Source organism: Nocardia macrotermitis (assembly GCF_009604405.1).
Taxonomy (GTDB): Bacteria; Actinomycetota; Actinomycetes; order Mycobacteriales; family Mycobacteriaceae; genus Nocardia; species Nocardia macrotermitis.
This window is the reverse complement of the sequence record NZ_WEGK01000005.1, coordinates 402,686-460,356: the sequence shown is the minus strand read 5'-3', so window position 1 is coordinate 460,356 and position 57,671 is coordinate 402,686. Positions and strand designations below refer to the sequence as shown.

Genomic DNA, 57,671 nt, shown 5'->3' with positions numbered 1-57,671 from the left:
GGCGGGCCGCGTCGGCGTACTGCCGCAGATGTTCCAGGGCGTCGGTGGCCTTGCCCTCGAAGCCGCGTCGCAGCGAACCGCCGGATTCGAAGCCGCCGAAGCCGGGCAGCGAGGTGGCCGCGTGCAGGACCTGCATCTGCTTCTCCACCTGCTCGGCCAGCGCCTCGTAGCGACTCGCGCACCGTTCGTGGACGCCGTCGGTGACCAGCACACCGTCCATCCACAGATCGCCGTCGTCGACCGCCTGGGTCAGGGCTGCCACATCACTGTGCAGGTCCCCGGTTTCCTGTGATTGCACCCGGTCCCCCTTTCTCGACCTCACTCCACGGGCGTACGCACCGCACCGGTGACCACACCCTGTATCCACTCCGCGATGTCGGCGGTGACTCGCGGGTGAACCGGTTCGTGGAGCAAATCGTGCCCGGCATCGGCGTACTCACGCAACCCTACAGATTGTTGACGCCCGGTCCAGTCGCGAATCGGATCGATGGGTGCGCGCCGATCGTCGACGCCGTGCAGGGCCAGCACCGGTAGTCGTTCGGGCACAAGCGCATCGGCGGTCGCCGCGCGCGACGGGGTGCCGGTGAGGACGAGCCCCGCGCAGTCCGGCAGCGCGGAGAACGCGGCCAGCGCGGTGGCCGCGCCGAGGGAGTGTCCGGCCATGAGCAGCGGCGCCTCGGGCAGTTCGCGACGGATCAGGGCGGCCAGCAGTCGGGCGTCGGTGGCGAGCTCGCCGAGCGAGCCGGGGGCGGTCGGATCGCCCTCGCTCAAACCCTGCCCGGACGTGTCCAGGCCCCACACCTCGATCCGCCGCGCGCCCAGTGCGCGGGCGAATCGGTGGTAGTGCCCGGTGTGCTGCCCCGAACCGGGCAGCCATTCCAGTACGGCCAGCGGTTGCCGCACCGGCCAGCGTCGATAGTGCAGCCGCCCGCGCGCGCCCTCGAAAAACGGCATGCCGCAATCCTTTCACCGCCCCCGCTCGCCCGCGCCGCACCCCCTGCACCTGTGGTAACCCCACCTGACCACCGGCGATCGCCCGCGTCCCATACACTCGGACCCGGGGCTGCCGTCACGCGGGGGTACGGCCGGTCCCCTCGGCTGGCTGCGTTTCACTTCACGTGACGACACGCACCGCGTACGCCACGCCGTGCGACCTCGAATGATTACGCTGTTGCGCGATTCGGCACGCAACGGTGCGTTCGCCCGGGGTTCGGGTGTCCCGAGACGCAGGAGGGCCACGATTGATTCTGTTCGGTGATCGTGTCGTGTGCAGCACCAGTGATCTGGTGGAGGCGGCACGCTGCGAGTTCGCGCTGCTGCGCGCGCTCGATGCCGAACTGGGCCTGGTGCCGCCGGTCGCGGCACCCGATCCGCTCCCCCTCCCCACCACCGAGCTCGACACCCTCCCACCCCACCTCGCCGCCGCCGCGACCCGCATCGAACCTCCCACCGGCGACGACCCCGCCACCATGGTCACCGCCCTCACCGACGCCGATCGCCGAACGATCGCCGCCCTGCACTCGGACGCACCGGTGATCCTCGACGCACGCTTCTTCGACGGCGAATTCACCACCGGCTGCGCCCTCCTGATCCGCACCGCCCCCGACGAGTCGCACGATGCTCCGGAACCGGTCGACGCCGTTGCCGACAAGGACGGCTCGAACGAACACCCGATCGTCACCGGATCAGCCGAACAACTCCCCCCGCCCACCACGTCCCGCACCGCCGACCATCACCAGAACCATTCGGCCGCCCACTTCCCGTACTCCTCGACAACGTCCGGCGCGACCGACCTCATGGCCCCCAACCGGACAACCCGCGAGTCACACAAGTACCAGCGACCGACACCGCACACCGACGCCGATCACCCGGCACCCGCCTCCGCACCCGGCGATCAGCACGAATACCAGCAGCCCACACCGACGCCGATCACCCGGCACCCGGCCCCCTCCCTGGAGACCGGCGAACCGCACGAGTACCAGCGGCCCACACCACGCACCACCGACCACCCCGCCCCCAACCCGGCGACCGTCGCACCACACGAATACCAGCGGCCCACACCGCACACAGCCGACCACCCGGCACCCGGCGAAGCGGACGAGTACTCGAGCGATGGCGCGACAGCTGGGCGGGACCAGCAGCGTTCGATGAGCAGCGCGGCGGCGGGATACGCGGCGGACGGCGTGCAGATCGATCGATCGGCGGGGGACTCGACGCATGGTCCGGTGATCGATCGGAGCGCTCGGTATTCGATACACGGGGTGGCGGGGGCGGGGTCGCCGATGGGGACGTTGATCGAGTTGGCGGGGGTCGCGGAGATGTTGCGGGAGCGGGGTTTTCGGGTCGATCCGTGGTTGCGGGTGCGGTTGGGCGATGGGGCGGAGCTGGTGCGGGATCTGGCGACGGTGGTGGCGGTGTTCCGGGCGCGGCGGGCACGGCTGGCGACGATTCTGGCGGGTAAGCAGGACGAGCTGCTGCCCGTGCAGTGGGGGGACCGCCGCTATCTGGCCTGCGGGCACTGCCCGACCTGCACCGCGGAGCTGGTGGCCGGTCGCGATCTGCTGCTGGTGGCCGGTATGCGGCCGGGGGTGCGGGCACAGTTGCGCGATGCGGGGATCACCACCGTCGATCGGCTCGCGGCCGCGGATTCGTCGGTGAGTGGCGTTGCGGCACATACCTTTTCGGCACTGTCGCGGCAGGCCGAGGTGCAGTTGCAGCACGAGCGCACGGGGGCGGCGGTCTACACGGTGACCGATGCGGGGGCGCTGGGCGCGCTGCCGCTGCCCTCGCCCGGCGACGTCTTCCTGGCCGTGACGGATACGCCCGGTACGGCGGTGGGCGTCGGGGTGAGTCCGGCGCATCACGCCGAGGGCGGCGAGGACCCGGTGGTGCTGTTCCACGCCTTCGCCATCGCCGGAAACGATTCGGCCGACGAGGGTTTCGACGCCGCCGACGAAACGCCCGACCTGCTGGAATATCTCCTGGACCGGCAGGAACACCACCCCGGCATGCGGATCTACCACTATCGCTCCCCGGTCCGGCAACTGCTGGCGCGGCTGTGCGTCCGGTACGGCGCGGACGAACAGATCATCGACGATCTGCTCGGCTCCCTGGTGGATCTGTATCCGATCCTGCGCTCCGCGCTGATCATCGGACAGCGTTCCTACCGCCTCGCCGATCTGGCCGTGCTGTTCGACGCGCGATCCGAAACCCCTTGCGCGGACCTGGAATCGGAGTGCGCGCACACCCTGCGACTGCGCGAGTGGCTGCGCGGGCTGGCCGCCGAACACGGCGTGCATCCCGCCCCCGAACGCCCGCGCCGGGAGACCGAACCACTGCCCGCCGTCGAGGCCGCGCTGCGCGAATTCGCCTTCGACTTCGACGAATCCCGCAGTGCCGCACAGCGAGCCGCCGCCCTCACCGCCGCCACCCTGGCCTATCACCGCCGCGAACGCCAGCCCCTGCACTGGGCGCACGAGGATCGCCTGCGGCAGCCGATCGCCGAATGGGAGGACGCGCCGGGCGTGCTCATCGCGGACTGGGGCACCGTGGACACCAAGTGGCACAGCACCGGCGAGTCGCCCATGCGCCGCTATCTCACCCTGACCGGGCGTCTGGGCACGGGCGGCGCACCACGTCCCGGGACGCCGGTGCTCACCGTCTACGACCGGCCCGTCCCCGGCATGACCAGCAGACCGGGCCGTCGCGCGACCGCGCAGGCCACCATCCTGGGTTGCGCGCTGGACGCCAATTTCGACGACGCCGTGCGCGTCGAGGAGTTGCTCCCGCAGGGCTGCGAACCGTACGACGAACTGCCGGTCGCGATCGTGCCCGGCCCACCCGGCCAGGACGAGAACATCGCGGACGCACTCGAATCCGCCGCACACGACCTGCTGGTGAGCCTGCCGGAGGTGCCCGCGACGGCCGCGTTCGATCTACTGCTGCGGCGGCCACCACGGCTGCGTTCGGGGGCTAGGCTGCCCGAGGTGTTCGGCGATCACGCCGCCGCGGTGACCGCGGCCGTACTCGACCTGGACGATTCCTATGTCGCGGTGCAGGGTCCGTCGGGGACCGGCAAGACCGATACCGCCGCCCGCGTGGTGGAACGCCTGGTCACCCGGTACAAGTGGCGGGTCGGCGTGGTCGCCCGTTCGCACTGGGCGGTCGAGCAGGTCCTGGACGCACTCGTACGGGTCGGCGTACTGCCGGAACTGGTCGCCAAATCCGAAACCCACGCGGTGGCCCCGGAATGGCTGACCATCGAGCCGAGCCGCTATCCGCGCTTCCTCGACAACGCCGTCAACGGCTGCGTAATAGGCGGTCTACCAGGCGATTTCGCCGACGCCGCGCAGGTGCCGCCGGGCGCGCTGGATCTGCTGCTGATCGCCGACGCCGGGCATTTCTCGCTCGCCGACGCCATCGCGGTCTCCGGCAGCGCGCACAATCTGCTGCTGCTCGGCGATCCGGCCCCGCTGCCCGGCCACGGCATCCACCCCGAACCGGTGCACGATTCGACACTCGGCCGCCTGCTCGGCGAATTACCCACGCTACCGATCGAATTCGGCTATTTCCTGGATCGCACCTGGCGGATGCATCCGCAACTGTGCGGACCGGTGTCCCGGCTGCGTTACGCCGGACGGCTGCGTTCGAGCGAAACCGTCACGCTCGCACGCGATCTCGAAGGCGTGCCGCCGGGCGTGCGGATCGAGCCGATCGAACATCACGGCAACAGCACCGAATCCGCCGAGGAGGCCCGTGAGATCGTGCGCCGGGTCCGCGCGCTGCTGGGCCTGCCCTGGCATCAGGGCGCGATGACCCGACGTCTGCATCCGCACGACATCCTGGTCGTCACTCCGTATCACGCCCAGGTCGCGCGCATCCGCACGCTGCTCTCGCGCGCCCGCATCGAGGACGTCCTGGTCGGCACCCCCGAACGTCTCGCGGGCCGCGAGGCCGCGGTGGTCCTGATCTCCATGACCACCTCCTCCCCCGCCGACGCCCCGCACGGCATCCAGACCCTGCTGTCCCGGCACTGGATCACCACGGCGGTCGCACGCGCCATGTGGACCGCCGTCATCGTCCACTCGGCGCTGCTCACCGAGTACCTCCCCGAAACCCCGGAGGAACTGACCGATCTGGCCGTCTTCCTGCGACTCGCGGACTCCGAAGAAGGTGCGCCTTTACGGTCTTCCGACCCTGGCCGGCCATCCGTTGTGTAAATATGCTTGCTGACGGGCTGCCGAAGCCCGTATTCCCACCGCGAGCACGAGGTTGCGTTGTTAACTGACCACCGACACTGATCCCTTGTCGCGCTTGCTGGTTCGTTCTCTGGAGTCACCCTTTTGACATCACCACGTTCCGACCTGTTCGCGGTCCCCGCTGCCCAGGGCCGCCCCGTTCCGCACCCCGACTCCCCGGTCGCCCTCGACGGTCCCCGAATTTCGCTGGGCACACCGGAATTCGTCGCCGACCCGCACGGTGCCTACCGGGAGATGCGCCGCCGCTACGGTTCCATGGTGCCGATCGAACTGGCGCCCGGCGTCCCGGCGACGCTGGTCATCGGCTATCACACCGCGCTGCGAATCCTCAACGATCCGGACCACTTCCCGGCCGACCCGCGGATCTGGGAGCGAACCGTTCCGGAGGACTGCCCGGTGCGCCCGATCATGCAGTGGTATCCGAACGTGCTGCGCAGCGCCGGTGCCGCGCACGAGCGTTACCGGCGCGCGTTCACGGCCGCCTTCGACCGGGTCGACCTGCACGAATTGCACGCCACCGTGGAGAAGATCGCGGTCCCGCTGATCAACGAATTCTGCGAGTCCGGGTCGGCGGATCTGGTGTCCCAGTACGCGTTTCCGCTGGCCTTCGAGGTGCTGAACCGCCTGGTGGGTTGTTCGGCGGAGTTGGGCGGGCGCGTCGCGACCGGGATGGCGGCGCTGTTCGACACCGTGAACGCCGCCTGGGGTATGGATCATCTGAGCCGGGCGCTGATGGAACAGGTCCAGTTGCGGCGCGCCCAACCCGCCGACGACGTCACCTCGCATCTGAGCCATCATCCGGCCGACCTCACCGACGAGGAGATGCTGTTCAATCTGATCGTCTTCTACGGCGGCGGAATCGAACCGCAGCAGAATCTGATCTCCAACACACTGCTGTTGATGATCACCGACGAACGTTTCGGCGGCGACATCCTCGCCGGCAGCCTGTCCACCCGCGATGCGCTGGACGAGGTGCTGTTCACCGACCCACCGATGGCCAACTTCTCCATCACCTATCCGCGCCAGCCCATTCTGATCGAGGACACCTGGCTGCCCGCCCACCAACCGGTGGTCGTCAGCTTCGCGGCATGTAACAACGATCCGGAGATCGCGGGCGGGGATCGCACCGGCAACCGGTCACATCTGGCCTGGGGTGCGGGGCCGCATGCGTGTCCGGCCCGGTCGGTGGCTTATCTGGTCGTGCAGGACGCGATCGATCAACTGCTCGACGCGCTGCCGGAGATCCGCCTCGCGGTCGACCCGAGTGAGATCCGCTGGCGGCCGGGGCCTTTCCATCGCGCGCTGGTGGATCTGCCGGTCACCTTTCCGCCGTCACCTCGGTTGCGGTGAGCCGCGCGTCGTCGGAGCTAGCCGAAGTTCCTGCCCTCGCCGCGATAGGTGGGGACGGTGGTGCGGGTGCCGTCGGGATCGACGAACTGCACGGTGTCGAAACGCTCGCACAGTTCGCCCGCCTTGGCGTGCCGGAACCAGACGCGGTCGCCGATCGCCAGGTCTCCGGCACCGCTGAGCGGGGTCTGCACCTCACCCGCACCCTCGGTCCCGATGAGACGTAACCCGCTGGGCCACACCGGTTTCGGCACACGAGAATTACCGGCCGGTCCGGACGCGATGTATCCGCCGGAGAACACCGTGGCGATATCGCGCGCGGGGCGGCGCAGCACCGGTTCGGCGAAGTACAGCGCCGGGCGCGGGGTGAAACTGCGATAGCCGTCGAACAACGTCGGCACATACAGCCCGGAACCGGAGGTGACCTCGGTGACCCCCGGCGAGGCCACGCTGACCTCGATCGAACCGCTGCCGCCGCTGTTCACGATCCGCAACTCGCCGACCACCGAGCGCACCGCGTCGAGCACCCGCACCCGGCGCTTCGCGATCTCCGCGGCCGAGAGCTGTTTCACCAGGCGCACAGCGGGATTGGTATCGGGCAGCCCCGCGATCTGCGCCTCGTACGTCATCACCCCGACGACCTCGAAACCGCGATCGAGCGCGGCGCGCGCGAGGCGGGCGGCCTGGTCCGGGGTGCGGATCGGCGAGCGGCGCACGCCCAGATGCAGCGGGCCGATCCGCAGCGAGGCGTCCACGTCCAGGCAGACGCGCGGACGCACCCGGTCGGCGCCGACGGCGTTTCTGACGAGATCGAGTTGGGCGACGTCGTCGACCATGAGCGTGATCGAGTCGCGCAGCACCTCGTCCGCGGCGAGTTCGGCCAGCGCGGCGCGATGCACGCTCGGATAACCCAGCAGCACGTCGCGGGCGCCCTGGCGGACCAGCCAGATCGCCTCGGGCAGTGCGTAACCCATGATCCCGGCGAAGCCCCCGGACGCGGTCAGCCCGGCACCGAGCACCTCTTCGAGGACCGCGCGGCAGCGCACCGATTTACTCGCGACGCGGATCGGCAGACCAGCGGCGCGGCGGACCAGATCCGCGGCGTTGGCGCGCAGTGCGGCCAGATCCAGCGCGGCCAGCGGCGGATCCAGGTCGGCGGTGGCCTCGTGCAGGCCGACGAGGGACGACACGTCTGTCACGGTACCCACTGAACCATGAAGTTGGTCATACGTCCAGTTCGACGGCGACGACCGCCTCCGGAACGATCACCTCGGAAATCCCCGCGGGGAAGAACTACTTGTCCACGGCCCGGCTGGACAGGCTCGACACCAGATCGTCGAGTACCACCAGCGTCGTCTCGTCGTCACCGTCGGCCAGCCAGCGCAGCACCGTACCCTGCACAACCGCCACGGCATAGGCCGAGATCGCCTCCACCGGCTCGATCCACTCCGTCTCGGACCGCTCCGCGCACAACCGCAGGAACGCGGTGACCTCCGCCTCCTGCTGCCGGAACAACGCGACCGCCGACTCCTCGACCGCGGATTCGCCCTGCCCGTCCCACCTGCGGCGCAACGCCGAGATGGTGGCCTCGTAGATGCGCACCTGCCGGTCCGGCGTGGCCTTGATCGCGGGCCACAGCGCGCTCACGCCCGCGTGCAGCAGCACCCGTAACGCGCGGGTGCCGGAAAAATCGAGCTCGGCACGCGCCCGCTCCACCGCCTCGGCGAGCGCCGGTCTGGGCCGGAGCTCGGTCATCTCACCACTAACGCTCAACGAAGACTCCCTTTGGGCAAACTGAACACACGCACCTGCGCGGGCCGCTCAACGGGTTGTGGATCCTCGCTGATCGGACCGGACCCGCGCGTCCGGTCGACCCGTTCAACTTCATCAATATAGAAGGTTTCCAGGGCTGGCGACCGAGTTCAGTGCGGTTTTGCGGACTGAAGGAATGTTTTGTTACCCCCTTGGAACCACGCTGCGATCCAACGGACATCCGCCCCATCATCCCGCCGGAATGTGAGACGAGTCTGTGATCGGGCCGAAGTTCCAGTGAACCACGGATTCGGCTCCGAATCTCTGTGGCGGTTCCCACACGCCGCCGGAGATTCGCCGGTTCGATCGATGAACGACACCCTGGAGCAACCACCCCGACCGTAGCCTTGACAGATGAACACCGCGCGTCCAGACCACTTTCTGATCTCCGGTACCTTCAACTACCGCGATATGGGCCGCCTCCGCACCGCGCACGGGCGCAGACTCCGCAGCGGGGTGCTGTTGCGCTCGGCACATCTGTGCCGGATCGACGACCAGGGCCGGAAAACATTGCGTGAACTCGGCGTCCGCACCGTGCACGACCTACGCGGACCGCAGGAGATCGATCATCTGGGCGCGGACGTCCTGCCCTCGGACGTGCGGCTGCGACTCACCCCGTTCGATTCCGCCATCGACGGACAACCGCCGCACGAGGCCGCGGGCGAACGCGACAGCCTTTCCGAGATGCTCGAGATCTACCGCTCGTTCCCCGGTATGCCCGAGGCGCATACCGCGCTGCTGGCCATCGCCGAATCGCTGCTGCGCGACGACGGCGCGGTCCTGGTGCACTGCGCCGCGGGCAAGGACCGCACCGGCTGGGCGATCGCGACCCTGCTGCGCGCGATCGGCGTCTCCGAGGCCGACATCCTGGCCGACTTCCTGCTCAGCAATCACGCCGCCGACGCCCTGGCCGCGGACGTGCACCACAACTCCGGTGGCCGCCTGCGCCTCCCGCCCGAGGTGCTCGGCGTCCGCCCCGAATACCTCGCGGCCGGTACGGATTCGATGCGCGACCTGCACATCGACCTGAACGGCTACTTCGCCGCCCTCGGCCTCACCCGGGACCTGCGTGCCCGCCTCGGTGAACGTATGTTGGCGTGAATTCCCCGCGCCGCCAGTCGATCTGCTCCAGCTGGAATCGGTCGGCAGGGCGGGCGGCGTGCGATGGGGTGTCATCTCCGAAGGGTGCGCGGGGTAGCGGCTCGCGGGCGTGCGGGGTGAGCCGCACGGACAATTCGAGGCCCCTCGCTCTGTTCCGCGCGGCCCCGGCTGGCTAGATTCGGGCCATGACCGAACCCACTCGTCTGGACCGTACCGAAACCGACGCCGGGGCGCAGCTGGCGACCATCACCGTCGACCATCCGCCGCTGAACCTGTTCGACAAGGGACTGCTGGATTCCCTGGCCGCGAACGTCGCCGAGCTGACCGCCGCGCCGCCGCGCGCGGTGCTGCTGCGCGCCGAGGGCAAGGTCGTGTCCGGGGGCGTGGACGTGCACGTCTTCGACGGGTTGTCGATCGAACAGGGCACCGCGCTCTGGGAGGACCTGTTCGGCCGGATCATCCATCCGATCGAGGCACTGCCGTGCCCGGTGGTGTTCGCCGCGCACGGGCTGACCCTGACCGCGGCCTTCGAGATCGCGCTGGCCTGCGACATCATCCTGGCCGCGCCGAAGGCGAAGTTCGGGCTGGTGGAGACCGTCGTCGGGCTGACGCCGTCGATGGGCGGACCGCAGCGACTGGCCGAACGCGCCGGATCCGGCCGAGCCCGCGAATTCGTCATGACCGGCGACCTGTACGACGCCGCCACCATGTCCGACTGGGGTGTGGTCAACGCGGTGCACGAGGACGTCGACACCGCCGCGCGTGCCCTGACCGCCCGGCTGGCCGACGGCCCGACCCGCGCCCACGCCGCCACCAAGCAGATCATCGAGGCGTGGCGGTCCGGCGGTGTGGCACATGCGGATTCGGTGACACCGCAGGTTTCGGGCGAGCTGTTCGCGACCGCGGACCTCCGCGGCGCGGTCCGCAGCTTCCTGGACGTCGGGCCGGGCAAGGCGACCTACACCGGACGATGACGACGAAGACACGTTTGCCGACAATCAACCCGCGATTGTGAGCTGCGTCATATAGTCACAGGTGCCTGCCGCATACGAGGCACTCGGAGGGACGCATGCCACAGCTCGTCGAATATCCACAGACACGAAACCCGTGGTGTACCAACCCTCTTGCCCGTGGAGCCGACGGTGTGCTGCGCTACGGCAACCTCAATCCGGCCCTCACCGAACTGCTCGACGTGCAGGTGCACGCCTTCTCCCAGCGCGAGGCCGTGGTGGAGATCGGCGGGGCGGACGGGCACGAGACGCGGCTGACGTACCGGCAGTTGTGGCACAGCGCGTCCAGGATCGCGGGCGGGTTGCAGGAGCACGGCATCGGTTACGGCGACCGGGTCGCGGTGCGGATGCCCGTCGGCGCCCGCTGGGTGCAGGCTTTCCTGGGGGCGCTGCTGTCCGGCGCGGTGCCGGTGCTGGTGCCCGACCGGCTGCCCGACGCGCTTGCCGCGCAACTGCTTTCGGACAGCGCCGCGGATTTCATCCTGGACGGCGGCGGGGCCGAGGCGCACTACGCGGATCTGCCCGACGGCGCGGCCTTCATCGACGACGGTGCGTCACTGAGCGAACTGGCCCTGCTCTGCTACACCAGCGGCACCGTCTGCCCCGAGGATGCGCCCGCGCACGGCGATCCCAAAGGGGTGGAGCTGACCAACGAGAATCTGCTCTCGGCGGTGCGGTCCATGGTCGGCGCGCTCGATCTGCCCACCGACGGGATGCGCAATCTGGTGCTGCTGCCGCTGGCCCACGCCAGCGGGTGCGTGGATCAGATGCTGCCGACGTTCGCGGTCGGCGGCACCGTCGTACTGTCCCCGGATCCATCCCTCATCGCGGAAACCATTGTGGCCGAACGCATCGACACGGTCTGCGCGACGCCGCGCATCTTCGCCGGACTGCTGCCCGATCTGGCCGGACTGCACGCCGAGGGGGTGCGGCAGGTGTGCAGCGCCGGACATCGCGCTGAACTGGCCGCCACCGATCCCGGCACCTGCGCGGTCGTGGCCGACGCGCTGCGCGAGGTGTTCCCGCTGGCGCGGCAGTGGTCGGTCTGGGGCGCGACCGAGACCAGCGGTATCGGACTGGCCCTGACCGACAGCGGCGAACCGCACTGCCGCGATCTGCTCGGACTTCCTTTCGGCGGAACGGAATTGGCGCTGTGGGGGCCGCGCGCCGAATCCGGCCACGGCGAATTGCTCTGCCGCGGACCGAATATCACCCCGCGCTACTGGAACGACCCGCAGACCACCGAATCCCGTTTCACCGGAAGCTGGTTCCACACCGGCAACCAGGTCGACATCGATGCGGCCGGGCTGGTCCACCGCGCCGAATGAGCCGCGACGGCACGGGTCACTCGCCTTCCGGCGCTCCCGCGTAGGTGCCGAAACTCCAGATGACTCCCTCCGGGTCGCGACAGGTGAAGCCGCGCGAGCCGTAATCCTCGTCGCGCAGGCCGCGCATGATCGTGGCTCCGGCCTGCTCCGCGCGGGCGAACAGCTCGTCCGGATTGTCGATGACGACATACACCGATCCGGTGGCCGTGGGCAGCTGGCCGTGCAGCGAATCCTCGCGGACCGAGCCGAGCATGATGCCGCCACCGCCGGGCCAGCCCAGTTCGGCGTGGTCCACGACGTCCCCTTCGCCGTAGCGGGCGCGTTCGACGAAACCGAATGCGCGGCAGAGGAATTCGATCGCCGCGGGGGCGTCACGGTAGGTCAGGCACGGCCACACCGGAGTCGCCGCGCGGGTGCTGATTTCACTGGTTGTCTCTGTCATGTCCATCAGCCTTCCAACAGTTCGGGTACCGGGTCTTGGACGAATGGGAACACCTCGTATTCGAGCCACCGCGAGGGCGGCAGACCGGCCAGCTCCCGCCATTCGCGGGCCATGTGCGCCTGGTCGTAGTAACCGGACGCGGCGGCCACCTCGGCGAGCGTCCTGACAGCCGCGGCCGCGACATCGCTCACCACACCGTTGGCGACGGCGCGCAACAAACGGTGCGAGTATTCGAAGCGCGCCAATCGCGCGGCATCCTTGGGCGTGATCCCGAACTCGGCGGCGAAACGGGAGCCCAGATACCTTCTGCTCCAACCGATCTCCTCGGCCACCGCACCCACGCGCACCTGCCCGGCGGATCGGGTCAACAGTTGCCAGGCCCGCCGCAACTCCGGTTCGATCGTGGCCTCGCGCGCCTGCTCCAGCAGCACCTGATCCAGAATCGCGAACCGGCGGGACCAGTCGTCGGTGGCGGCCATCCGCTCGCGTAGCCGCGCGGCCGACGAGCCCAGTACATCGGTCAGATCGACCAGCCACGAACCCAGATCCGCGGTCGGCACGCCGAACAGCGCCCGCGCGCCCAGCGGCGTCACCGCGAGTTGCACCCCGTGCTGATATCCGTGATGCCCGATCAGGCACGGCCGCACGGTGAGCCCGCTGGCCAGCGCATCCCAGCGCCCGCCGGATTGGGCGGGATGACAGCTGACGGGCAGCTCGATCGGCTCGTCGATCGTCACGATCACCGTCAACGCCGTCGACGGCATCCCGATGTGCACTCCCGGCGCGAAACCACGCAGCCGATAACCGACGTAATCGCCCAGGTAGGGCCGCAATCGTGGATCGGGTGCGGCCCGCGCCCCCTCGGAAACGCCGAGCCCATCGGCGAACGACTCCCCTTCGGCGCGCTGCCACGCCGACAACTCGCTCACCAACTCCCCAACACTCGCGTTCGGCCGGAACACGATTCGGTCGAACTCCCTCGCAGCGCCGTCGTCCATCGGTTCCACTACGGCTGTCGCGGTCACCCGTTCACCCCCTGAACAGTTTCGGATTCGTACGGCGAGAACTCCGACCGTGTGCGCCCCCACCGCAGCCGAACGGATGCGGAGCCGGGGAACCCACCGGTGAGCTCGCTCACGCCTCCACGGTAGGCCGTACCACCGACAAGTTCGGCAAACCACCGCTCGACCGGCGTAATCCCGGCGAACCGGAATCGCCGTGTCGGCGGCATCGCGGTCGGCCACACTAGACTCGGCGCGGACGAGAGGGGTGACATGCCGATATTCAAGGCCGGGATGGAAAAGGCGATCCGGTCCGTACTCGACAACGGCGCGCAATTGCAGGCGCCCGCGGTTGCCAAGTACGTGGACCGCTTCCGGCGCGCACACCCCGAGGAATCCCCGGCGCAGATCATCGGTCGGATCGAGACCATCTTCCTGACCAGCGTCACCGGCAGCGGCACGGCCGTCGGCGCGACCGCGGCGGTACCCGCGATCGGCACCATCGCCGCACTCGCGGCGGTCAGCGCGGAGACCACGTTCTTCCTGGAGGCCTCGGCGGTCTACACCCTCGCGGTCGCGGCCGTGCACGGCATCGCCCCCGAGGACGTCGAGCGCCGCCGCGCGCTGGTGCTGGCGGTCGTGCTCGGCGAGAGCGGGATGCAGATCGTGGAGAAGAACGTCGGCCGCTCGGCGCAGAACTGGGCCAGCCTGCTGACCGAGCGGATTCCCGGTATCCACAGCCTCAACGACACGCTGATGCGACGTTTCGTGCTGCGCTTCCTGGCCAAGCGCAGCCCGCTGATGTTCGGCAAGGTGCTGCCGGCCGGAATCGGCGCGGCCATCGGCGGTTTCGGCAACCGGACGCTCGGCAAACAGACCATCGCCAACGCGCACCGGGCATTCGGCCCGCCGCCCCCGGCCTGGCCGACTCCGCTGGTGATCGACGCGGATCCGCTGCCCGCCCTGGACCAACTGCGGGAGGAACAGCAGTGAAACCCCCGGAATCCACTGCCCACGGGAGGGAACGATGAGTGCGGCCCGACCGCTCGCCCTCGGCGTGACCGGGCTGACCATGAAGTTCGACGGCGTCACGGTGTTGCGCGAGGTGACCTTCTCGGTACCCGCCGGGACGACCACCGCCCTGGTCGGGCCGCCCGGCGCCGGGAAATCGCTGCTCGTGCAGATCCTGCTGGGCCAGTTGAAACCCTCGTCCGGCACCGCGTCGGTCGGCGGACCCGGCTCGGGTGTGCGCGGAAACCGCCCGGTGGGCGCGGTGTTGCAGCCGTACGGGTTGCAGCCGGGGCGGACCGTGCGCGGGCAGTTGCTGGTCTACGCCGCGGCCGCGGGCGTCTCCGATGCCGAGGTGGACGGCATTCTCGCGCTCACCCGCCTGGACGCGGTCGCGCGGACCAAGGTGCAGACACTGCCGCCGAATATGACCGCGCGGGTCGCGCTGGCCATCGCGCTGCTGGGCGATCCGCCGCTGCTGATCCTGGACGACCCGCTGACCGGACTCGACGGCCCAGAACGCGCCTGGCTGTTCGACCGCCTGCACCGGCACGCCCGGCGCGGCGGCAGTGTGCTGCTGACCTCGCAGAGTCTGTCGACGGTACTGCCGGTATCGGACAATCTGGTCGTGCTCAGCGCCGGTTCGGTGGTGTATCAGGGCAGTCCGCGTTCGCTGCGGCGCAACCATCCCGACCGGCTCGTGGTCGCCGCCTCGAGCCCGATCGCGTTGGCCACCATGCTCGCCGCGCAGGGTTTCACCGACGCGGTCATGCGGTCGGACGGGCGGTTGGCGATCGCCGAGGCCGGACGCGCCGATATCGAGGCCGCCGCCGGTCGCGCCCGGGTGCAACTGACCGAGATGATCCCCGAGCCCGTCCATCCGGATCGGGTATTGACCGCTCTGACCAGGACCGCGCCGACACCGTACGGGATGCCGCAATGAATCCGACCATGCCGAAACTACCGCCCCTGCCGCAGATTCCGGTCCCCGTGCGCCGGGCCGCGTACTCGGAGATCCGCCGGGTGATCACCCAGCGTTCGGGATGGCTGATTCCGGCGGGCTGCGCGGGGAGCGGCCTGATCACCGGTCTGATCAGCGGCGGAACCGGTAGCGGACCGCGGGACGGCGCGCAGATCGCCACCGGCACCGTCACGGTCGGGCTGTATCTGGCCGTTCTGGTGGCGGTGATCGCGGCGGCGGTGAGCGGCGCGGCGGCCACCGGTGCGGAATACCGCTACGAGAGCATCTCGCTGACCGCGCTGTTCATTCCCGATCGGGATCTGCGGTTCGGCGCGAAACTCGGTGTGACAGCACTGTTTTCGCTGGTACTGGGATTGGCGGCCGAGATCGGCGCGGGCGTCGGCCTGGCTCTGCTGGGGCATTCGGAGGTGCAGTTCGGTCTGCGTCTGACCGGGGTGCTGCTGGGCGGTCTGCTCGCGACCGTGTGCTGGGGTGTGATCGGCGCGAGTCTGGGTCTGCTGCTGCGTTCCACGGGTCTGGCCGTGACCGCCATGGTCGGCTGGTGCCTGGTCGCCGAGCCGCTGTTGTGGCTGATCACCCGGGGTATCGGTATTCCGGGGTTCGCGGTGCTGCTCCCCGATTCGGCCACCATCGGGACGGTCGCCGTCGGTTCCTTCTCGCACAGCCCGTTTCTGTCGCCCGGCGCCGTCTCCGCCGTCGTGCTGATCCTTTGGACCGCTGCCACCGGGGCGCTGACCTGGTGGAAGCTGCGGCAGCGGGAGATCTAGGCACGGATCGATACGTCGCGGCGCATCGAATTACGCACCGGCGCAAGTGTTTCGGGCGTCGAGATTGCGGGCGTCGAGTCGGCGGGTGCCGGGGAGGTGGGTCAGGCCCCAGGTGGCCATCGCGTCCAAAAGCGTGTCGAGTTCGCGGCCTCGGGGAGTCAGGCGGTAGGCGTAGCGGGGTGGATTGTCCTGGTACGCAGTGCGTTCGACGATGCCCGCGAGTTCGAGCCGTCGTAGGCGTTCGGCGAGGGTGTTGGTGGGTATCGATTCTCCGGCGAGCATGAAGTCGCCGTAGCGGAGTTCGCCCGCGACCAGCAGATCTCGCACGATCAGCAGTGACCAGCGGTCGCCCAGGATGTCGAGCGTCCCGGCGATCGCGCATTCGGATCGCGGTTTGCGCGTTCGGGCCGTCGGCGGCTGTCCCCCGTCCTCCGATCGAGACGCCTCCGTCTCGACCGATTGCAGCTCTTCGGTTTCGGTCACGACATCCTCCTAGTCACTTGCGTATTTAAAGTTACCATTCTAGTGTTACTTTAAATTTGCAAGTGACTAGGGAGAACCCCATGACCACCTCCGTCACCGCCCCGTCCCTGCGCACCGGATCCGTCGCCGGACGTCGCACACCCCAGTTGCTCGCCGCGCTGGTCGTGGCCTGGCTGGCCGTCGTCGTCGCGCTCAGCGCCGCTGGCGTGTTCACCGGCCCGGCGTCCAGTCCGCCGATCGCGCTGGGCATCTTCAGCGCCGGTCCGCCGCTGGCCGTGCTGGTCGCGCTACTGGTCTCGCCGCGCGTGCGAGCCTGGGCGCGCGCGGCAGATCTGCGCATGCTGACCCAGTTGCAGATGTTGCGGGTCGCCGGATTCACGCTGCTCGCCCTGGGCGTCGTCGGCACCCTGCCGCGGTCGTTCGCGTTGCCCGCCGGAATCGGTGACGTATTCGTCGCACTGACCGCTCCGCTGGTGGCGACATTCGTCCTCGGCACCCGGCGACGCTGGATCTTCGTGGCGTGGACCGTATTCGGCATCCTGGACCTGATCGATGCCGTCACGCTCGGGGTGCTCGACACCAGCTCGACGATCGGACTGCTGCATCACGGATCGATCAGCGCCGATGCGATGGGGACGTTGCCGTTGAGCGTCATCCCGGTGTTCGGCGTGCCGTTCACCATGATCCTGCACCTGCTCTCGCTTCCGCACCTGCGTCGTTGGCACGACTGAGTCCGACCGGTGGCGGTCCGGAGTCGCGCATCTCGATGCGACCCCGGACCGCCTTGTACTACCCCCGGGTGGGCGAATCGTGCCGATCATCCGCCCGGCACGACCGCTCCAGCAGCCGCACAGAGGTTTCACCGGGAAGGATTCGCGCGCGAAAGGGGTTGTCGGACCTGGTCGGTAATCTCGGAGGCCGATGAGGAGCGCGGTGGAAATGGGGGCGGATGTGACACAGAACAGCGAGACCGGATGGTTACGCCGGTTGTGGGCGGAGTGCTGGGCACGGCCGCGACTGCTCTTCGCGGTCATTCTCACGCTGGTGGTGGGCGCGGTCGCCGAGGCGGCGGTTCCGGTCGCGGCCAAACAGGCGCTGGACAGCGCCCGGATCGGGGATGTGCGGGCCATCACCGGCGTCACGGCGGTGCTGGTCGGGTTGGCGGTGGTGCGATTCGCGACCGCGACCGGGCGGCGCTGGCTGGCCGGGCAACTGGCGCTGGATGTGCAGCACGAGGTGCGGGTCTCGCTGCTGACGGCGCTGCACCGATACGACGGGCGCGGTCAGGACGGGCTGAGCACCGGGCAGGTGGTGTCCCGATCGATCTCGGATCTGCAACTGGTGCAGGGCTTTCTGGCGATGGCGCCGATGTCGGCGATGCAGTTGCTGCTCGCCGTGCTGGCCGCGCTCGTGATGATCGTGTTGTCACCGCCGTTGGCGCTGGTCGCACTGCTGACCGTGCCCGCGCTGATGTACGTGGTGTATCGCACCCGCCCGCGCCTGCACGCGGCCACCTGGTCCGCGCAGCAGCGCGCGGCCGATCTGGCACAGCACGTCGAGGAGACGGTCACCGGCGTGCGGGTGGTCAAGGGGTTCGGCCAGGAGGCGCGCATGGTGGGCGTGCTCGAGGGGCACGCCCGCAGGCTGTTCGGCGAGCGGATGCGCGCCGCGCACATCGACTCCCGATTCGCGCCCACGGTGGCGGCGATCCCGCAGATCGGCATGGTCGCGGTGATCGCGCTCGGCGGCACGTTCGCGCTGCGCGGCACCATCGGTGTCGGTACCTTCCTGGCCTTCGCCGCCTACGTCACCATGCTCGCGGGCAGTACCCGGGTGGTGGCGAGCGTCATCGTGCTGGCCCAACTCACCCGCGCGGCAGCCGAACGGGTCTTCGCGGTGATCGACGAGGCGCCCGACACCGTCGACCAGCCCGAACCGGAGCCGTTGCCCGAGGGGCCGCTGGGTATCGAGATCGATTCCCTCACTTTCGGATTCGAGCACGAACGTCCGGTGCTGCGCGATTTCGATCTGACCGTGCGTCCGGGCGAGACCGTGGCGATCATCGGGCCCGCCGGTTCGGGCAAGTCCACGCTGGCCATGTTGTTGCCGCGCTTCTACCACCCCGACGACGGCCGCATCGTGCTGCACGGCGTCAACGGCGAGGCCGACGTCGAGCGGGTGCGGGCGGCCGATCTGCGAGCGGCGATCGGGGTGGTGTTCGACGAGCCGTTCCTCTACTCCGACACCGTGGCGGCCAATATCGCGCTCGGACGTCCCAGCGCCACCGCCGAGGACATCCGTCGCGCCGCCGAACGCGCCGCGGCGCACGAGTTCATCACCGCCCTGCCCGAGGGATACGACACCGTCGTCGGCGAGCGCGGCCTGACCCTGTCCGGCGGCCAACGCCAGCGCCTGGCCTTGGCCCGCGCGCTGCTGGCCGATCCCCGCGTGCTGGTCCTGGACGATGCGACCTCCGCGGTCGACGCCGTCACCGAGGCCGCCATCTTCGACGGCCTCGCCGACGACACCGGCCGCACCACCCTCATCCTGGCGCACCGCGAATCCACCCTCGCCCACGCCGACCGCGTCATCCGGCTGCCCGCGCCGGAGCGCCACGAGGTCGCCGACCTGTGGCCCGGTCCGTCCGCGCCGCAACAGCTTTCGGCCGCCGCCGAGTCCGTGGCGAACAACCGGCAACCGCTGGCCGCGGTCGCCGCGCAGCCGTTGCAGGGCGACGTGTCGGAGGTCGAGGTGCCGCCGGAGTTGCGGGAGACGCTCACGCGGCTGCCCGCGGCGGACGAGCCACCGAATATCGATCCGAGCGAGCACGAACGTCCCGATCCGAACTTCCGGCTGACGCGGCTGCTGCGTCCGGTGCGCTGGCTGCTGGTCGCCGTGGTGACACTGCTGGCCCTGGACGGCGCGATCGGCGTGGCCTTCCCGATGCTGACCCGCTACGCGCTGGATCACGGCGTGGCCGCGCACAGCGAGGCCGCGCTGATCGCCGCGGCGGTGGGCGCGCTGATCCTGGCCCTGCTGAGCTGGCTGGACGAGGCCGTGGGCACGCTGCTGTCCGCCCGCGGCGGCGAGCGGGTGCTGTACGGATTGCGTATTCGCAGCTACGCACATCTGCAGCGACTCGGGCTCGACTTCTACGAGCGCGAACTGTCCGGCCGCATCATGACCAGGATGACCACCGACATCGACGCGATGTCGACCTTCCTGCAAACCGGCCTGAGCACCGCGTTGATCGGCATCGCGACCGTCGTCGGGGTCATGGTGGCGCTGGTGATCTGCGACGCCGGGCTGGCGCTGGTCATCTTCGCGGCGCTGCCGCCGCTGATCATCGCGACGCTGGTGTTCCGCAAGATCTCGGCCTCGGCGTATTCGGCCTCCCGCGAGCGCGTGGCCACGGTGAACGCGGATTTCCAGGAGAACATCGCCGGACTGCGCACCACCCAGGCGTATCGGTCCGAACCGCATGCGGCGGTGCGCTTCACCGGCTACTCCGCCGCCTACAGCGACGCCCGGATGCGCGCGCAGAAGGCGATCGCGGTCTACTTCGGCTTCATCGTCGCCTGGGCGGATCTGGCCCAGGCCGCGGTGGTGTACGTCGGCGCCCGCGATATCGCGCACGGGGTGAGCACACCGGGGACGCTGGTCGCGTTCGTGCTGTACCTGAGCCTGCTGATCAACCCGATCGTGCAGCTGTCCCAGGTGTTCGACGGCTATCAGCAGGCCCGCGTCGGGCTCGGCCGGATCGAAACACTGTTGCGCACACCGTCTTCCATCGCACCCGATCCGGTCGATCCGGTGCCGTCCGGTGTGGGCAAGGCCACCGATGTGGTGTTCGACACGGTGCATTTCCGGTATCCGGGCGCGATCTCCCCCGCGCTGGACGGCTTGCGCCTGCACATCCCGGCCGGTTCCAGCCTCGCGCTGGTCGGCGAGACCGGCGCGGGTAAATCCACCGTCGTCAAACTCCTCGCCCGGCTCTACGACCTGCCACCCGCCGACGCCCGAGCCGGCGGATCCCGGGTCGACGGCGAGCACGTCGGCGCCCCCGAACCCACCGGCGCGATCCTGGTCGACGGCGCGGACGTCCGCGACTACCGGCTGGCCGATTACCGGGCCCGCTTGGGCGTCGTCCCCCAGGAAGCGCACCTGTTCACCGGTGATATCGCGGCCAATATCGCCTTCGGCCGACCGTCCGCGACCGCCGCGCAGATCGAGCGGGCGGCGGAGACCGTCGGCGCGCTGGCGATGATCGCGGACCTGCCGCGCGGTATGCGGCAGCCGGTCGGTGAGGGCGGACGTGGCCTGTCCGCCGGACAGCGCCAGCTGATCGCACTGGCCCGCGCCGAACTGGTCGATCCGGATCTGCTGCTGCTGGACGAGGCGACCGCGGTCCTGGATCCGGACAGCGAGGAACGGGTGCTGGCCGCCAGCACCGCGATGACGCAGGGCCGCACCGCGGTGATCGTCGCGCATCGCCTGGCCACCGCGGCCCGGGCCGATCGGATCGCCGTCGTGGCCGCCGGGCGCATCGCGGAGATCGGCACCCACGCCGAACTCGTCGCGGCCGACGGCATCTACAGCCGACTATGGGAAGCGGCCGGGGCCGACGAGGGAATATTCTCGACATAGGACAGGTCGTCATTTACGAGTCGATCCGTCCGGCAGATTTCCTGGCAGCGTGGATTTGCCAGCGGGGTGCGGGGGCCGGTACGGCCCGGAGGAGGCAGCTTGGGTAATCAGGCAGCGACCCGCGGGACCGCCGTGAAGCGCCGGTTCAGGGCTGGGCCTATCCTCAGAAAGGGCGCATCGGCGCGCATATAGCCGATACCCGTGCCAGCACGTCACAAACGTCGCAGCGCGAAGAACGAAATGAGGCGAACACCTGCTGTGAGCAGCTCAACATCCCAGTTCGGACAGAACCAGTGGCTCGTCGACGAGATGTACCAGAAGTACAAGCAAGATCCGTCGTCGGTCGATGAGAGCTGGCACGAGTTCCTCGCTGACTACACGCCGGAGAGTCCGTCCGACAACGGTGCCGGTAACGCTGCCGCGCCGACTGCCGCCGCCACCGCGACCACCGCCGCGGCCCCCGTCCCCGCGCCCGCCGCGAACCCGGCCCCCCAGGTCGCGCCGGCCCCGGCCGCCGCACCCACCACCGCGCCGAACCCGGTCGCGCCCAAGGTCGCCGCTCCGGCCTCCGCCGCCGCCGCGCCGCCGCAGGCCCGCACCCCGCAGACCACTCCGGCCCCGGCCTCCAACGCCGCGACCGCGGGTACCCCCAAGCCCGCCGAGTCGGCCGAGGCATCGCAGGTGCTGCGCGGTCCCGCCGCCGCGATCGTCAAGAACATGTCGGCCTCGCTGACCATCCCGACCGCGACCAGCGTGCGCGCCATCCCGGCCAAGCTGATGGTCGACAACCGCCTGGTCATCAACAACCACCTGGCCCGCACCCGCGGTGGCAAGATCTCCTTCACCCACCTGTTGGGTTACGCGATCGTGCAGGGGGTCAAGGCCTTCCCGAACATGAACCGGCACTTCGCCGAGGTCGACGGCAAGCCGAACGCGATCACCCCCGCGCACACCAACCTGGGCCTGGCCATCGACCTACCCGGGAAGAACGGCGCGCGCACCCTCGTCGTCGCGGCCATCAAGAACTGCGAGACGATGAATTTCGCGCAGTTCCACAACGCGTACGAGGACATCGTGCGCCGCGCCCGCGACGGAAAGCTCGGCGCCGACGACTTCTCCGGCGTCACCATCTCGCTGACCAACCCCGGCACCATCGGCACCGTGCACTCGGTGCCGCGCCTGATGCCCGGCCAGGGCACCATCGTCGGCGCGGGCGCGATGGAGTACCCCGCCGAGTTCCAGGGCATGAGCGATCAGCAGCTGGCCGAGATGGGCATCGGCAAGCTGATGACCCTGACCTCCACCTACGATCACCGCATCATCCAGGGCGCGGAGTCCGGCGACTTCCTGCGCACCGTGCACAACCTGCTGATCTCCGACGAGTTCTTCGACGAGATCTTCCACGGCATGGGCGTGCCCTACGAGCCGGTCCGCTGGCGCAAGGACATCACCGAGCGCGGCGTCGACAAGAGCGTGCGCGTGCAGGAGCTCATCGCCGCCTACCGCAACCGCGGTCACCTGATGGCCGACACCGACCCGCTGCGGCTGGTCAAGGACAAGTTCCGCAGCCACTCCGACCTCGATGTCACCCAGCACGGGCTGACCCTGTGGGACCTGGACCGCGAATTCAACGTCGCGGGCTTCCACGGCCAGGACCGGATGAAGCTGCGCGACGTGCTCTCGGTGCTGCGTGACGCGTACTGCCGCCACGTCGGCGTGGAGTACACCCACATCCTGGAAACCGAACAGCTGCAATGGATTCAGCAGCGGGTCGAGCAGAAGCACGAGAAGCCGACCGTCGCGCAGCAGAAGTACATCCTGTCCCGGCTGAACGCGGCCGAGGCGTTCGAGACCTTCCTGCAGACCAAGTACGTCGGCCAGAAGCGGTTCTCGCTCGAGGGCGCGGAGTCCACCATCCCGATGATGGACGCGGTCATCGACCAGTGCGCCGAGCACGGTCTGGACGAGGTCGTCATCGGCATGCCGCACCGCGGCCGGTTGAACGTGCTGGCCAATATCGTCGGCAAGCCGTACTCGCAGATCTTCACCGAGTTCGAGGGCAACATGAACCCGGCCGCCACCCATGGCTCGGGCGATGTGAAGTACCACCTCGGCGCGCACGGCACCTACATCCAGATGTTCGGCGACAACGACATCGAGGTCTCGCTGACGGCCAACCCGTCGCACCTCGAGGCCGTCGACCCGGTGCTCGAGGGCCTGGTCCGCGCCAAGCAGGACCTGCTCACCAAGGAGGACCTGGTCACCAAGGGCGAGGAGGCGCGCACCTTCTCGGTCGTGCCGCTGATGCTGCACGGTGACGCCGCCTTCGCCGGTCAGGGCGTGGTCGCGGAGACGCTGAACATGTCCGGCCTGCGCGGTTACCGCGTCGGCGGCACGGTGCACATCGTGGTGAACAACCAGATCGGTTTCACCACCGCGCCGGAGAACAGCCGCTCGACCGAGTACTCGACCGATATCGCCAAGTCGATCGGCGCGCCGATCTTCCACGTCAACGGCGACGACCCCGAGGCGTGCACCTGGGTCGCCCGCCTGGCCACCGACTTCCGCGAGAAGTTCCGCAAGGACGTGGTCATCGACCTGATCTGCTACCGCCGTCGCGGCCACAACGAGGGCGACGACCCGTCGATGACCCAGCCGTACATGTACGACGTCATCGACACCAAGCGCAGCGTCCGCAAGTCCTACACCGAGGCGCTGATCGGTCGTGGCGACATCTCGATGAAGGAGGCCGAGGACGCGCTGCGCGACTTCCAGGGCCAGCTCGAGCGGGTCTTCAACGAGGTGCGCGAACTGGAGAAGTATCCGCCGGAGCCGAGCGAATCGGTCGAGGAGGAGCAGGTCCCGGGCACCGTCGTCACGGCCGTGGACAAGACCGTGCTGCAACGCATCGGCGACGCGTTCCTGAACGTGCCCGAGGGCTTCAACGTGCACCCGCGCGTGAAGCCGGTGCTGGAGCGTCGCCGGGAGATGGCGTACGAGGGCAAGGTCGACTGGGCGTTCGCCGAGTTGCTGGCCTTCGGCACGCTGATCGACGAGGGTCGCGCGGTGCGCCTGACCGGTCAGGACTCCCGACGCGGCACGTTCACCCAGCGGCACTCGGTGGTCATCGACCGCAAGACCGGCGCGGAGTACACCCCGCTGCACAACATCGGCAGCGCCAACCCGGGCTGGTTCGCGGTGCACGATTCCGCGCTCTCGGAGTACGCCGCGGTCGGCTTCGAGTACGGCTACTCGCTGGGCAACCCGGACGCACTGGTGTTGTGGGAGGCGCAGTTCGGTGACTTCGTCAACGGCGCGCAGTCGATCATCGACGAGTTCATCTCCTCCGGTGAGGCCAAGTGGGGCCAGCTCTCGGAGGTCGTGCTGCTGCTGCCGCACGGTCACGAGGGCCAGGGTCCGGACCACACCTCCGGTCGTATCGAGCGCTTCCTGCAGCTGTGCGCCGAGGGTTCGATGACGGTCGCGGTCCCCTCGACCCCGTCGAACTACTTCCACCTGCTGCGCCGGCACGCGCTGGACGGCATCCGCCGCCCGCTGATCGTCTTCACCCCGAAGTCGATGCTGCGCAACAAGGCCGTGGTCTCCAACGTGGAGGACTTCACCGACAACAAGTTCCGTTCGGTGCTCGAGGAGCCCACCTACGAGACCGGCGACGGCGATCGCACCAAGGTCAAGCGCATCCTGCTGACCAGCGGCAAGCTGTACCACGAGCTGGTCGCGGAGAAGAACAAGAAGGGCCGCGAGGATGTCGCCATCGTGCGCATCGAGCAGCTCTACCCGATCCCGTCCTACCGGCTCAACGACAAGCTCTCGGCGTACCCGAACGCGACCGATATCGCGTGGGTGCAGGAGGAGCCCGCCAACCAGGGTGCCTGGCCGTTCTTCGGGCTGAACCTGCCGGAGATCCTGCCGGAGCGGTTCACCAAGCTGCGCCGGATCTCGCGTCGTGCGATGTCGGCCCCGTCCTCGGGTTCGTCGAAGGTGCACGCGGTCGAGCAGGCGGAGATCGTGGCCGAGGCGTTCGCCCCGACCGCATGATCGAAATGTTCTAGGACACAACCGAATACGGTCCACGACGACGCCGGACCGGAATCGCTCCCAGCGAGCGGCTCCGGTCCGGCGTTCTCGTGGCACCGGACGCCCGACCACGACCGGGCCGGGCGGCGGCGACCGGCCGATGTGACGGCGATCATTCGCCCTTGTCCGCACCTCTCCCGCATCGTATATTCGGAGTGGAATATTTGAGGCGGGAGATGTCAGGGGTCTCGAATAGAGTCCTGATCGACGACAAGGAGTGATCACGATGACCAAGCAGCCGGGTGCCACGTTGACGCCGCTGGCGCTCGCGGTGCTCTCGCTGCTCGAGGAGCGGCCGATGCATCCGTACGAGATGTACCAGCTGCTCGTGCAGCGCCGGGAGGACTTCCTGGTCAAGGTCCGTCCGGGCTCGCTGTACCACACGATCACCCGGCTGGCCGAGCAGCAGCTGGTGCGCGCCGAGGGCACCGACCGAGCCGGCAACCGACCCGAGCGCACCACCTACCGGATCACTCCCGCCGGTAGAACCGCCCTCCGCACCCGGATCACCGACATCATCCGCCGGCCCATCCGCGAATATCCGATCTTCCCGCTGGCCGTCTCCGAGGCGCACAACCTGCCCGCCGCAGAGGTGATCGAACTGATCACCGAACGCATCGGCTGGCTGCACAACGACATCGCCGAACTCGACGCCCTGATGAAGTGGCTCCCCACCAATCGGGTGCCACGCCGCTACTGGATGGTGATCGAGTACATCCACGGACAGACCACCGCCGAACTCACCTGGCTGCGCCGCATCATCGCGGAACTACAGGACGGCACGCTCGAATGGGAGCAGTTCACCTCCGACGGCGAACGAACAGCTACCGAGGATCCGGGTCCCGACTGGGGGTCCAGCGTCACCGACGACGTGCTCGCCCAGTTGCGGAAGGGCGGTGTACTCCCTGCCGACCAATGAGGCGCATCCGCCGCGACGCGCGCGATTCACCCGACGTCACACCGGTCGTTCCACCACGATCGACATCTGCTGAAGAGGACTTATGAGTACCACCACCGGACGCAATCCATGGCTGGCGCTGTACGCGCTGGTCGTGGGCTTCTTCATGATTCTGCTGGATATGACCATCGTCGCGGTGGCCAATCCGACCATCATGAGCGACCTGAACACCGACATCACCAAGGTCGTCTGGGTCACCAGCGCGTACCTGCTGACCTACGCGGTACCACTGCTGGTGACCGGGCGGCTCGGAGATCGCTTCGGCCCCAAGAACATCTACCTGATCGGCCTGGTGGTCTTCACCCTCGCCTCGCTGTGGTGCGGCCTGTCCGGCAACATCAGCATGCTGATCGCGGCCCGCGCGGTGCAGGGCCTGGGCGCGGCGCTGATGACGCCGCAGACCATGGCCGTGATCACCCGCACCTTCCCGCCGGACAAGCGCGGCGCGGCGATGGGTCTGTGGGGCGGCGTGGCGGGCCTGGCCACCCTGGTCGGCCCGATCCTGGGCGGCGTCCTGGTCGACCAGCTGAGCTGGAACTGGATCTTCTACATCAACGTCCCGATCGGCGTCGTGGCCTTCGCCCTGGCGATGTGGCTGGTGCCCTCGCTGCCGCGGCACGAGCACAAGTTCGATCTGGTCGGCGTGGTGCTGTCCGGTGTCGGAATCTTCCTGCTGGTCTTCGGAATTCAGGAGGGCAACACCCGCAACTGGGACGCCTGGATCTGGACGATGATCATCGCCGGTGCGGTGATCCTGGTGCTGTTCGTGATCAATCAGGCGCTCAACAAGGGTGAGCCGCTGGTGCCGATGAGCCTGTTCCGCGACCGGAACTTCGCGTTGTCGAGCGTGGCGATCGCGGCGATGGGCGCGGCGATCACCGCGCTGATGGTGCCCGCCTACTTCTATCTCGAAGCGGTGCGGGAGTATTCGCCGACCCGGGCGGCGCTGGTCTTCGCGCCGATGGCGATCGTCACCGGCATCAGCGCGCCGCTGATCGGCAAGATCTCCGACCGGATGCCGCCGCGGATCATCCCGACCATCGGTTTCGCGCTGTTCGCGGCGTCGATCTTCGGTTTCGCGACGTTGATGAAGCCGGACAGCTCGATCGTGGCGTTCATCGTGATCGGCGGCGTGGCGGGTCTGTCGAACTCCTGCATCTGGGCTCCGCTGGCCTCGACCGCGACGCACGACCTGCCGATGGAACTGGCCGGTGCGGGTGCGGGTGTGTACAACACGACCCGGCAGATCGGATCGGTGCTGGGTAGTGCGGTGATCGCCGCCCTGGTCTCCAACCGGATGGCCGCGCAGCATCTCGGTGACGGCAAGTTCTCCGAGGGCTCGGGCGCGACGAAGCTCCCGGAGTTCATCGTGCATCCGTTCAGCACCGCGCTGAGTCAGTCGATGTATCTTCCGGCCGGGATCCTGCTCGTCGGCGTCGTCGCCTCGGCGCTGTTCGTCAGGTCCAAGCACGCCCCGGCCGGTGCCGCACCCGCAGCCGTCACCCGAACGACCGCGGTGCCGACGACCGACGACGCGCCGGTCGTCATCGACGCGGCCGAGGTCACCCCGGTCGACGCGGTGGATACCGCTCGGTTCGCGTCCGCCGTTGGCGGACAACCACTTTCGGTGCGCGTGCACCGGGAGGACGGGCGTCCGGTGTCGGGCGCGGCGCTGACCCTGATCGATCAGCGTGGTCAGCAGGTCGCCCGGGCCACGGGTGGCGACAACGGCAACTACCGCATCGCGGCGCCGGCGGCCGGGCAGTATGTGCTGATCGCCTCGGCGAGTGGGCATCAGCCCGCCGCGGCCACCGTCTTCGCCGACGGTCGCACCACGCCGTGGGAGCTGACGCTGACCGGGAACGGCGAGTTGTCGGGCGTGGTCACCACCGGTGACGGACAGCCGCTGGCCGGCGTCACGATCACCCTGACCGATCCGCGCGGCGACGTCGTGACTGCCGGGGTGACCGGCGACGACGGCGTCTATACCTGCCAGGGCACCGTCGCTGGGGTCTACACCCTGGTCGCAGTGGCGCAGGGTCGGCAGCCGCACGCGGTGACCCTGACCGTTCCGGAGTCGGGCATGCTGCACTACGACATCGAACTGAGCTCGACGGCGGCACTCGTCGGCCGGGCCTGGTCGGCTTCGGACGTGGTCGCCGACGCGCAGGTCTCGGTCCTGGACTCGGCCGGCCGGGTGGTGGGCTCGGTGTTCACCGACGCCGAGGGCAACTACCGCATCCCGGATCTGCCCGACGGCGACTACACCGTGGTGGCGCGCGGGTATCCGGAGGTCAGCAGCCGGGTGTGGATCAACGGCGCGAACCTCACCCACAATGTGAATCTCGGTTACGAACCCGAGGCCGCGCACGCCGAATTCAGCGACGCCATCAGCTACAACGGATCGTCGGACCGGAACTGAGCCCGATCAGCGGGGGATCTCGGCCCGCCGGATCAGCCCACCCGGACGGTGACCACCGGATAACCGGTGGCACCGTCCGGGACCACGTCCGCCAGCTGGGCGGTCTGGACCTGACCGGTGCCGTCGGTGGCGCGGGCGCGCACGGTGTGGGTGCCCGAGGTCGGGGTCCAGTCGTAGACCCACTGTCGCCAGGTGTCGATGCTGGGTTCGGCGGCCAGGCGCGCGGACTGCCAAGGGCCGTCGTCGATCTGGACCTCGACACCATTGATACCGCGGTGCTGGGCCCACGCGACGCCCGCGATGGCGACCCGCTGCCCGCCCACCGACGCACCGTCACTCGGGGTGTCGATGCGGGTGCCGGTCTTGATCGGGCCGCGCTCGGACCAGCCGCGCTCGGTCCAATACGCCTGGGCGCGATCGAATCTCGTGATCTCGATATCGGTCACCCATTTGGTGGCCGAGACGTAGCCGTACAGTCCGGGCACGACCAGTCGCACCGGATAGCCGTGTTCGATGGGCAGCGGTTCGCCGTTCATCCCGATGGCCAGCATGGCGTCGCGGCCGTCGGTGAGGGCGGCCAGCGGACTGCCCGCGGTGAATCCGTCGACGCTGCGGGACAGCACCATATCGGCGTCCGCATGGGGTCCGGCCTCGGCGAGCAGTTCGGCCAGGGAGTAGCCGAGCCAGCGGGCGTTGCCGATCAGATCCCCGCCGACCGGATTCGATACGCAGGTCAGTGTCACCGTCCGTTCGATCGGTCGGCGCGCCTTCAACGCGGCGTAGTCGAGCCGGATCTCGCGATCCACCATGCCGTGTACCCGCAGCGACCAGGTCTCGGTGCTGACCTGCGGAACGGTGAGCGCGGTATCGATCCGGTAGAAGTCGCGGGTGGAGGTCAGATACGGGGTCAGGCCGGGAATGCGCAGGTCGGCCGCGGGATCGACCGGCGGTTCCGGTGACGGCGCGACCGGCAACTGCACCGTGGCGCGCTCGGCCGACACGCTGTGCAGTTTGGACCCGAGGTACCGTCCCGCCACCTCCGCGGCCACGGCCAGCGCCCCGACACCGATGAGCGTCCGGATCAATCCCCGCCGATCGATCTCGGCACCCGATCCGGAAACTGTTGTGCTGGAAGCAGTCTCGCCGCCATTACCCCTCGCGCCACGAACATCGGCACCGGATCCAGCCGGACCTACCTCGTCGACAACAGTTCCAGAAACCGTTGTCCCCGAATCGATCTCGCCACTACGGTCAGAGGAATCGAATTCCGACGAACCGGAATCTGTTTCGGCAGAGCCATTTTCGACCAAGACCCGGGACTCGTAAGCCTCGATCCGCCGAATCAGCCCGCGCAGCACCATGATCGCCAGACCGACCCCGATCACCGAGGGCAGCGCCCACGTCCAGGACGAACCCGGCCGGCTCACCGCGACACCGGCGGCCACCAGCCCGAACACGGCGAACAACACCGACCCGATCGGCCGACGCGAACGCTCGATCCGCCCGACGAACGCCGCCACGATGACCGCGACCGCCACCATCAAGATGAACAGCACCAGTTTGTCGTTGGTGCCGACCAGTCGGATCACCCATTCACGCACATTGTCGGGCGTGTGGTCGACCACCGTCCCACCCAGCGCGGTCAGCGGCGCACTCCCCGAGCCGACGAGTGCGGCCACCAACTCGGCCGCCCCCAATGCGAACCCCGCCGTGAGAATGCCCGCGGCGGTGCGCAATCCCGATCCGGCCTCGGCGGGGTCGGCCCCGGGCCGGGTACCACCACGCGGCGTAGCACCGGTGCGCGAAGCGGTAGTCCCGGTACCCGGCGCAGCCACACCGGAGCCCGAAGCCGACGCGCCACCCGAAACGCCCGCACCTCCACGCGAATCGGCATCGGAGGCAGTCGCGCCCGTACCCGGAGCGTTCCCACTCGTGCCCGAAGAGCTCATATCGTGAGCGTACTTCCGCTCGGGGCCCTCGTGACCGGCCGCGCAGCCCCAATCCCGGTCCGTCACGGATTCGTCAGAAATGCGCACGCGCAGCCGACACCGATCCGGGTATGGCGGTGCTCACCGTGGCGGTTCCACGGCATACCCCCAGCCCTCTCTCAGGAATCGCGCGCTTAATTGATCCAGAGGTTCCTGACCAAGAGGACGTGATGACCGTGTATCCGAATCAGGGGAGCAGGCCCGGGCAGCCGGGTCCGTACGGAGCACCATACGGACCGCATGCACCCCAGGGCGGCCACCCGCCCTACAACCACCCGCCGCAGCAGCGCCCACCCCGGCACGGGCTGGGTTTCACCGTCGTGACCGTGGTCGTACTGGCCCTGGCGGTGACCATCGGCATGGTCGCGGCCCGCCTGACCACCACCGGTACGAGCGCCCGATCGCCGCTGGCGCAGTCGCCGGGCATCGTCTCGCAACCGGTCGACTCGCAGACCAGCACCGCCGATCTGACCGCGGCGGCGAACAAGGTCGTCTCCGGAATCGTCAACGTCGACACCGAACTCGGCCTGCAGAACGGCGAGGGTGCGGGCACCGGCATCGTGCTCACCTCCGACGGCGAGATCCTGACCAACAACCACGTCGTGGAAGGCGCCACCAAGATCACGGTCACCGCGCTGGGCAACAGCCGGACCTACCCCGCGACGGTGGTCGGCTACGACCGTTCCGACGATCTCGCGGTGGTGCGGTTGACCGGCGCATCGGGTCTGCAGACCGCGACGCTGGGCAATTCGGATCGGGTGGCGATCGGCGACGCCATCGTCGGCCTGGGCAATGCCGGTGGCACCGGTACCCCGACCGCGGCCGCCGGGCAGGTCACCGGACTGGATCGCTCGATCACCGCGAGCGACGAGTCGGCCGGGGCGTCGGAGCAGTTGACCGGCCTCATTCAGGTCGCGGCGAATATCCAACCGGGCGATTCGGGCGGTCCGCTGATCAACAGCGCGGGACAGGTCATCGGCGTGGACACCGCCGCCTCCCAGAGCTTCCGTTTCGGCAACGCGAGTTCGCAGGGCGGCGGGCAGGGCTTCGCCATCCCGATCAACAAGGCGTTGACCATCGCCAAGCAGATTCAGGGCGGTAAGAGTTCGAGCACCGTGCACATCGGCAAGTCCGCCTTCCTCGGCGTCTCGGTGAGCGATGCCACCAACGGCGGCGCGCTGGTCCGCAATATCGTCACCGACGGCCCCGCCGAACAACTCGGCCTGTCCCCCGGCGACGTCATCACCGCCGTCGACAACACCACCGTCGACTCGGCCCTGTCCCTCACCGACACCATGGACCAACACCACCCCGGCGACACGGTAACCCTGAAGTTCACCGACCGATTCGGCCAATCCCAGTCCGCCCGAACCCAACTCGCCCAGGGCCCGGTCGGCTGACCCGCCCCGGCACCCGCCGACGGACCGGCACCGCTCGATGCGGCGCCGGTCCGTTCTCGTTCGACACCGAATTCACCGATCCCGATCGTTCGCCGATCCGTCACTGCCGCAACATATTTCGCATGATCGAACGGCCGCCGCACACACTTCCGACGCGGCACGCGGCCACCGCTTCCGTTTGACCCGGCACCCGCATGGGTACCCACAGGCAATGACGGCGGAACGGGATCCGATCCAATCACCAACGCCCAGAAGCCGTTTCGATCCACAGAGCCGCCGCATACCCGGGTCGAGGAGGACTTCGGGACATGTCGTCGGCGGCTGGAGATACGGATAGCGCGTAGCACACCGATCGCACAGCGTATCCGCGATGACGGCCCCGAATCGATGCCGGATCCAGGGTCGAGAGGAGACAGGTCTTGTCGACTGCAACACCGGAAGCTACAACACGGGAATCGACGATCCGAAACCCGGACAAAGGTTATATCGCCCTGCTGGGCTGGAGTCTGAACGCCGTCGAAGCGGTGGATCGTTTCGATCGGCGCTATGTGGTGGTGGCTCCGGAATGGGCGGAGGAATACTGCACCGAACACGAGATTCCTTATATCCCCTGGAATTTCGAGCGGCTCAACGATCGCTCGATGGAGATCGCCGAGACGCTGCGGGACCGGGGCGTCGACGTCGCCATTCCGATCTTCGAGGAGACCGTGGAATGGGCCGGGGCGATCAATTCGGTCCTGCTGGACAATCCGCGCCTGCTCGGGCAGGCCATGTTGCTACGCGACAAATCCCTCATGAAACGCCGCGCGCAACTCGGCGGTATCCGCGTCGGCATCTTCGAGGAGGCGCACGAACGCGACGACGTCATCCGTTTTCTCAAGCGGGTGAACCAGACCCTGCTCAAACTCGACGGCGATCCCAACGATCCGATCCACCTCAAGGCCTTCGACAAGGCCGGCTGCCTCGGCCACCGGGTCATCCGCACGCCGGATGAGATCGATTCGATACCCGATGAGGAATTCCCGGTCCTGATGGAATCCCATCTGGACGGCTGGGAATTCGCGGTCGAGGCATGGATCCACAACGGTAAGATCTGCTTCCTGAATATTTCAGAATACGTCACGCTCGGCTATTCGGTATTCGTCCCGGCGACACCGGAACTGGAACAGTACCGCCCGGAGATCACCCGGCAGATCGAGAAGTTGATCAAGACGTTCGACATCGATTTCGGATTCGTCCATCCGGAGTACTTCGTGACCAGCGACGGCGAGATGTATTTCGGCGAGGTCGCCTATCGCCCACCGGGTTTCAAGGTGTTCGAACTACTCGAACGATGCTACGGCTTCAACGCCTATCACGCGCTGGTGCTGGCCTTCGATCCGAAGACCACCACCAAGGAGATCGAGGCCTTCTTCCCGAAGGAGGTGGTGGACGCGAAGGGACATGCGGGCTGTTTCGGTGTTTATCCCCGGCGACGCGTGGTGAGCCGCTTGGCCATGCCCGAGGAAACCGAGGAACACGACTACTTCGATTCCCACGAGCTGACACCACCGCTGGAGGAAATGGTGACCAAGCGCACCGCGTTCGGAAACCATTGGGGCGTACTGTACTTCTTCGGAGAGGATCCGTACACTCTCCGAAATCTGTTGAAACGACAGGAAGAACTCGACTTCTATATCTGAATCCGTTCGACCACAACAGCTCACGGTGAGGATCGGCGATTGAGTCCACCCGACAGCGACATCCCGGCGTTGCACCGACGCCTGGCCGCGCTGGACGATGCCATCGAATCTCTCGCTGCCGCAGCGGATTTCGGTAAGCAGGTCAAGCTCACCCGCGTGCTCGGCATTCTGCGCCGGGTGCTTCCGTTACCAGGCGGCTGCGCGGCGGTCCGGGCGCGCGCGGCCGGACTCGAAGGGGCAGGGCTGTTCCTCGGCACGGACTGGGCGAGTCCGGAGATCCTGATTCCGGCGCTGAGTTCCGGTTCGCTGCGCAGCCCCAACCCGGACACCGTGGTCCTCGAGGCGGTCAGCGATCTGCGCCTGTTGGCCGTGGCGAGGGGCGAGTACGCACACGCCTCGGTCTCCGCCGAATACGCCCACCACCATCTGTCGCAGGTGCTGGCGACCAATCTGTCCCTGCTGTTCAGCCCTCCCTCGGAGGCCGAACGCGAACAGCAGGGCCGGATGGCGCTGGCCTCGCGCGAACTGCTGCACCACCTGGTCCGGGAGATCGGGTACGAGAAGGTGCTGGAGAATCTGATCGACGAGATCTGGCGCATCCTGCGCCAGCGGCCCATCCAGGTCGATTCGGTGAAGCGGATGATCACGCAGATCGCCGTCGCGCGGGCCAATCCCGATATCGACCTGGGCGCGGGTGCCCTCGGCGCGGACCGGCTGATCAGCAGCCTCTACGGCACCACCGACGCGTGCCGGGAGGATCCCGGCATCGAGGTCTATCGCGCCCGGCTCGAGGCGATGGACGACAGCGCATTGCAGTCCGAGGCAACGGGATTCGCGCGCTCCATGCACGACACCGGCCTGGTCTCGCCCTATCACGCGACGCTGCTGCGCCAACTACTCGGCAAGGGCGAATACCTGCTCGGCGAAGCGATGGGGTTGTCCAGCACCGGGCGCGACTGCCTGCTGTGCTACCACGAACTGGTGCGCACCTTGATCGATCGCGCAGTCCATCCCGAGACCGCCCAGTGCGTCTACGGCCTGGCCTCGCTGCTCGAACGCGGCATCCTGTATCAGCCGCCGGTCGCCCCCGCGATGTGGCGGCAGCTCGGCCTCGAGTTGTCCGCGGGTTCCCGCGACCGGTTGACGCAGGTATTCGGCCCCTCCCCCGACCCGGCGGCCTGGTTGCTCTCGGGCGTGCTGTCCATCCTGGGTCTGCCGCTGGGCGTCGGGCAGGGCGACAATCCCACCTGCCAGTCGGCGCGCGCGTTGTCGATGTGGGCCTACAACGACCCGGACTATCTGCTCCAGACGGTCGCCTGGGCGGCGCGCGACGACGAGATCGTCATGCATTTCGAGGGGCAGCCCCTCTCCTCCCGGGAGCTGGCGCCGGGCGTCGCGACCACGCTGGGCTTCGACCTGGACCCGGTGTCGCTGCTGGTGGTGCCGCATCTGGACCGGATCTACGCGGAGATGGGGCGGCGCTGTATCGGTCGGGAGGGCGATCCGCACCGCTGGATCAATCCGGAGTTCCACGGTTGGTGGTCCGGGCGCGGATTCCGCATCAACGTCGACGTGGCCACCGGCGCGCTGACCGATCTGGACGAGTTCCTGCGGCACTTCTACGCCAGCTATCACCCGTACTACAACGGCAACCAGCCGCTGATCCACCCGCAGCCGGCCGGTATCGCGGTCACCGACAGCGCGGCCCGGTTCGTCGGCTGGCATGCGATCACCATCCTGCGTGTCAGCCTCGATCCGCAGGAGCAGATGCGGGTCTACTTCTACAACCCCAACAACGACAGCGGGCAGGACTGGGGTGACGGCGTAGTCGTCGGAACGGCCGGGCACGGCGAACGTCCCGGTGAGGCGTCGCTGCCGTTCGAGCAGTTCGCCGCGCGCCTGTACATCTTCCACTTCGACCCGCTCGAGCACGGCGAATCGGCCTCGGTGACCCCCGCCGAACTCGATCGGGTGACCGGCTACATCCGTCGCAGCTGGGGCGCGGACCGGCTCGGCGCCGCCGAGTACGACGAAACCTGATGGATCACAACATGATCCGCCGGTAGATCGCGAACGGCCCACCCGCACAGAGCGAGTGGGCCGTTCGCGATGGAACTCGTTGTCCAACAGTAGGACTCAGGCGTAGATGGCCTCCACGTCGGACGCGTAGTTCTTCATCACGACCGCACGCTTGAGGGACATCTTGGGGGTGAGTTCGCCGGATTCCTCGGTCCAGTCGACCGGCAGGATGCGGATCTTCTTGATCGCTTCGGCGTGCGAGACCAGTTTGTTGGTGTCGGCTACGGCGGCGTTGATCTCGGCGACCAGGTCCGGGTTCTCGATCAGTTTCTCGATCGGGGTGTCGGCGGGGAGGTTGTGGCGTTCCTTCCAGCCGGGTAGGGCCTCGGCGTCGAGGGTGATCAGCGCGCCGATGAAGGGTTTGCTGTCACCGACCACCATGACCTGGCTGATCAGTGGGTTCGCGCGCAGGGAATCCTCGAGCACGGCCGGGGAGACGTTCTTGCCGCCCGCGGTCACCAGGATTTCCTTCTTGCGTCCGGTGATGCGGATGAAACCGTCGGCCTCGATCGCGCCCAGGTCACCGGTCTTGAACCAGCCGTCGGCGAAGGCGTCCTCGGTGGCCGCGTCGTTACCCCAGTAGCCGTGGAACACGACCGGACCGCGCAGCAGCAACTCGCCGTCCTCGGCGACCTTCGCGCCGTGGCCGGGCAGCGGGCGACCGACCGTGCCGATGCGGGTGTGCTGACGCGTGTTCACCGCGATGGCCGCGGTGGTCTCGGTCAGGCCGTAGCCCTCGTGGATGGTGACGCCGACGCCGCGGAAGAAGTGCCCGAGCCGCGGATTCAGCGGGCCGCCACCGGACACCGCGGAATCGCACCGCCCGCCCATGGCCTCGCGCAACTTCCCGTAGACCAGCTTGTCGAACACCGCGTGCTTGACCTTGAGCACCAGGCTCGGCCCGCCCTCGTCCAGCGCCTGGCTGTAGGCGATGGCCGCCTCGGCCGCGGCATCGAAGATCGCGCCCTTGCCGCCGTCGTGCGCCTTCTGCTTCGCGCCGTTGAACACCTTCTCGAAGACGCGCGGCACCGAGAGGATGAAATCGGGCTTGTACTGTCCGAACTGCTCGACCAGCGTCGACCAGTCGGCGGTGTGCGCGATGGTGACCCCGGCGTCGAACGCGGCCAGCGCCACCGCCCGCGCGAACACGTGCGCCAGCGGCAGGAACAGCAGCGACCGCTTACCCGGCCGCAGATCCTGCGCCATCACCGCGCGATCGGCGACGGATTCGGCGTAGAGATTCGAATGCGACAGCATGACGCCCTTGGGCCGCCCGGTGGTGCCCGAGGTGTAGATCAGGGTCGCCGGGGAGGCGGCCTTGACCTGCGCACGCCGCTCGTGCACGACCGCGTCGTCGAGATCCGCACCGCGACGGGTGAATTCAGCGACCGCGCCGTATCCATTGGGCGTGAGCGGGGGCGCTGCGTGGTTACGCTCCGCTGCCGCCGCAGTATCCGACGACGGCGCTTCCGAGGGCCCTGCGTGGTTACGCAAGCTGCCTCCTCCGGGCCCGCCGGGCGCGCCTGGCGCTGACCCGCTCACGCCGCCGCTCAGCAGCAGCGTTTCCTTCAACTCCGGCAATACCGATTCGATCTCGCCGATCATGGTGCGCTGCTTCGGAGTCTCGACGATAAGCAGTTTCGTCGCCGAATCCTGGAGGATCCACTTGGCCTGTTCGGCCGAGGAGCTGTCGAAGATGGCGACCGTGCAACCGCCCGCGGCCCAGATGGCGAAATCCAGCACGACCCAGTCGTACTGGGTCGAGGCCAGGATCGCGACGCGGTCGCCGAGTTCGATGCCGGTGGCGATCAGCCCCTTCGCCACTCCGGTGACGGCCTGCGCGAACTGCTTGGCAGTCACATCGGTCCAGCCGCCCTTACCGTCCGGCCTGTTGAACACCACCAGGCCGGGCGTGCGCTCGGCATGCCGGAAGACGCCGTCGGAGACGTTCACATCTTCGGGGATGGTGTAGGTAGCCGGGACTTCGAACTCTCGCATCGGTGCCCTTCCACGTGGTTTACTCGCCAGTAATTTACGCTAGCCGCCGCAACGGCCGACACGGGTGCTCCCGCATCGGCCGCGACCGGGCCGTCTACCGGCGCCGATCGTCCGTATCTCATCCTATGGTCGGGTTTGCGCAGGTTGCAGTGATTCGCCGAGGAAGTCGGCGAGCTCGCGCATCGCGGCCGCCGCCGGGGCGACCAGCGAAGCCTGCAACTGCGCCACATGCCACAGCCCGCGCGTCACGGAGAACGTCGTGGGCACCTCGGCCGCGCGCAACAGCTCCACCAGGCGGGTGCACTGCGTGTAGAGCATCTCGCCCTCGTCCACCTGGACGTAGGTCGGCGGCAGTCCGCGCAACTCACCCAGCAGCGGCGCGTAGCCGGGATCCAGGCCGTCACCGTCGCCCAGGTAGGCATCGGCACAGGCCCGCGACCACGGACGGCTGACCACGAGATCCCGTTCCCGGGGCGCGGATTCGTTCGGATCGGACCACGGTGCGATCAAACCCAGTGCGGCGGGCCGGATTCCGTGCCGGTCGAGCAGGCGGCGGGCCAGCGCCAGGGACAGTCCGCCACCGGCCGAATCACCCGCTACCGCAAGGCTTTCCGGCCGCAATCCGATGGACAGCAGTTCCAGGTAGGCCGCCTCGGCGTCGTCGAGGGCGGCCGGATACGGATGTTCGGGCGCGAGCCGGTAGTCCGGCAGATACACCGGACGCCCAAGTTCGCGAGCCAGATGCGCGGCCAGCGAACGATGGGTGGCGATCGACCCGATGGTGTAACCGCCGCCGTGCAGGTACAGCAGCGCACCTTCGCCGGTGGCCGCGCCGGAGGTGATCCGTTCGGCCGCACGGCCACCCAGGCGCATCCGGTCCACCCGGGTGCCCGGCGGCAACACCTGCAACGCCGAACCGGCGTCCAGCAGTGCGCGTTGCACACCCCAGGGCAGCCGGTCGTGCATCGCGTATCGGAACATCGGGTGCAGTACCGCGCGGGCGATCGGCAGCGGCAGCGAAACAGCGGGCATGGCAGGAACTTTCATACCGATCAGGGCAGGAACCGCGAGTTCACCAGGTTGGCGATCCGCTGGTAGTAGGAGCCGGTGGTCCGCACGAACAGGTCCAGAGCCTTTGCCTCCCAACCGATCAGCACCCGGCCGTGCCCCTTGGCGACGCCCTCGGTGATGGTCTGCGCGGCCATCTCCGGGGTGTGCAGGGCCAGCTGCTTGTCGAAGAACGACGCGAACTGCTTGGCGTCGATCCCCTCGGCGTAGGTGGCGTTGCGGGCCACGGCGGTCTTGATGCCGCCGGGGTGCACGCAGGTGACCTTGACCGGCTGCTTGCGCGCCATCATCTCCTGACGCAGCGATTCGGTGAACCCGCGCACCGCGAATTTGGCTGCGTTGTAAGCACTTTGACCCGGCACCGCGATCAACCCGAACAGGCTGGACACGTTGACCACATGTCCCGCACCGGATTCGATCAGATGCGGCAGAAATGCCTTGGTGCCGTTGACGACTCCCCAGAAGTCGACATCCATGATCCGCTCGATGTCCTTGAACTGCGAATCGACCACCTCGCCGTGGAAGGCGATACCGGCGTTGTTGTAGATCTGGTGCACGACGCCGTAGTGCTTCTTGACCTCGTCGGCGTAGAGCAGCACGGCCTCGCGCTCGGCGACGTTGAGCCGATCGGACTTGACCTGCGCGCCCAATGCCTCACAGCGCCGGACGGTCTCGGCCAGCCCCTCGGTGTCGATGTCCGAGAGCGCGAGTTTGGCGCCGCGGCGGGACAGATTCTCCGCCAGCGCCCGCCCGATACCCGATCCGGCGCCGGTGATCACACAGACCTTGCCGGTGAAATACGCGTCGTTGCTCACTGTCCTGCCACCACTTTCGCTTCGGGCCGCGGTTGGGCCCCGGATGTCTCGGAATTCGCCGCGGTACCGGTCCGATACGCCGCGACGTCGAAGCTCTCCAGCAGCCTACGGAATCGGAACGTGAAATCGGGCCACAGCGTGGTGTTGTTGCCGTGCTTGTCCATGTACCAGCTCGCGCAGCCGCCGGTGCTCCACACGCTGCCGGTCAGCTTGTCCTGCAACGCGCTGTTGAACGTGTCCTGCGTGTCCTTGCGGACCTCGACCGTGCGCAGGCCCATCCGGTCGAAGGTGGCCACGGCGTCGGAGATGTAGTTGATCTGCGATTCGATCATGTACACCATCGAGGTGTGTCCCAGCCCGACGTTCGGGCCGAGCAGGAAGAACATGTTCGGGAAGTTGGCGATCGCCGAACCCTTGTACGCCTGCTGACCGCCCTCCTCGAAGACCTCGGTCAGGGTGCGACCGTCGCGACCCGAAATCGTCTCGTACACAGGCGAATCGGTGACGTGGAAGCCGGTGGCCACGACGATGGCGTCGACCTCGCGCTCGACGCCGTCCCGGGTGACGACAGAGCCGGAACGGATCTCGGCGATCCCGTCGGTGACCACGTCGACGTTCTCGCGGCTCAGCGCCGGGTAGTACTCGTTGGAGATCAGCATGCGCTTGCAGCCGATCCGGAAATTCGGCGTGACCTTCTCGCGCAGTTCACGATCGCGCACTTCGTAGCGCAGCTTGGCGCGGGCGATGGTCTCCAGCGCCAGCATCGCGGGCGGGAACTTGGCCAGGCCGACGACCTGCGTCTCGCGGGCGGCGTAGATGGCCGCGCGGGACAACTTCTGTACTCCCGGAACGTATTTGAACGCCAGCCGCTCGGGCAGCGTGTACGGCCGGTCCATCCGCGGCAGCAGCCACGGCGCGGTGCGCTGATACACGTCCAGGTGCTCGACCTTCGACGCGATCGAGGGCACGATCTGGATCGCCGACGCGCCGGTGCCGATCACCGCGACGCGCTTACCGGTCAGATCCGCCTCGTGATCCCAGCGCGCGGAGTGGAAGATCTCCCCCTCGAAGGTGTTGATACCCTTGATATCCGGCAGATTCGGCTCGCACAGCGCGCCGACCGCGGAGATCAGGATGTCGGCGGTGAACTCGCCCCGGCTGGTGTGCACCTCCCAGCGGGCCTGCGCCTCGTTCCAGCTCGCGCCGGTCATCTCGCAGTCGAACAGGTGCTTGTCGCGCACGCCGTACTTGTCGGCGACGCCCTGGATGTAGCCCTGGATCTCCGGCTGCTTGGAGAACGACCGCGACCACTCCGGGTTCAGCGCGAACGAGTACGAGTACAGGTGCGAGGGCACATCGCAGGCCGCGCCGGGATAGGTGTTGTCCCGCCAGGTGCCGCCGACATCGCCGCCGCGCTCGAGCACCAGATAGTCCTCGACACCCTGCTGGCTGAGCCGGATTGCCATGCCCAGCCCCGAGAAACCACTACCGACGATCAGGACGTGGACGTGGCGCGCCGGATCCCCCTGATCACCGACACCACTGTCTGTAACCTTGCGACTCATGTATTCGAGCCTAAGGGCTTATTGAGCCGGAGTCAACAGTATTGACTCACGTTCAGTAGGATGGTCGCCGTGAACGGAAGAACTGCCGGCAAGAACGGGAAGCGGGTGCGGCTGAGCCCCGACGAACGCCGTCGGCAGCTGATCACCCTCGGCACCCGGATGCTGCGCGAGCACGCGCTGGAGGACATCTCGATCAGCGAGGTCGCCGAGCAGGCCGGGATCTCGCGCGGCCTGCTGTTCCACTACTTCTCCTCCAAACAGGACTTCCAGCTGGCCATCGTGGCCAACGCCAACGCCGAGCTGCTCACCCGCACCGAACCCGACCGCAGCCTGCCGCTGGCCGAGATGCTGTACGACGCGGTGCGCCGGTACGTGGACTACGTCAGCGAGAACCGCACCTCGTATCTGGCCCTGCTGCGGCGACCCGCCGGGACCGAACTCATGACCCTGGTCGACGCGACCCGCGGCGCGCAGGCCGACCGGATCATGGCCGAGATCCCGCTGCCCGCGGACCATCCGGACCGGCCCCGGCTGGAGTTGGCCGTGCGCGGCTGGATCGCGTTCGTCGAGGAGGTCACGCTGAGCTGGCTGACCACCGAGACCATCAGCCGCGAGCAGTTGATCGAGATGCTCGTCGGATCGCTACCCGGACTCGCGGCCGATCCCACGCTGATCGCCCTGCTCGGTAGCTGATCGCTGCCACCGGGCAACCCGATCGCGCTGCCGGGCAAGCGAATCCGGCCCGGTCGGCCCGTCCGAGAGCGGCCGGAATTCCGGTCCGGATTATCAGCGCGACCACTCTGAACAGCGCATTCACCGCCGATACCGGTCGACTCCCTTCCTGCGCCCCGGGCGCGCTCCTACGGTTGTCCCCAACGGCCGGAGCTCCGGCCCGGAGCGCGGAGGGGTCGCTCCGGTTCGGTACTCCGGCCGCTCGAATCGCACCGGCCGTGGGGAGCAGCGCCGCTCCCCGCAGCGACGAGGCAGTCGGGCCGGACGATCAGGTCTCGTACTCGTACCCCGCGCGATCGAAACGCGGTAGCGAGATCGCGGTCAGCGCCGCGGCGAGCAGCATCATCACCGCCGAAACCAGCAGTGCCACCTCGAGTCCGCGATGGAACGCCGCGTAGGTGGCGGTGATGACCTGATTCACGATCGGCCCGTACGCGGCCGAGGCGGCCTGATCACCGCCCGCGGGCACATTGCCGGTCTCGATCGCGTCGATCACGATGGCCTGGAAGTTCGCCGGAATCCGCAACTGGTTCAGCCGAGAAGTCAAGTCCGCGTTGAGGAACGAGTTGACCAGCGACCCCAGCGCCGCGACGCCGACGACCGCGCCGACCTGTCGCATGGTGTTGGTGGCCGCGGCCGCCATCCCCGAATGCGCGGCCGGCACACCGGACAGCACCGCCGAGGTCAGCGGCACCACCGCGATACCGAAACCGATCCCCGCCAACGTCAGCGACAGCGCCAACGGCGTGAATTGCACCGTGACTCCGAGGAATTCGCGCGTCAGCAGAATTCCCGCACCGCCCAGCCCGCAGCCCACGATCATCGGCGAGCGCGACCCGCGCGCGGCCACCCAGAATCCGGAGACCAGCGCGCCGACGATGATCGCCACCGCCATCGGCGCGAAGACGGCCGCGATCCGCCAGCCCGAATAACTCACCACCTCTTGCAGATACAGCGCGGTGAAGAAGAAGATCGAGAAGATGCCGAAGTAGACCGCGAACGCGACGATCAGCGCGCTGCGCACCAAAGGTCTTCGCAGATAGGCGAAGTCGAACATCGGATGGCGAGCCCTGTGCTCCGCCACCAGGAATCCCGCCCCGGCGATGCCGCCGACGACGAACAGCGTGATCACCGAGGCCGCGCCGTAGCCGACCTGTTCCCCGGAGATGCCCGCGTAGATCACACACGCGAGAAACGTTGCGCCCAGGACGAATCCGGGCACGTCGACCGGTCCCGGCTGCGGATCGGCGCTCTCGGGAACGTAGCGCAGCGCGGCGATCAGCACCACGACGCCGATGATCAGGTTGAACCAGAACACCGACCGCCACCCGAACGCGCCCACCAGCAGCCCGCCGATCACGGGTCCGGCGGCCAGCGCGAGCCCGGAGACCGCCGCCCACGCACCCAACGCCTTGGCCCGCGCGCCGCGATCGGGGTAGATGTGCCGAATCACCGACAGCGTCCCGGGTTCGGAGGCCGCCGCGCCCAACCCCATCACCGCGCGCCCGGCGATCAGCACCGCGACCGATCCGGCCAGCGCCGAAAACACCGATCCCACACAGAAAACGACCAGTCCGGCGATCATCACGCGCTTGCGGCCCCACCGGTCGCCCAGCGATCCCGCGGTCAGCATGAGGCTGGCGAAGACCAGCGTGTAGGCGTTGACCACCCATTGCAGCGACACCACTCCGGCGTGCACATCGGACTGGATGTTGCCCAGGGTGACGCTGACGATCGTGGTGTCCAGGAACGTCACGAACAGCACCGCGGTCACGACGGTCAGCGCGAGCCTGGGCCGCACCGTGCGCCCGCGCGCCGGATCCAGCGATATCAGGCTGTGCCACAACGCTTTCGGGGCATCCGAGCGAGCCATGGTCGGCTCAGGATGTCGGCGTGGGGGCCGGGGTGGCGCAGACCGGCGGCGGATTGCCCTCGAGGGTCAGCAGGGCGCAGAACGTGGCCGCGGTGACCTTCCAGGCGCCGTCGGTGCGCACCGCCGTCCCGGACTGTCCGGCCAGCGCCGGTTTGCCGTCGAACAGGATGGTGAAGGTGACATCGGCGTGGTCGGTGCCGGAACTGGCCACATTGGACACCGTCGCGGTGGTGCTCTTGGCCATCGCCGAACCGGCCTGCGCCTTGATGGTCGCCGCGAACGCCTGCCCGTTCTCCAGCAGCGCGATCTTCTGATCCGCGGTGGTGGACCCGTTGAAGAACCGCTGATAAGTACTGCTGACGGCCTCGGTCACGCTCGGTGCGCGGGTACTGGACGGCGTGCCGCCGGATTCCTTGTCCGACCCGCCGCACGCCGCCGTACCGGTCAGCAGTGCGGCCAGCGCGCAAACGGTGAGTGCGCGTGTCGCGATCGTTCGATCGAACATGCCATCGCCTCCCTCGGGACGGCTGCTTGATCATCCCGACACTACTCGCCGGAACCACCTGCCGAACCCGATCCGCGACGGCCGTTGCCGCCTCGAAATCGGAGAATCCAGGACAACATACGGACGATCCGGCAACCCGTGACCTACCCGGCAGAGCGCGGCGGATCCCGCTTCACACAGCTGGGCCGACACCGGAATCAGCAGCGTCCGAACCGATTGTCTTCGTCCTGATCTCGGTCCCGATCAGCAGGTGCGGCAACCGTCGCCGGGCGCATCAGAGATTGTGTTCGTCCAGCCAGTCGCGGGCCAGGTCGGCGGGGTCGGCGTGCTCGTCGCGCAGCCTGCGGATCATCGCGGTCAGGTCGGCGGTGACGAGTTCGCCCGCGACGTAGTTCAGCTTCTTGATCTGGGTGCCGGTCAGCGAGCCCTGACGGAACAGCGGAACGACGTTCTGCGCGCGGAATACGTACTCCGGGTCGGCGACGGCGACCAGATCACCCGGGCCGCCGGGCAGCAGCGCGGCCGGTGCGGTCAGCACACCGGCCTGAATCCGACCGCCCCGCAAGGCATTTCGCAGGTCGGTGTCGTCGCGGTAGATCGTGTAGCGGGTGATATCGCAGCCGTAGACCGCACGCAGCGGGGTCAGCACATCGCGCTGCGGATTCCGCGCGGCACGCAGCGGTTCCAGCTCGGTGCCCACGGCGATGCCGACGGTGAGGTCACCGCAGCGCGCGGCCAGATCCTTCAGCGAGTGCGGGACGCGGGCGGCCGCGGCGGCGGACAGCACGAAATCCGGGCGCAGATCGGTGCCGTCGGCGATATCGGAGATCACCAATCCCTCGGGCATGGCCCGGCTCAGCGCGTCGGAGACCGAGGAGCCGGGCGGGGCCTGCGCGACGGTCGTCCCGCTCTGCTCGCTCACCTCGGTCGCGGCGGTCGCCGGATCGGGGGTGCGCGCGGTCGAGCGCGGATCCAGTGCGCCGAGCAGATCGCCGCTGTCGTCGCCGACCAACGTCACCCGATCGGCGTCCAGCGCGGCCAGATAGTCCCCGCGCCCGCCCAGTCGCGCGGTCACCACGGTGTGCGCACCGGTGCGCGCCAACGCTCCGGCATAGATTTCGGCGATCAATTCCGACTGCGGCGAGGTGCCCGCGCCGACCCTGATCGTCCCGCCGGATTCGCCGTGCGAACACGAGACGACCAGCGTCAACGTCGTGACGGCGAGTACCGCGCGGGTCGCCGTTCGCAGCGACGCTGCCAAATCCATCCGGCGACACCTACTCCCGTTTAAATAGTCAGAACGACGCCCGGCTGCAAGGATGGACAGCCAGACCGCGGCCGTCCCGACGACGAATGGTAGCCGGGCCGCGCCGCACCTCACCCGGCAGCGCCGGGCCCTCGGAAGGACCGCAGTGAAATCCACGATCATCCTCTCCGCGCGTCGGCGCGGGTTCCGTCCCGCCCTCACCGCCGTCCGATTCGTCGCCACGGCCGTCGCGCTGGCCACCGCGATGGCGCTGTCCGCGTGTGGTGGTAGTTCGGATCCGCTCGCCTCGGGTTCGGGCAACTGCTCGGGCGATGCGAACAAGTTGACCGTCGGCTCGGCCAACTTCCCCGAATCCGAGACCGTGGCCGACGTGTACGCCGAGGCGTTGCGCGCCAACGGTTTCACCGTCGACACCAAACTCAACATCGGCAGCCGCGAGGCGTACATTCCGGCGCTGCGGGAGTGCTCGATCGGCGTGATCCCCGATTACACCGGCAACCTGCTGCAATACCTGGACAAGTCGGCGACCGCGACCGCTCCCGACGCGGTGAACCAGGCGCTGACCAAGGCCCTGGGCAGCGATCTGGTCGCCGGGACGCCCGCGCCGGGCGTGGATTCCGACGCGGTGGTCGTCACCCAGGAGACGGTGCAGAAGTGGAATCTGCACTCGATCGCGGATCTGGCGCCGCATTCGGCCGAGGTGACCTTCGGCGGCTCACCGGAATTCGCCGAACGTCCCGACGGCCTCCCGGGCCTGAAGAAGCACTACAACCTGGACATCCCGGCGAACCGGTACGTCCCGATCAGCGACGAGGGCGGCCCGGCGACCGTCCGCGCGCTGACCGCCGGCCAGGTCACCGCGGCCGACATCTTCACCACCTCCCCCGCCATCAAGGAGAACAACCTGGTGGTGCTCGCCGACCCGCAACACCATTTCGCGGCGCAGAACGTCGTCCCGGTGCTGAACGCGAAGAAGAAGTCCGACAAGGCCCTGAAGGTCCTGGACGCGATCTCCGCCAAACTCACCACCGACCAACTGATCGCCCTCAACGAGCAGGTGTCCGGCTCCGCCAAGGTGGAACCGGCCGCCGCCGCCAAGTCCTGGGTCACCGCGCAGGGCCTGGACAAGCCGATCGGATAGCTTCCGATGAGCACGAAAACGCAGGCCCCGCACGATGTTCCCCGCCGACGACCGGTGTGCCGACGGGAGTGCGGTGCGGCCGAACACAGCGTCGGCACGGCTCCGACCACCGATCCCACGCGCAACACACGTTCGAAACCGGCTGCCGGCGAACCGGATACGACGCGACCGACAGACCTGCCGGTACCGCGTGCGCGACGATGCCGAGCATGGGGCAGGTCGGGAACGGTGAACGAGCACGGCGTCGGCACCGCATCGCACGTGCGGACCGGTGTTTGGCGCCGAGGATCAGGTGTGACGGATGTATGGGATATATGCCGAACAGACCGGCGGCACAACGGATTCCGTGCGAGTCAGTCGAGGGTGAGCGGGGTTTCGGGTGAGTGAGATCGAGTTCCGCGGTGTGGGTAAGACATATCCGGGTGGGACCACGGCGGTGTCGGATCTGGACCTACGGATCGAGTCCGGGTCGTTCACGGTGTTCGTGGGGCCCTCGGGATGCGGTAAGACCACCTCGATGCGGATGATCAACCGGATGATCGTGCCGACCACGGGCACGATAACCGTTGCGGGGCAGGATATCTCGACGGTCGATCCGGTGCGGTTGCGGTTGGGTATCGGGTACGTGATCCAGCAGGCCGGGCTGCTCCCGCATCGCACGGTGCTCGACAACGTGGCCACGGTGCCGGTGTTGCGTGGACAGTCCCGGCGCGCGGCGCGCCGGGACGCGCTCGCGGTGCTCGACCGGGTCGGGCTCGATCACGCACTGGCGGAACGGTATCCGGCGCAGCTGTCCGGCGGGCAGCAGCAGCGGGTTGGTGTGGCACGGGCGTTGGCGGCCGATCCGCCGATCCTGCTGATGGACGAGCCGTTCAGCGCCGTGGATCCGGTGGTGCGCGAGGAGTTGCAGGCGGAAATGCAACGGCTGCAAGCGGATCTGCACAAGACGATCGTCTTCGTCACGCACGATATCGACGAGGCGATCAAACTCGGCGATCGGATCGCGGTCTTCGGTCGCGGTGGCGTACTGCAACAATACGATTCGCCGCAGCGGGTGCTGGCCGAGCCCGCGACCGATTTCGTGGCCGACTTCGCCGGACGGGATCGCGGGTATCGCGGGCTGTCCTTCCGCGCCGCGGATGATGTCGCGCTGCACGAGATTCGGAGCGTCACCGCAGCACAGGTGCCCGAACTCCGGCTCGAGGCCGGGGAATGGGTACTGGTGGTGGACGATTCGCGGCGCCCGATCGGCTGGGTCGATGTCACCGGCGTCGAGCGCGTGCGCGCCGGGCACGCGCTCGCCGAGAGCATGTCCGCGGGCGGGTCGCTGTTCTCCCCCGGCGCGGATCTGCGACAGGCCCTGGACGCGGCGATCTCCTCCCCCTCGGGAATCGGTGTGGCCGTGGATGATTCGGGCGCGGTGACCGGCGGCCTGCTGGCCACCGAGGTCCTGGACCGGCTGGCGGCGCAACGTTCCGACGAGGACGCCGCCCGCAACCGTCACTTCTTCGAACAGGAGCAGACACGGTGAGAGCGGTCGGAACCCGATGAGATATCTGATCGACAACTTCGCCGAGATCGCCGGATTCGCCCGCACCCACCTGTATCTCGCGCTGGTCCCGCTGCTGGTCGGGCTGGTGATCGCGATTCCCGCGGGCGCGGCGGTGCGGCGGGTGCCGTCGTTGCGCCGGATCACCATCACCGTGGCGAGCGTGGCCTTCACGATCCCGTCGCTGGCCCTGCTGGTGATCATTCCGCCGCTGGCCGGTATCGCGACGATCGATCCGCTGAACGTGGTCATCACCCTGAGCATCTACTCGGTGGCGTTGCTGATCATCGCGGTTCCGGCCGCGCTGGATTCGGTGCCCGCCGAGGTGCTCGACGCCTCCGACGCCATCGGCCACACCCGGCTGCGTCGCACCCTCACCGTCGAATTCCCCTTGGCCGTACCGGTTTTCGTGGCGAATCTGCGGGTGGTGGCGGTCACCAACATCTCCCTGGTGACCGTCGGCGCGCTGATCGGCGTGGGCGGGCTGGGCAAACTGTTCACCCAGGGATATCAGCGCGACTATCCCGACGAGATCGTTGCCGGGATCATCGTGGTGCTGCTGCTGGCCCTGGTGGTCGATCGGGTGCTGTTCGTGCTCGGCCGCTGGGCGACGCCGTGGTTGCGGGCCGGGCGACCGCGCCTGTCGCAACGCCTGCGTCCGGCGAAAGGGGTTGGCGTGTGAACCTTTTCATCGATGCCTGGCACTACTTCAGCACCGCGGCGAACTGGGGCGGCTCGGCCGGAATCGGCAACCGGCTGCTCCAGCACCTCTGGTACAGCTTCCTGGCCATCGCGATCTCGGCGGTGATCGCGGTGCCGATCGGCCTGCTCATCGGGCACACCCGGCGCGGCGGCGGCCTGGTCGTCGGATTCGCCAACGCGATGCGCGCGCTGCCGACCCTCGGCGTGCTCACCATCGTCGTGCTGGGTCTGGGCCTGGGTCTGATTCCGCCGCTGTTGGCCCTGCTCACCGTCGGCATCCCGCCGCTGCTCGCGGGCACCTACGCGGGCATCGCCAACGTCGACCCGACCGTGGTCGACGCCTCCCGCGCCATGGGAATGACCGAACGCCAACTCCTGCTGCGCGTGGAAACCCCCAACGCCCTGCCGGTGATCCTCACCGGATTGCGTTCGGCCACACTGCAAGTGGTGGCGACCGCGACCATCGCCGCGTACGTGAACCTGGGCGGGCTGGGCCGCTACATCTTCGACGGCATCAGCCTCTACAAATACGATCGCGTACTGGTCGGCGCGATCCTGGTGGCCGCGCTGGCGCTGCTCCTGGACGCCCTGCTCGCCCTCGCGGTCTGGGCGAGTGCTCCCGGGACCGGCCGATTGCGCCGCCACAGGCCACGGACAGGATAGTTATACCGAGTTATACTGAATTCATGAAAACCGCGATTTCAGTACCGGACGACACCTACGCCAAGATAGAACGCACAGTGCACTCCCTGGGAGTGACCCGCTCGGAGTTCTATGTACACGCAGCTCAATATTATATCGCTCACCTCGAGGAGACGACCCTGACCAGCGAGATCGACGCCGCCCTCGACCTGATCTCGGGCACCGACGACTCCAACGCCGCAGCCGCTTCCGCAGGACGTCGACTGCTCGCCGAATCCGACGAATGGTGATCCGTCGCGGTGAAGTGCACTGGGCGGATCTCGGCGAAGCGATCGGGTCGCGACCGGCCAAACGTCGCCCTGTTCTCGTGATTCAAGCAGATCCGTACAACAAGAGCAGGCTTGCCACCGTGCTCGTCGCGGTAGTCACCTCGAACACGAAACTCGCCACCGCCCCCGGGAATGTCTTCATCCCGGCATCCGCTTCAGGATTGCCGAAGGATTCTGTCGTGAATGTGACCGCACTACTGACCCTCAACAAGGACGAGCTGTCCGGCAGCGTAGGCAGCCTGCCCGCTGGTCTGCTCCGAGAAGTCGACGCGGGTCTACGTAGAGTGCTCGGAATCTGACCGCGCACAATTCCGGTCAATTCGCCAGTCCGGTCCGATGCGCGTAGGCGATGGCCTGGCCCCGGTCGCGGACGTCGAGTTTGGCGAACAGCGAGTTGATATGGCTCTTGACGGTGCTCAGGCCGATGAACAGTGCCGCGGCGATCTCGGAGTTGTTGCGGCCCTGGGCCATCAGGCGCAGCACGTCCAGTTCGCGATCGGTGAGGTCGGCGCGCGCGGGTTGGGCGGGCGCGCCCAGGGCGGAGATCAGGCGCGCGCCGACGTCGGCGGCGAGGGTGGTGTGGCCGCTGGCGACCGAGCGGACCGCCGCGGCGATCTCGGCGCGTCCGGCGTCCTTCGTGAGGTAGCCGCGGGCGCCCGCGCGCAGGGCCCCGGCGATGGAGGCGTCGTCGGCGTAGGTGGTCAGGACCAGGACCGCGGTGCCGGGATGCGCGGCGGTGATCGCGGCGGTCGCGGCCACCCCGTCCAGGCCGGGCATGCGCAGGTCCATCAGCACCACCTGCGGGGACAGGCTGCGGACCAGGTCGACCGCCTCGGCGCCGTCGCGGGCCTCGCCGACCACCTCCACGTCGGGCAGCAGTGACAGCACGGTGGTCAGCCCATCCCGCACCGTGGTCTGATCGTCGGCCACCACGACCGAGATCATCTGTGCGGCACCCGGATTCGCACCGTCCATAGGTTGTCCTGCCTTCCCGCTCGCACCGTGCCGCCCACCGCGGCGATTCGCTCGGTCATACCGAGCAGGCCCGCGCCCGCACCGGAATCCCGTAGCGCGCTGAGCTTTCCGGTGATCGGATTGCCGATCGTCACGTCCAGACCTTCGTCCCGGTCTTCGAGGGTGAGCGTAATCGGTTGTCCGGGAGCGTGTTTGCGCGCATTGGTGCAGGCCTCCTGCGCCGCGCGGCCGATCGCGACGGCGGTCTGCTCGTCCAACCGGCGCAGTTCGGCATCGACGCGCAGTTCGGCCCGGCCGCCGGAGGCGCGCTCCTCCGCGGCGAGGCGACGCAACTCCTCGCCCAGATCGAAACCCTCCGCACGCAGCGCGTTCACCACTCGCCGGGCGTCCTCGAAGCCGGATCGGGCCAGTTCGTGCGAGGCTTTCACCCGCTCGGACGCGCGATCCACCTCACCGGCCTCGAGCAGGGCGTCGGCGGCGTCGAGCTGCCGGACCAGCCCGCCCAGGGTGTGGGCGAGCACGTCGTGGATGTCACGGGCCAACCGGCCGCGTTCGGCCAGCGCGGCGGCCCGGTCGCGTTCGGCGCGGATCACCCGGTTCTGTTCGAGCAGTAGCCGATTCTGGTCCGCGGCCTCCCGCGCCTGACGTCGGCTCCAGCCCATCAAACCGAATACCAGCACCCCCACCAGCAGGCCGAGCAGATCGCGCGGATGTCCCGCCACGCCGAGCACCGAGATGCAGGTGCACACCGCGGACAGGGTCGCGATGGCGAGTCCGATCGTCACCGGCGCGGTCGCCAGCGACAATGCCGCGAAGACCGTGCCCAGGGCGGTGATGGCCGATCCCGCGACCCACGCGGCGGTCGAGCCGCCGCCGATCGCCATGGCGCACAAGCAGATCCGGCCCGGCCACACCGTGCCCTGCGGCTCGGCGGCCCACGCGGCCCAGGCGATCCAGGACAGCACCGCGCCCGCCGCGATCCACGGATGCGTCCACAGGTGCGCGTGCAGCGAGGAGAACAGCACGGCGACGAGCCCGATCAGGCGGAGCAGCCTGGACAGGCTCGTCGGCGCGGTGGCGGCGGTCATCGCGTTCAGTGTGCCCCAACCTGATGCGGCTCCCGTGTCCGCTGCAACAGGATCAGCGTGCGGCCCGCCCGATTCAGCGCCAGCATCAGCAGAATGACCCCCACCGACGCCACGATCTTCGCCCCGCTGGCCGAGGCCCACACATCCACTCCCAACCGCACCGCCACCATCACGAACCAGAGCAGCGAACCGGCCACTCCCGTCCGCGCCTCGAGCTTCCCGTCCGCCCGCCGGATCTGCGACAGCGTCCCCATCGCCACACCGACGCCCACACTCAGCACCGCCTCCAGCACCAGCAGCCCCACCGCCAGTCCCCCGACCACGGCACCCGTCACCGCCGGTCGCAACTCCACCACCCCGATCACCGCCAGAATGATCGGCCCGCGCCACACTCGCGCGAGATCCACCACCTGCCACCGGGTCTGGCGATAGACGATCCACCCCAACACGAGGACGACCAGAAGACCTTCGAGTACCGCATTCTGCAAGTTCATACTTCAAGCGTCGGCCAAACACGCCGTCGAACCCACCACCCCCGGGTGGACCTCGGGTGGAGATCCGCGCCCGGGTATTCAGGTGATCAGGCCAAGGTCGCGGCGGTTGGGGCCGAGGACGGGGGTGGGGTCGGTGGACACCACTCGGTGCAGGAGTTCGTGGTAGATGTCGCGGAAGTCGACGGTGGATTTGAGATCACCGTTGTCGAGGTCGGTGAGGCTGGGTTCGTCACCGTGGAAACCGCCTTTGACCTGGGAACCGGCCAGGAAGACGGGGCCCGCGGTGCCATGGTCGGTGCCCTGGGAGGCGTTGGCGGTGACGCGGCGGCCGAATTCGCTGTAGGCGAGCAGGATCACGTCGCGGCCGCGGGGGTGGGTGGACATGTCGCGGAGGAATGCGGTGACGGCCTCGTCCAGGCGGCCGAGGAGTTGTTCCTGGGTGTGGCGTTCGTCGGCGTGGGTGTCGAAGCCGCCCAGGCTGACCGAATAGACGCGGGTGGGTACACCGGCCTTGATGCACTGGGAGACCAGATTCAGTTGTGTGGCAAGGGGATTGCCTCCCGCCTTGGGCTCGGCTTTGGCTTTTCCGACCGTTTCGATCGACGAGAATGCTTGCGACACAGTCTGTTCCGAGCGATATCCGCTGCATACGAAACCCTGCGTGGCAGTGTCGTGCGGATCGGCCGCGCCCAGCCCGGCGAGTTCGGTCTTCAACTGTGCGGACAAGGGCGTCGAGGACGGATCCAGCGCCGAGGCAGTATGTTTCGCGCCGATCGCCAATGTCGGCAGGACCGAGCCGATATTGACCGCGCGCAGCGGATCGTCGCCGGTCGCGTCGAGCCAGCGGCCGACCCACCCGGTCGGCGAGGGTTCGTCGGGGACCCCGGTCTGCCAGATGTCCATGGACCGGAAATGGCTGTGGTCCGGCTTCGGATAGCCGACGCCGCGCACGATGGCCAACTGATGCCGATTCCACAGCTGCGCCATGCCCTTCAACGCCGGATTGAGTCCGAGCTGCCCGTCCAGATGCAGCACTTCCTCGGGGCGATAGGACAATTCGGGACGCGCGTCGTGATAGGCGTTGTCCGCGTACGGAATCACGGTATTGATGCCGTCATTACCGCCATACATGGTGAGCACCACCAGAATTCCCGATCCCGCGGGTAGCGGGCTGGTACTCGCGGCATCATGCAACTGGTCCCACGTGATCGCCGAAGCGCCGAGCACCCCGAGCGCGCCCAGCACCCCGGACCCGACGAGGAACTGTCTACGATTCACAGCCGGCATGACATTCCTCAGCTCGTCAGGTATTCGGGAGTGTTCACCGCGATCGCGGCCAGCCGCGCCGGATTGCCGACCGCGGTCCGCAGCACCTTCGCACTGCGATCGGACCACGCGCCCACGCCCAGCAGATGTCCGGCGGCATCCACCCGATCCGCGCTACTCGCGGACGAAATCGCCGACAGGTCAGCACCTTTCAACAACACGGTGATAGCGGTCAGCCGGGTCTGCGCCGCCGCGGTCGACATCCACGCCTGCCCGCTGGACCAGCCGCCCACATTCGGCGGATAGAACGGCAACTGCCCCAACGTCCGCAGCACCCCCATCACCCGATGCGCCTGCGCATCGGTGTTCATCGGCACCCGCAACGCCCGCACCGCCCCGATCAGCCATTCCACCGGCGCGTGCACGACCGTGTCCCGGGCCCCGGTGAACTCGGGATCGGTGAGGATCGCGGTGATCATCGCCCCCAGCGCACGCCCCGGCCCGTACGCGGCCGTCACCCGCCCCAGCGCGGCCTCCGAGGGCGGATCGTCCGAGGCCAGCTGCCCCCACATCCGCCCGGCCACATACCGCGCCGACTCCGGCCGCGCCAGCACCGCATCGCAGAACTCCCGCGCCCCCAGCGGACCGGTCACGCCGAGAAACGTCTTCGACCCCGCGTCGTGACGTTTCGGCACGAACACCGCCGCACCGTTCGTGATCGTCCACCCCGTCAACGCCCGAGCCCCTTGGCGCACATCGGTTTCCGTGTAACCGTTACCGTGCCCGAGCGCGAACAGCTCCATGAATTCGCGCGACAGATTCTCGTTCGGCGCCTTGGCGGTATTGGTCTGCCCGTCGAGCCAGCGCAACATGGCCGGATCGGTCAGCATCGCGTAGGCCAGCGCCGAGAAGTCGCCGACGCCCATACTCCGCAACGTCCGGTTCTGCCCGGCCATCTCCGCGGCACTGCGCACCTTCACCGCCGACGTGGCGAAGTGGTTGTGCCACAACAGCGTCAGCTTCTCCCGCACCGGCACCCGCACCGCGACCATCCGCCGCAACCACCACACGGTCAGCTCGTTCAACTGCGCGGTGAGTTCGGTGTTGTAGCTGCGCCGCTGCGCGGTCGTGGCCTTGCGGCCGGGCGGGTTGGGCGGCGCGAACTGCGGCATCGGCGTGGCCCGCGCACCCGGATCTGCCTCCGGATCGGCGGCGATGGCAGCGCGCAGATACGCCGCCGGATCGCTCACCGCGTCGACCTCCGGCCCCGACGCACCGAATCCGGACCGGCGCAGCACCCGTGCGGTGCGCATCCACTGTGCTGATTGGCTCGCCATGCTCCGAGTATCGGCCGCGGACCACCGGCCGCGCGCACCCCGGACGCGGACCTTCAGCCAATCCTCAGCCCCCAGCGGCCACAATATCGGGTGTGCACGGGCGAATCCTGATCATCGAAGATGCCGAGGCCATCCGGGCGGCGGTCGCCTCCGGGCTGCGCGCGGCCGGTCACGAGGTCCTGGCCCGCCCCGACGGCGAGGAACTCGAACGCGACCTGGCGCAGTTCCGCCCCGACGTGGTGATCCTGGACGTCATGCTGCCCGGCCGCGACGGCTTCGCCCTGCTGGACGCGGTGCGCGCGCACTGCGCGGCGGGCGTGGTCATGCTCACCGCGCGCGACGGGGTGCGGGATCGGGTGCGCGGCCTGCGTTCCGGATCGGACGACTACGTGGTCAAACCGTTCGATCTGGCCGAACTGGTGGCCCGGGTGGAGGCGCTGCTGCGGCGCATGGGCAAATTGCAGAACAAGATCACGATCGCGGATCTGGTGGTGGACGTCGAATCGGGAATCGTGTTGCGCGGCAACGAAACCGTCACCCTGACCGCCACCGAGTTCAAACTCCTGACCTATCTGGCCGCCCATCGCGATCAGGTGGTCACCAAGACCCAGATCCTCACCGCCGTATGGGGATACGAGGCGTACGACCCGAATCTGGTGGAGGTCTACGTCAGCGCGGTCCGGCGCAAACTCGAGGAATACGGGCCGCGCCTGCTGCACACCGTGCGCGGTATGGGGTACGCGCTGCGAGCCGGGGACCGATGAGCGCGCGGGCCGGGAGTGTGGCGGCATGAGAACGGTATCGCTGCGTCGCCGGGTAACCCTCACCGCCGCAATCGTTTCCGGCATCGCACTGGTGGTCGTTGCGGTGGTGGTGCACGGCCTGTTCGCCGTCGTGGTCTCCCGCAGCGAGGACACCACCCTCACCGACCGGGTACAGCTGGCCCGCCAGCTCGCCACGCAGAAGACCCCGCCCCGGGAACTGATCGCCCGCGTCGACAACCGCTCGGTGCGGGCCCGCCTGGTGCTCGCCGACGGCCACGCGTACGGCAGTCTCACCCCGTATCGCGAGTCGCAGAACGTCGCGAAAACCCGGCGCGTGACCCTCATCGCGCCCGGTCAGCTCAACCATTCGCACCTCACCGTGCAGATCGACGAGCCGCTGCTCGCGCGGATCGGCTCACGACTGGTCTGGGTGCTGGTCGCCGCCATCGCCGCGGCACTGCTGCTGATCGCGGGCGGACTCTGGTTCGGGGTGCGCCGAGCCCTCGCGCCCCTGGACTCGATGACGCGGCTGGCCCGCGACATCGCCCGCGGCCATCGCGGCAGCCGCCTGTCCCCCGATCGCACCGATACCGAACTCGGCCGCACCGCAAGCGCTTTCGACGAGATGCTGGACGCGCTCGAGGGCGCGGAATCGCGCGCCCGGAGTTCCGAACAGCAGTTGCGCGCCTTCGTCGGCGACGCCGCGCACGAGTTGCGCACCCCCGTCGCGGGTATCCGCGCTATCGCCGAGGCCGTCCTGCACCAACCGCCCGACGCCGATCCCGAGGAACGTCAGCGCATGTACCTGCTGCTCGCCCGCGAGGCGCAGCGGGCCGGTCGGCTCGTCGACGATCTGCTCGACATGGCCCGCATCGACGCGGGCCTGCAACTGCACACCGAACCGGTGAACCTGTACGAGCTCACCGGAATTCAGCTCGATCGCGTCCGGATGCTGCACCCCGGCGTGGATTTCCGGTTGGACGGGGACCCGGTCCACACCATCGCCGATCCCGAACGTATCGGGCAGATCCTGATGAACGTCCTGAGCAACGCGGGACAGGCCATGCCGGTCGGCGGCACCGTCGCGGTACAGGTGCGGGCCGACGACGACCTGGCCCGGATCACCGTCTCCGACACCGGCCCGGGGGTCGCCCCGGCCGACCGCGAGCGCATCTTCGATCGTCTCGTGCGCCTGGACCAGGCACGCGAAACCCGTTCGGGCGGTTCAGGTCTGGGCCTGCCCATCGCCCGCGGCATCGCCCGCACGCACGGCGGCGACCTGATCTGCACCGAACCCGAGGGCGGCCGCGGGGCCCGATTCGTGCTGACCCTGAAGATCAGCTGAAGGTACGCCGGTCGAACACGCGGATTTCAGCGCCCTCTCAGCAACGGCGGGCAGATTCGTCTCGACAGCACGTATCCACCGAACGGAGACCCATCGTGAAACGCATCGCCGCCGCCCTGCTCACCGCCACTGCGGGCCTGGCAACCCTGGCCATCGCGCTGCCCGCCGCCGCCTCGGCGGCCCCGGTGCAGTGCACCCCGCAGAACCGCGCCGCCGCCCACGCCGCCGCCGCGCCGCGGGTCGCCACCTACCTGGCCGCACACCCCGATCTGGCCGCCGAACTCGCACACATCCGGACCCTGCCGCAGAATCAGCGCCGGGCCGAGCGCCAGTCCTACCGACAGGCCCATCCGGACCTGATCGCAGGCCTGCGCGGCACACGCCAGCCGGTCATCGACTACCG

At 68.4% G+C, this 57,671-nt stretch carries 46 protein-coding genes and 1 pseudogene (2 of these 47 running past the window's edge); 27 read left to right on the top strand and 20 right to left on the bottom strand.

What is annotated here, in order from left to right; all coding sequences use genetic code 11:
- Window positions 1-298, bottom strand: partial view of a hypothetical protein gene (locus NRB20_RS14965; RefSeq protein ID WP_319944934.1) — the 5' portion only. It extends 113 nt beyond the left edge of the window; only the first 298 of its 411 coding nucleotides appear in the window; it begins with the start codon at window positions 296-298; its stop codon lies beyond the left edge, outside the window.
- 20 nt (window positions 299-318) lie between these two features.
- Window positions 319-954: an alpha/beta hydrolase gene (locus NRB20_RS14960; protein ID WP_153410668.1), complete on the bottom strand. Its 636-nt coding sequence runs from the start codon at window positions 952-954 to the stop codon at window positions 319-321.
- 311 nt (window positions 955-1,265) lie between these two features.
- Here NRB20_RS14960 and NRB20_RS14955 point away from each other — a divergent pair, with 311 nt between their 5' ends.
- Window positions 1,266-5,219: a bifunctional RecB family nuclease/DEAD/DEAH box helicase gene (locus NRB20_RS14955; protein ID WP_319944933.1), complete on the top strand. Its 3,954-nt coding sequence runs from the start codon at window positions 1,266-1,268 to the stop codon at window positions 5,217-5,219.
- Window positions 5,220-5,342: 123 nt separating this feature from the next.
- On the top strand, window positions 5,343-6,608 hold the full coding sequence (locus NRB20_RS14950; protein ID WP_227833495.1) for a cytochrome P450: 1,266 nt from the start codon (window positions 5,343-5,345) through the stop codon (window positions 6,606-6,608).
- A gap of 17 nt (window positions 6,609-6,625) precedes the next feature.
- Here NRB20_RS14950 and NRB20_RS14945 read toward each other — a convergent pair whose 3' ends face one another.
- The gene (locus NRB20_RS14945) at window positions 6,626-7,795 is read right to left on the bottom strand and encodes an alanine racemase (RefSeq protein ID WP_319944932.1); all 1,170 of its coding nucleotides are present in this window, start codon (window positions 7,793-7,795) and stop codon (window positions 6,626-6,628) included.
- Between the two features lie 103 nt (window positions 7,796-7,898).
- Window positions 7,899-8,360 carry a TetR family transcriptional regulator gene (locus NRB20_RS14940; RefSeq protein WP_194289853.1) on the bottom strand — a complete coding sequence of 154 codons (462 nt, stop codon included), beginning with the start codon at window positions 8,358-8,360 and terminating at the stop codon, window positions 7,899-7,901.
- Between the two features lie 411 nt (window positions 8,361-8,771).
- On the opposite strand from NRB20_RS14940, the gene NRB20_RS14935 reads away from it, so the two are divergent.
- The 3 genes from NRB20_RS14935 to NRB20_RS14925 all read left to right on the top strand — a co-directional run bounded on the left by NRB20_RS14935 (window position 8,772) and on the right by NRB20_RS14925 (window position 11,856).
- Window positions 8,772-9,518 carry a tyrosine-protein phosphatase gene (locus NRB20_RS14935; RefSeq protein WP_153410666.1) on the top strand — a complete coding sequence of 249 codons (747 nt, stop codon included), beginning with the start codon at window positions 8,772-8,774 and terminating at the stop codon, window positions 9,516-9,518.
- Between the two features lie 185 nt (window positions 9,519-9,703).
- Window positions 9,704-10,492 (top strand): enoyl-CoA hydratase/isomerase family protein, encoded by a 789-nt coding sequence (locus tag NRB20_RS14930; RefSeq protein ID WP_153410665.1) that lies wholly within the window; start codon window positions 9,704-9,706, stop codon window positions 10,490-10,492.
- 170 nt (window positions 10,493-10,662) lie between these two features.
- Window positions 10,663-11,856, top strand: a complete 1,194-nt coding sequence (locus NRB20_RS14925) for a class I adenylate-forming enzyme family protein (RefSeq protein ID WP_319944931.1) — start codon at window positions 10,663-10,665, stop codon at window positions 11,854-11,856.
- A 16-nt stretch (window positions 11,857-11,872) separates the two neighbouring features.
- Here the strand turns inward: NRB20_RS14925 and NRB20_RS14920 are convergent, their stop codons facing one another.
- Both NRB20_RS14920 and NRB20_RS14915 read right to left on the bottom strand, forming a co-directional pair.
- Complete coding sequence (locus tag NRB20_RS14920) at window positions 11,873-12,298, bottom strand: VOC family protein (protein ID WP_153410663.1); 426 nt, start codon at window positions 12,296-12,298, stop codon at window positions 11,873-11,875.
- A gap of 5 nt (window positions 12,299-12,303) precedes the next feature.
- On the bottom strand, window positions 12,304-13,323 hold the full coding sequence (locus NRB20_RS14915; protein ID WP_319944930.1) for a helix-turn-helix domain-containing protein: 1,020 nt from the start codon (window positions 13,321-13,323) through the stop codon (window positions 12,304-12,306).
- A 249-nt stretch (window positions 13,324-13,572) separates the two neighbouring features.
- Here NRB20_RS14915 and NRB20_RS14910 point away from each other — a divergent pair, with 249 nt between their 5' ends.
- From NRB20_RS14910 to NRB20_RS14900, 3 genes are read left to right on the top strand one after another with little or no spacing between them, the layout of a single operon-like run.
- Window positions 13,573-14,292 (top strand): hypothetical protein, encoded by a 720-nt coding sequence (locus tag NRB20_RS14910; protein ID WP_153410662.1) that lies wholly within the window; start codon window positions 13,573-13,575, stop codon window positions 14,290-14,292.
- Between the two features lie 34 nt (window positions 14,293-14,326).
- Window positions 14,327-15,250, top strand: a complete 924-nt coding sequence (locus tag NRB20_RS14905; protein ID WP_153410661.1) for an ABC transporter ATP-binding protein — start codon at window positions 14,327-14,329, stop codon at window positions 15,248-15,250.
- Between the two features lie 8 nt (window positions 15,251-15,258).
- Window positions 15,259-16,056 carry an ABC transporter permease gene (locus tag NRB20_RS14900; protein WP_153410660.1) on the top strand — a complete coding sequence of 266 codons (798 nt, stop codon included), beginning with the start codon at window positions 15,259-15,261 and terminating at the stop codon, window positions 16,054-16,056.
- A 30-nt stretch (window positions 16,057-16,086) separates the two neighbouring features.
- On the opposite strand, the gene NRB20_RS14895 is transcribed toward NRB20_RS14900, so the two are convergent.
- Window positions 16,087-16,539: a winged helix-turn-helix transcriptional regulator gene (locus NRB20_RS14895; RefSeq protein ID WP_319944929.1), complete on the bottom strand. Its 453-nt coding sequence runs from the start codon at window positions 16,537-16,539 to the stop codon at window positions 16,087-16,089.
- Between the two features lie 80 nt (window positions 16,540-16,619).
- On the opposite strand from NRB20_RS14895, the gene NRB20_RS14890 reads away from it, so the two are divergent.
- The 6 genes and pseudogenes from NRB20_RS14890 to NRB20_RS38115 all read left to right on the top strand — a co-directional run bounded on the left by NRB20_RS14890 (window position 16,620) and on the right by NRB20_RS38115 (window position 28,664).
- Complete coding sequence (locus tag NRB20_RS14890; RefSeq protein WP_153410659.1) at window positions 16,620-17,270, top strand: hypothetical protein; 651 nt, start codon at window positions 16,620-16,622, stop codon at window positions 17,268-17,270.
- Window positions 17,271-17,460: 190 nt separating this feature from the next.
- Window positions 17,461-21,186: an ABC transporter ATP-binding protein gene (locus NRB20_RS14885; protein WP_406603825.1), complete on the top strand. Its 3,726-nt coding sequence runs from the start codon at window positions 17,461-17,463 to the stop codon at window positions 21,184-21,186.
- A 240-nt stretch (window positions 21,187-21,426) separates the two neighbouring features.
- On the top strand, window positions 21,427-25,245 hold the full coding sequence (locus NRB20_RS14880; RefSeq protein WP_153410657.1) for a multifunctional oxoglutarate decarboxylase/oxoglutarate dehydrogenase thiamine pyrophosphate-binding subunit/dihydrolipoyllysine-residue succinyltransferase subunit: 3,819 nt from the start codon (window positions 21,427-21,429) through the stop codon (window positions 25,243-25,245).
- 265 nt (window positions 25,246-25,510) lie between these two features.
- Window positions 25,511-26,203: a PadR family transcriptional regulator gene (locus NRB20_RS14875; protein WP_153410656.1), complete on the top strand. Its 693-nt coding sequence runs from the start codon at window positions 25,511-25,513 to the stop codon at window positions 26,201-26,203.
- 82 nt (window positions 26,204-26,285) lie between these two features.
- Window positions 26,286-27,761, top strand: a pseudogene (locus NRB20_RS38120) (DHA2 family efflux MFS transporter permease subunit); the annotation flags it as partial.
- Window positions 27,759-28,664, top strand: coding sequence for an MSCRAMM family protein (locus NRB20_RS38115; protein ID WP_319944963.1), 906 nt, complete (start codon window positions 27,759-27,761; stop codon window positions 28,662-28,664). The pseudogene NRB20_RS38120 and the gene NRB20_RS38115, both read left to right, overlap by 3 nt.
- A 32-nt stretch (window positions 28,665-28,696) precedes the next feature.
- Here NRB20_RS38115 and NRB20_RS14865 read toward each other — a convergent pair whose 3' ends face one another.
- Window positions 28,697-30,613, bottom strand: a complete 1,917-nt coding sequence (locus tag NRB20_RS14865; protein ID WP_153410654.1) for a molybdopterin-dependent oxidoreductase — start codon at window positions 30,611-30,613, stop codon at window positions 28,697-28,699.
- A 209-nt stretch (window positions 30,614-30,822) separates the two neighbouring features.
- Here NRB20_RS14865 and NRB20_RS14860 point away from each other — a divergent pair, with 209 nt between their 5' ends.
- The 3 genes from NRB20_RS14860 (at window position 30,823) to NRB20_RS14850 (ending at window position 35,774) form a co-directional block, all read left to right on the top strand.
- On the top strand, window positions 30,823-32,052 hold the full coding sequence (locus NRB20_RS14860; RefSeq protein WP_227833494.1) for a trypsin-like peptidase domain-containing protein: 1,230 nt from the start codon (window positions 30,823-30,825) through the stop codon (window positions 32,050-32,052).
- A gap of 641 nt (window positions 32,053-32,693) precedes the next feature.
- Window positions 32,694-33,734, top strand: a complete 1,041-nt coding sequence (locus tag NRB20_RS14855; protein WP_227833549.1) for an ATP-grasp domain-containing protein — start codon at window positions 32,694-32,696, stop codon at window positions 33,732-33,734.
- A gap of 39 nt (window positions 33,735-33,773) precedes the next feature.
- Complete coding sequence (locus NRB20_RS14850; protein ID WP_153410652.1) at window positions 33,774-35,774, top strand: hypothetical protein; 2,001 nt, start codon at window positions 33,774-33,776, stop codon at window positions 35,772-35,774.
- A 96-nt stretch (window positions 35,775-35,870) separates the two neighbouring features.
- Here NRB20_RS14850 and NRB20_RS14845 read toward each other — a convergent pair whose 3' ends face one another.
- The 4 genes from NRB20_RS14845 to NRB20_RS14830 form a co-directional block, all read right to left on the bottom strand.
- On the bottom strand, window positions 35,871-37,811 hold the full coding sequence (locus tag NRB20_RS14845; protein ID WP_153410651.1) for an AMP-dependent synthetase/ligase: 1,941 nt from the start codon (window positions 37,809-37,811) through the stop codon (window positions 35,871-35,873).
- 123 nt (window positions 37,812-37,934) lie between these two features.
- Complete coding sequence (locus NRB20_RS14840; protein ID WP_153410650.1) at window positions 37,935-38,843, bottom strand: alpha/beta hydrolase; 909 nt, start codon at window positions 38,841-38,843, stop codon at window positions 37,935-37,937.
- A 20-nt stretch (window positions 38,844-38,863) separates the two neighbouring features.
- The gene (locus tag NRB20_RS14835; protein ID WP_319944927.1) at window positions 38,864-39,694 is read right to left on the bottom strand and encodes an SDR family NAD(P)-dependent oxidoreductase; all 831 of its coding nucleotides are present in this window, start codon (window positions 39,692-39,694) and stop codon (window positions 38,864-38,866) included.
- On the bottom strand, window positions 39,691-41,259 hold the full coding sequence (locus tag NRB20_RS14830; RefSeq protein WP_153410649.1) for a flavin-containing monooxygenase: 1,569 nt from the start codon (window positions 41,257-41,259) through the stop codon (window positions 39,691-39,693). Before NRB20_RS14830 ends, NRB20_RS14835 begins: the two co-directional genes overlap by 4 nt.
- A gap of 60 nt (window positions 41,260-41,319) precedes the next feature.
- On the opposite strand from NRB20_RS14830, the gene NRB20_RS14825 reads away from it, so the two are divergent.
- On the top strand, window positions 41,320-41,952 hold the full coding sequence (locus tag NRB20_RS14825) for a TetR/AcrR family transcriptional regulator (protein ID WP_153410648.1): 633 nt from the start codon (window positions 41,320-41,322) through the stop codon (window positions 41,950-41,952).
- Between the two features lie 307 nt (window positions 41,953-42,259).
- On the opposite strand, the gene NRB20_RS14820 is transcribed toward NRB20_RS14825, so the two are convergent.
- From NRB20_RS14820 to NRB20_RS14810, 3 genes are all read right to left on the bottom strand, one after another.
- On the bottom strand, window positions 42,260-43,864 hold the full coding sequence (locus tag NRB20_RS14820; protein ID WP_153410647.1) for an MFS transporter: 1,605 nt from the start codon (window positions 43,862-43,864) through the stop codon (window positions 42,260-42,262).
- A gap of 7 nt (window positions 43,865-43,871) precedes the next feature.
- On the bottom strand, window positions 43,872-44,369 hold the full coding sequence (locus NRB20_RS14815; protein WP_153410646.1) for a hypothetical protein: 498 nt from the start codon (window positions 44,367-44,369) through the stop codon (window positions 43,872-43,874).
- 274 nt (window positions 44,370-44,643) lie between these two features.
- Window positions 44,644-45,636, bottom strand: a complete 993-nt coding sequence (locus tag NRB20_RS14810; protein ID WP_153410645.1) for a glycine betaine ABC transporter substrate-binding protein — start codon at window positions 45,634-45,636, stop codon at window positions 44,644-44,646.
- Between the two features lie 244 nt (window positions 45,637-45,880).
- Between NRB20_RS14810 and NRB20_RS14805 the strand changes: the two genes are divergently transcribed.
- From NRB20_RS14805 to NRB20_RS14780, 6 genes are all read left to right on the top strand, one after another.
- Window positions 45,881-46,777, top strand: coding sequence for an ABC transporter substrate-binding protein (locus NRB20_RS14805; protein ID WP_227833548.1), 897 nt, complete (start codon window positions 45,881-45,883; stop codon window positions 46,775-46,777).
- Between the two features lie 379 nt (window positions 46,778-47,156).
- Window positions 47,157-48,308: an ABC transporter ATP-binding protein gene (locus NRB20_RS14800; RefSeq protein ID WP_319944926.1), complete on the top strand. Its 1,152-nt coding sequence runs from the start codon at window positions 47,157-47,159 to the stop codon at window positions 48,306-48,308.
- A 16-nt stretch (window positions 48,309-48,324) separates the two neighbouring features.
- Window positions 48,325-49,008: an ABC transporter permease gene (locus NRB20_RS14795; RefSeq protein WP_153410643.1), complete on the top strand. Its 684-nt coding sequence runs from the start codon at window positions 48,325-48,327 to the stop codon at window positions 49,006-49,008.
- Window positions 49,005-49,691 carry an ABC transporter permease gene (locus tag NRB20_RS14790; RefSeq protein ID WP_319944925.1) on the top strand — a complete coding sequence of 229 codons (687 nt, stop codon included), beginning with the start codon at window positions 49,005-49,007 and terminating at the stop codon, window positions 49,689-49,691. Before NRB20_RS14795 ends, NRB20_RS14790 begins: the two co-directional genes overlap by 4 nt.
- Window positions 49,692-49,714: 23 nt before the next feature.
- Window positions 49,715-49,960 (top strand): CopG family transcriptional regulator, encoded by a 246-nt coding sequence (locus NRB20_RS14785; RefSeq protein WP_153410641.1) that lies wholly within the window; start codon window positions 49,715-49,717, stop codon window positions 49,958-49,960.
- Entirely contained in the window at window positions 49,954-50,298 is a 345-nt protein-coding gene (locus tag NRB20_RS14780) for a type II toxin-antitoxin system PemK/MazF family toxin (RefSeq protein WP_153410640.1), read from the top strand. Before NRB20_RS14785 ends, NRB20_RS14780 begins: the two co-directional genes overlap by 7 nt.
- Before the next feature lie 16 nt (window positions 50,299-50,314).
- Here the strand turns inward: NRB20_RS14780 and NRB20_RS14775 are convergent, their stop codons facing one another.
- From NRB20_RS14775 to NRB20_RS14755, 5 genes are all read right to left on the bottom strand, one after another.
- A complete protein-coding gene (locus NRB20_RS14775) occupies window positions 50,315-50,974 on the bottom strand; it encodes a response regulator transcription factor (protein WP_153410639.1) in 660 nt (219 codons plus the stop codon).
- On the bottom strand, window positions 50,941-52,062 hold the full coding sequence (locus tag NRB20_RS14770) for a sensor histidine kinase (RefSeq protein ID WP_153410638.1): 1,122 nt from the start codon (window positions 52,060-52,062) through the stop codon (window positions 50,941-50,943). The genes NRB20_RS14775 and NRB20_RS14770 overlap by 34 nt, the downstream gene beginning before the upstream one ends.
- A 5-nt stretch (window positions 52,063-52,067) precedes the next feature.
- Window positions 52,068-52,556 (bottom strand): hypothetical protein, encoded by a 489-nt coding sequence (locus NRB20_RS14765; protein ID WP_153410637.1) that lies wholly within the window; start codon window positions 52,554-52,556, stop codon window positions 52,068-52,070.
- 78 nt (window positions 52,557-52,634) lie between these two features.
- A complete protein-coding gene (locus NRB20_RS14760; protein WP_153410636.1) occupies window positions 52,635-53,843 on the bottom strand; it encodes a DUF1501 domain-containing protein in 1,209 nt (402 codons plus the stop codon).
- 8 nt (window positions 53,844-53,851) lie between these two features.
- Window positions 53,852-55,159 (bottom strand): DUF1800 domain-containing protein, encoded by a 1,308-nt coding sequence (locus tag NRB20_RS14755; protein ID WP_153410635.1) that lies wholly within the window; start codon window positions 55,157-55,159, stop codon window positions 53,852-53,854.
- Between the two features lie 83 nt (window positions 55,160-55,242).
- Between NRB20_RS14755 and NRB20_RS14750 the strand changes: the two genes are divergently transcribed.
- From NRB20_RS14750 to NRB20_RS14740, 3 genes are all read left to right on the top strand, one after another.
- The gene (locus NRB20_RS14750) at window positions 55,243-55,923 is read left to right on the top strand and encodes a response regulator transcription factor (RefSeq protein ID WP_406603831.1); all 681 of its coding nucleotides are present in this window, start codon (window positions 55,243-55,245) and stop codon (window positions 55,921-55,923) included.
- A gap of 25 nt (window positions 55,924-55,948) precedes the next feature.
- Window positions 55,949-57,268 carry a sensor histidine kinase gene (locus tag NRB20_RS14745; protein ID WP_153410634.1) on the top strand — a complete coding sequence of 440 codons (1,320 nt, stop codon included), beginning with the start codon at window positions 55,949-55,951 and terminating at the stop codon, window positions 57,266-57,268.
- A 95-nt stretch (window positions 57,269-57,363) separates the two neighbouring features.
- A protein-coding gene (locus NRB20_RS14740; RefSeq protein WP_194289852.1) for a hemophore-related protein crosses the window boundary here: on the top strand, window positions 57,364-57,671 show its 5' portion. The gene runs 19 nt beyond the window's last position; only the first 308 of its 327 coding nucleotides appear in the window; the start codon lies at window positions 57,364-57,366; the stop codon falls past the right edge of the window.

Coding starts and splice junctions, on each gene's coding strand:
- NRB20_RS14905 (WP_153410661.1), top strand. CDS start 14,327: ATGAGTGCGGCCCGACCGCTCGCCCTCGGCGTGACCGGGCTGACCATG.
- NRB20_RS14865 (WP_153410654.1), bottom strand. CDS start 30,613: ATGAGCTCTTCGGGCACGAGTGGGAACGCTCCGGGTACGGGCGCGACT.
- NRB20_RS14795 (WP_153410643.1), top strand. CDS start 48,325: ATGAGATATCTGATCGACAACTTCGCCGAGATCGCCGGATTCGCCCGC.
- NRB20_RS14845 (WP_153410651.1), bottom strand. CDS start 37,811: ATGCGAGAGTTCGAAGTCCCGGCTACCTACACCATCCCCGAAGATGTG.
- NRB20_RS14810 (WP_153410645.1), bottom strand. CDS start 45,636: ATGGATTTGGCAGCGTCGCTGCGAACGGCGACCCGCGCGGTACTCGCC.
- NRB20_RS14880 (WP_153410657.1), top strand. CDS start 21,427: ATGAGGCGAACACCTGCTGTGAGCAGCTCAACATCCCAGTTCGGACAG.
- NRB20_RS14830 (WP_153410649.1), bottom strand. CDS start 41,259: ATGAGTCGCAAGGTTACAGACAGTGGTGTCGGTGATCAGGGGGATCCG.
- NRB20_RS14930 (WP_153410665.1), top strand. CDS start 9,704: ATGACCGAACCCACTCGTCTGGACCGTACCGAAACCGACGCCGGGGCG.
- NRB20_RS14770 (WP_153410638.1), bottom strand. CDS start 52,062: ATGACCGCCGCCACCGCGCCGACGAGCCTGTCCAGGCTGCTCCGCCTG.
- NRB20_RS14780 (WP_153410640.1), top strand. CDS start 49,954: ATGGTGATCCGTCGCGGTGAAGTGCACTGGGCGGATCTCGGCGAAGCG.
- NRB20_RS14935 (WP_153410666.1), top strand. CDS start 8,772: ATGAACACCGCGCGTCCAGACCACTTTCTGATCTCCGGTACCTTCAAC.
- NRB20_RS14885 (WP_406603825.1), top strand. CDS start 17,461: ATGAGGAGCGCGGTGGAAATGGGGGCGGATGTGACACAGAACAGCGAG.
- NRB20_RS14840 (WP_153410650.1), bottom strand. CDS start 38,843: ATGCCCGCTGTTTCGCTGCCGCTGCCGATCGCCCGCGCGGTACTGCAC.
- NRB20_RS14775 (WP_153410639.1), bottom strand. CDS start 50,974: ATGGACGGTGCGAATCCGGGTGCCGCACAGATGATCTCGGTCGTGGTG.
- NRB20_RS14920 (WP_153410663.1), bottom strand. CDS start 12,298: ATGACAGAGACAACCAGTGAAATCAGCACCCGCGCGGCGACTCCGGTG.
- NRB20_RS14940 (WP_194289853.1), bottom strand. CDS start 8,360: ATGACCGAGCTCCGGCCCAGACCGGCGCTCGCCGAGGCGGTGGAGCGG.
- NRB20_RS14820 (WP_153410647.1), bottom strand. CDS start 43,864: ATGGCTCGCTCGGATGCCCCGAAAGCGTTGTGGCACAGCCTGATATCG.
- NRB20_RS14745 (WP_153410634.1), top strand. CDS start 55,949: ATGAGAACGGTATCGCTGCGTCGCCGGGTAACCCTCACCGCCGCAATC.
- NRB20_RS14755 (WP_153410635.1), bottom strand. CDS start 55,159: ATGGCGAGCCAATCAGCACAGTGGATGCGCACCGCACGGGTGCTGCGC.
- NRB20_RS14890 (WP_153410659.1), top strand. CDS start 16,620: ATGACCACCTCCGTCACCGCCCCGTCCCTGCGCACCGGATCCGTCGCC.
- NRB20_RS14910 (WP_153410662.1), top strand. CDS start 13,573: ATGCCGATATTCAAGGCCGGGATGGAAAAGGCGATCCGGTCCGTACTC.
- NRB20_RS14855 (WP_227833549.1), top strand. CDS start 32,694: ATGGAGATCGCCGAGACGCTGCGGGACCGGGGCGTCGACGTCGCCATT.
- NRB20_RS14760 (WP_153410636.1), bottom strand. CDS start 53,843: ATGCCGGCTGTGAATCGTAGACAGTTCCTCGTCGGGTCCGGGGTGCTG.
- NRB20_RS14765 (WP_153410637.1), bottom strand. CDS start 52,556: ATGAACTTGCAGAATGCGGTACTCGAAGGTCTTCTGGTCGTCCTCGTG.
- NRB20_RS14825 (WP_153410648.1), top strand. CDS start 41,320: ATGGTCGCCGTGAACGGAAGAACTGCCGGCAAGAACGGGAAGCGGGTG.
- NRB20_RS14960 (WP_153410668.1), bottom strand. CDS start 954: ATGCCGTTTTTCGAGGGCGCGCGCGGGCGGCTGCACTATCGACGCTGG.
- NRB20_RS14875 (WP_153410656.1), top strand. CDS start 25,511: ATGACCAAGCAGCCGGGTGCCACGTTGACGCCGCTGGCGCTCGCGGTG.
- NRB20_RS14900 (WP_153410660.1), top strand. CDS start 15,259: ATGCCGAAACTACCGCCCCTGCCGCAGATTCCGGTCCCCGTGCGCCGG.
- NRB20_RS14815 (WP_153410646.1), bottom strand. CDS start 44,369: ATGTTCGATCGAACGATCGCGACACGCGCACTCACCGTTTGCGCGCTG.
- NRB20_RS14785 (WP_153410641.1), top strand. CDS start 49,715: ATGAAAACCGCGATTTCAGTACCGGACGACACCTACGCCAAGATAGAA.
- NRB20_RS14860 (WP_227833494.1), top strand. CDS start 30,823: ATGACCGTGTATCCGAATCAGGGGAGCAGGCCCGGGCAGCCGGGTCCG.
- NRB20_RS14805 (WP_227833548.1), top strand. CDS start 45,881: ATGGCGCTGTCCGCGTGTGGTGGTAGTTCGGATCCGCTCGCCTCGGGT.